Origin of the sequence: Fundidesulfovibrio magnetotacticus (assembly GCF_013019105.1) — a bacterium.
Classification (GTDB): domain Bacteria; phylum Desulfobacterota; class Desulfovibrionia; order Desulfovibrionales; family Desulfovibrionaceae; genus Fundidesulfovibrio; species Fundidesulfovibrio magnetotacticus.
Window position 1 is genome coordinate 1 of record NZ_BLTE01000001.1, and the last position, 54,516, is coordinate 54,516.

At 66.6% G+C, this 54,516-nt stretch carries 56 protein-coding genes and 1 tRNA gene (1 of these 57 only partly in view); 17 read left to right on the forward strand and 40 right to left on the reverse strand.

Annotation, left to right across the window (positions count from 1 at the left end):
- Positions 1 to 340: 340 nt before the first annotated feature.
- The gene (locus NNJEOMEG_RS00005) at positions 341 to 928 is read right to left on the reverse strand and encodes a TrmH family RNA methyltransferase (protein ID WP_173080082.1); all 588 of its coding nucleotides are present in this window, start codon (positions 926 to 928) and stop codon (positions 341 to 343) included.
- A gap of 721 nt (positions 929 to 1,649) precedes the next feature.
- On the opposite strand from NNJEOMEG_RS00005, the gene NNJEOMEG_RS00010 reads away from it, so the two are divergent.
- From NNJEOMEG_RS00010 to NNJEOMEG_RS00055, 10 genes are all read left to right on the forward strand, one after another.
- Entirely contained in the window at positions 1,650 to 2,672 is a 1,023-nt protein-coding gene (locus NNJEOMEG_RS00010; RefSeq protein ID WP_173081151.1) for a molybdopterin-binding protein, read from the forward strand.
- Between the two features lie 64 nt (positions 2,673 to 2,736).
- Positions 2,737 to 5,460, forward strand: coding sequence for a molybdopterin-dependent aldehyde oxidoreductase (locus tag NNJEOMEG_RS00015; RefSeq protein WP_173080084.1), 2,724 nt, complete (start codon positions 2,737 to 2,739; stop codon positions 5,458 to 5,460).
- A gap of 93 nt (positions 5,461 to 5,553) precedes the next feature.
- The gene (locus NNJEOMEG_RS00020; RefSeq protein ID WP_173080086.1) at positions 5,554 to 8,055 is read left to right on the forward strand and encodes a pyridine nucleotide-disulfide oxidoreductase/dicluster-binding protein; all 2,502 of its coding nucleotides are present in this window, start codon (positions 5,554 to 5,556) and stop codon (positions 8,053 to 8,055) included.
- Position 8,056: 1 nt separating this feature from the next.
- Complete coding sequence (gene trsM / locus NNJEOMEG_RS00025) at positions 8,057 to 8,728, forward strand: DVU_1556 family methyltransferase (RefSeq protein WP_173080088.1); 672 nt, start codon at positions 8,057 to 8,059, stop codon at positions 8,726 to 8,728.
- Positions 8,729 to 9,178 carry a DVU_1555 family C-GCAxxG-C-C protein gene (locus tag NNJEOMEG_RS00030; RefSeq protein WP_173080090.1) on the forward strand — a complete coding sequence of 150 codons (450 nt, stop codon included), beginning with the start codon at positions 8,729 to 8,731 and terminating at the stop codon, positions 9,176 to 9,178.
- Between the two features lie 2 nt (positions 9,179 to 9,180).
- Entirely contained in the window at positions 9,181 to 10,554 is a 1,374-nt protein-coding gene (trsS, locus tag NNJEOMEG_RS00035) for a radical SAM (seleno)protein TrsS (RefSeq protein ID WP_173080092.1), read from the forward strand.
- Complete coding sequence (locus tag NNJEOMEG_RS00040; protein ID WP_173080094.1) at positions 10,551 to 11,588, forward strand: DVU_1553 family AMP-dependent CoA ligase; 1,038 nt, start codon at positions 10,551 to 10,553, stop codon at positions 11,586 to 11,588. Before trsS ends, NNJEOMEG_RS00040 begins: the two co-directional genes overlap by 4 nt.
- Positions 11,585 to 12,616, forward strand: coding sequence for an XdhC family aldehyde oxidoreductase maturation factor (locus NNJEOMEG_RS00045; protein WP_173080096.1), 1,032 nt, complete (start codon positions 11,585 to 11,587; stop codon positions 12,614 to 12,616). The genes NNJEOMEG_RS00040 and NNJEOMEG_RS00045 overlap by 4 nt, the downstream gene beginning before the upstream one ends.
- 40 nt (positions 12,617 to 12,656) lie before the next feature.
- Complete coding sequence (locus NNJEOMEG_RS00050) at positions 12,657 to 13,844, forward strand: DVU_1551 family NTP transferase (protein ID WP_173080098.1); 1,188 nt, start codon at positions 12,657 to 12,659, stop codon at positions 13,842 to 13,844.
- Positions 13,841 to 14,653, forward strand: coding sequence for a histidine phosphatase family protein (locus tag NNJEOMEG_RS00055; RefSeq protein WP_173080100.1), 813 nt, complete (start codon positions 13,841 to 13,843; stop codon positions 14,651 to 14,653). Before NNJEOMEG_RS00050 ends, NNJEOMEG_RS00055 begins: the two co-directional genes overlap by 4 nt.
- A gap of 231 nt (positions 14,654 to 14,884) precedes the next feature.
- On the opposite strand, the gene NNJEOMEG_RS00060 is transcribed toward NNJEOMEG_RS00055, so the two are convergent.
- The 19 genes from NNJEOMEG_RS00060 to NNJEOMEG_RS00145 form a co-directional block, all read right to left on the reverse strand.
- On the reverse strand, positions 14,885 to 16,222 hold the full coding sequence (locus NNJEOMEG_RS00060) for a sigma-54-dependent transcriptional regulator (protein WP_173080102.1): 1,338 nt from the start codon (positions 16,220 to 16,222) through the stop codon (positions 14,885 to 14,887).
- A 1-nt stretch (position 16,223) separates the two neighbouring features.
- Complete coding sequence (locus NNJEOMEG_RS00065) at positions 16,224 to 17,438, reverse strand: two-component system sensor histidine kinase NtrB (RefSeq protein WP_371865445.1); 1,215 nt, start codon at positions 17,436 to 17,438, stop codon at positions 16,224 to 16,226.
- Positions 17,432 to 18,574: an iron-containing alcohol dehydrogenase gene (locus NNJEOMEG_RS20375; RefSeq protein ID WP_235956776.1), complete on the reverse strand. Its 1,143-nt coding sequence runs from the start codon at positions 18,572 to 18,574 to the stop codon at positions 17,432 to 17,434. The genes NNJEOMEG_RS00065 and NNJEOMEG_RS20375 overlap by 7 nt, the downstream gene beginning before the upstream one ends.
- 8 nt (positions 18,575 to 18,582) lie before the next feature.
- Positions 18,583 to 19,413, reverse strand: a complete 831-nt coding sequence (locus tag NNJEOMEG_RS00070) for a hypothetical protein (RefSeq protein ID WP_173080106.1) — start codon at positions 19,411 to 19,413, stop codon at positions 18,583 to 18,585.
- Positions 19,414 to 19,446: 33 nt separating this feature from the next.
- Positions 19,447 to 19,923 carry a ferritin-like domain-containing protein gene (locus NNJEOMEG_RS00075; protein ID WP_173080108.1) on the reverse strand — a complete coding sequence of 159 codons (477 nt, stop codon included), beginning with the start codon at positions 19,921 to 19,923 and terminating at the stop codon, positions 19,447 to 19,449.
- A 16-nt stretch (positions 19,924 to 19,939) separates the two neighbouring features.
- Positions 19,940 to 20,776 (reverse strand): FAD/NAD(P)-binding protein, encoded by an 837-nt coding sequence (locus NNJEOMEG_RS00080; RefSeq protein ID WP_173080110.1) that lies wholly within the window; start codon positions 20,774 to 20,776, stop codon positions 19,940 to 19,942.
- Complete coding sequence (locus NNJEOMEG_RS00085) at positions 20,769 to 21,830, reverse strand: 4Fe-4S dicluster domain-containing protein (protein ID WP_173080112.1); 1,062 nt, start codon at positions 21,828 to 21,830, stop codon at positions 20,769 to 20,771. The genes NNJEOMEG_RS00080 and NNJEOMEG_RS00085 overlap by 8 nt, the downstream gene beginning before the upstream one ends.
- On the reverse strand, positions 21,830 to 22,789 hold the full coding sequence (locus NNJEOMEG_RS00090) for a 4Fe-4S dicluster domain-containing protein (RefSeq protein WP_173080114.1): 960 nt from the start codon (positions 22,787 to 22,789) through the stop codon (positions 21,830 to 21,832). The genes NNJEOMEG_RS00085 and NNJEOMEG_RS00090 overlap by 1 nt, the downstream gene beginning before the upstream one ends.
- Positions 22,776 to 23,252 carry a hydrogenase iron-sulfur subunit gene (locus tag NNJEOMEG_RS00095; protein ID WP_173080116.1) on the reverse strand — a complete coding sequence of 159 codons (477 nt, stop codon included), beginning with the start codon at positions 23,250 to 23,252 and terminating at the stop codon, positions 22,776 to 22,778. The genes NNJEOMEG_RS00090 and NNJEOMEG_RS00095 overlap by 14 nt, the downstream gene beginning before the upstream one ends.
- A complete protein-coding gene (locus NNJEOMEG_RS00100; protein ID WP_173080118.1) occupies positions 23,240 to 25,198 on the reverse strand; it encodes a CoB--CoM heterodisulfide reductase iron-sulfur subunit A family protein in 1,959 nt (652 codons plus the stop codon). Before NNJEOMEG_RS00100 ends, NNJEOMEG_RS00095 begins: the two co-directional genes overlap by 13 nt.
- Positions 25,195 to 26,103: a CoB--CoM heterodisulfide reductase iron-sulfur subunit B family protein gene (locus tag NNJEOMEG_RS00105; RefSeq protein ID WP_173080120.1), complete on the reverse strand. Its 909-nt coding sequence runs from the start codon at positions 26,101 to 26,103 to the stop codon at positions 25,195 to 25,197. Before NNJEOMEG_RS00105 ends, NNJEOMEG_RS00100 begins: the two co-directional genes overlap by 4 nt.
- The gene (locus NNJEOMEG_RS00110; protein WP_173080122.1) at positions 26,100 to 26,663 is read right to left on the reverse strand and encodes a 4Fe-4S dicluster domain-containing protein; all 564 of its coding nucleotides are present in this window, start codon (positions 26,661 to 26,663) and stop codon (positions 26,100 to 26,102) included. The genes NNJEOMEG_RS00105 and NNJEOMEG_RS00110 overlap by 4 nt, the downstream gene beginning before the upstream one ends.
- Positions 26,664 to 26,751: 88 nt before the next feature.
- On the reverse strand, positions 26,752 to 27,933 hold the full coding sequence (locus NNJEOMEG_RS00115) for an iron-containing alcohol dehydrogenase (RefSeq protein ID WP_173080124.1): 1,182 nt from the start codon (positions 27,931 to 27,933) through the stop codon (positions 26,752 to 26,754).
- 463 nt (positions 27,934 to 28,396) lie between these two features.
- Positions 28,397 to 30,526, reverse strand: a complete 2,130-nt coding sequence (locus NNJEOMEG_RS00120; protein ID WP_173080126.1) for a PocR ligand-binding domain-containing protein — start codon at positions 30,524 to 30,526, stop codon at positions 28,397 to 28,399.
- A gap of 182 nt (positions 30,527 to 30,708) precedes the next feature.
- Positions 30,709 to 31,218: a hypothetical protein gene (locus NNJEOMEG_RS00125; RefSeq protein ID WP_173080128.1), complete on the reverse strand. Its 510-nt coding sequence runs from the start codon at positions 31,216 to 31,218 to the stop codon at positions 30,709 to 30,711.
- Positions 31,219 to 31,220: 2 nt separating this feature from the next.
- The gene (locus tag NNJEOMEG_RS00130; RefSeq protein WP_173080130.1) at positions 31,221 to 31,652 is read right to left on the reverse strand and encodes a hypothetical protein; all 432 of its coding nucleotides are present in this window, start codon (positions 31,650 to 31,652) and stop codon (positions 31,221 to 31,223) included.
- Positions 31,653 to 31,684: 32 nt separating this feature from the next.
- Positions 31,685 to 32,341, reverse strand: coding sequence for a hydrogenase nickel incorporation protein HypB (gene hypB, locus NNJEOMEG_RS00135; RefSeq protein WP_173080132.1), 657 nt, complete (start codon positions 32,339 to 32,341; stop codon positions 31,685 to 31,687).
- Positions 32,342 to 32,343: 2 nt separating this feature from the next.
- Positions 32,344 to 32,697, reverse strand: a complete 354-nt coding sequence (locus tag NNJEOMEG_RS00140; RefSeq protein ID WP_173080134.1) for a hydrogenase maturation nickel metallochaperone HypA/HybF — start codon at positions 32,695 to 32,697, stop codon at positions 32,344 to 32,346.
- An 18-nt stretch (positions 32,698 to 32,715) separates the two neighbouring features.
- Positions 32,716 to 33,402 carry a DUF554 domain-containing protein gene (locus NNJEOMEG_RS00145; protein WP_173080136.1) on the reverse strand — a complete coding sequence of 229 codons (687 nt, stop codon included), beginning with the start codon at positions 33,400 to 33,402 and terminating at the stop codon, positions 32,716 to 32,718.
- An 85-nt stretch (positions 33,403 to 33,487) separates the two neighbouring features.
- Here NNJEOMEG_RS00145 and NNJEOMEG_RS00150 point away from each other — a divergent pair.
- Positions 33,488 to 33,574, forward strand: a tRNA-Leu gene (locus NNJEOMEG_RS00150).
- 168 nt (positions 33,575 to 33,742) lie between these two features.
- On the forward strand, positions 33,743 to 33,928 hold the full coding sequence (locus tag NNJEOMEG_RS00155) for a hypothetical protein (RefSeq protein ID WP_173080138.1): 186 nt from the start codon (positions 33,743 to 33,745) through the stop codon (positions 33,926 to 33,928).
- A 14-nt stretch (positions 33,929 to 33,942) separates the two neighbouring features.
- On the opposite strand, the gene NNJEOMEG_RS00160 is transcribed toward NNJEOMEG_RS00155, so the two are convergent.
- From NNJEOMEG_RS00160 to NNJEOMEG_RS00255, 20 genes are all read right to left on the reverse strand, one after another.
- Positions 33,943 to 34,797 (reverse strand): sensor histidine kinase, encoded by an 855-nt coding sequence (locus tag NNJEOMEG_RS00160; RefSeq protein ID WP_173080140.1) that lies wholly within the window; start codon positions 34,795 to 34,797, stop codon positions 33,943 to 33,945.
- 207 nt (positions 34,798 to 35,004) lie between these two features.
- Positions 35,005 to 35,154 (reverse strand): hypothetical protein, encoded by a 150-nt coding sequence (locus tag NNJEOMEG_RS00165; protein WP_173080142.1) that lies wholly within the window; start codon positions 35,152 to 35,154, stop codon positions 35,005 to 35,007.
- A gap of 74 nt (positions 35,155 to 35,228) precedes the next feature.
- A complete protein-coding gene (locus NNJEOMEG_RS00170) occupies positions 35,229 to 35,552 on the reverse strand; it encodes a Rha family transcriptional regulator (RefSeq protein ID WP_173081153.1) in 324 nt (107 codons plus the stop codon).
- 10 nt (positions 35,553 to 35,562) lie between these two features.
- Positions 35,563 to 35,754: a Com family DNA-binding transcriptional regulator gene (locus NNJEOMEG_RS00175; RefSeq protein ID WP_173080144.1), complete on the reverse strand. Its 192-nt coding sequence runs from the start codon at positions 35,752 to 35,754 to the stop codon at positions 35,563 to 35,565.
- Positions 35,751 to 35,966 carry a helix-turn-helix domain-containing protein gene (locus tag NNJEOMEG_RS00180; protein WP_173080146.1) on the reverse strand — a complete coding sequence of 72 codons (216 nt, stop codon included), beginning with the start codon at positions 35,964 to 35,966 and terminating at the stop codon, positions 35,751 to 35,753. The genes NNJEOMEG_RS00175 and NNJEOMEG_RS00180 overlap by 4 nt, the downstream gene beginning before the upstream one ends.
- Positions 35,967 to 35,969: 3 nt before the next feature.
- Positions 35,970 to 37,046, reverse strand: a complete 1,077-nt coding sequence (locus NNJEOMEG_RS00185) for a structural protein (RefSeq protein WP_173080148.1) — start codon at positions 37,044 to 37,046, stop codon at positions 35,970 to 35,972.
- Positions 37,043 to 37,357, reverse strand: coding sequence for a hypothetical protein (locus NNJEOMEG_RS00190; RefSeq protein ID WP_173080150.1), 315 nt, complete (start codon positions 37,355 to 37,357; stop codon positions 37,043 to 37,045). The genes NNJEOMEG_RS00185 and NNJEOMEG_RS00190 overlap by 4 nt, the downstream gene beginning before the upstream one ends.
- 7 nt (positions 37,358 to 37,364) lie before the next feature.
- Complete coding sequence (locus tag NNJEOMEG_RS00195; RefSeq protein WP_173080152.1) at positions 37,365 to 37,838, reverse strand: DnaT-like ssDNA-binding protein; 474 nt, start codon at positions 37,836 to 37,838, stop codon at positions 37,365 to 37,367.
- A gap of 193 nt (positions 37,839 to 38,031) precedes the next feature.
- Complete coding sequence (locus NNJEOMEG_RS00200; protein WP_173080154.1) at positions 38,032 to 38,448, reverse strand: hypothetical protein; 417 nt, start codon at positions 38,446 to 38,448, stop codon at positions 38,032 to 38,034.
- 48 nt (positions 38,449 to 38,496) lie between these two features.
- Positions 38,497 to 39,420 (reverse strand): major capsid protein, encoded by a 924-nt coding sequence (locus NNJEOMEG_RS00205; RefSeq protein WP_173080156.1) that lies wholly within the window; start codon positions 39,418 to 39,420, stop codon positions 38,497 to 38,499.
- A gap of 18 nt (positions 39,421 to 39,438) precedes the next feature.
- Positions 39,439 to 39,813, reverse strand: coding sequence for a hypothetical protein (locus tag NNJEOMEG_RS00210; RefSeq protein WP_173080158.1), 375 nt, complete (start codon positions 39,811 to 39,813; stop codon positions 39,439 to 39,441).
- A gap of 30 nt (positions 39,814 to 39,843) precedes the next feature.
- The gene (locus NNJEOMEG_RS00215; RefSeq protein ID WP_173080160.1) at positions 39,844 to 41,169 is read right to left on the reverse strand and encodes a hypothetical protein; all 1,326 of its coding nucleotides are present in this window, start codon (positions 41,167 to 41,169) and stop codon (positions 39,844 to 39,846) included.
- A gap of 6 nt (positions 41,170 to 41,175) precedes the next feature.
- Positions 41,176 to 42,888, reverse strand: coding sequence for a terminase large subunit domain-containing protein (locus tag NNJEOMEG_RS00220; protein WP_173080162.1), 1,713 nt, complete (start codon positions 42,886 to 42,888; stop codon positions 41,176 to 41,178).
- Between the two features lie 3 nt (positions 42,889 to 42,891).
- Positions 42,892 to 43,233 carry a hypothetical protein gene (locus NNJEOMEG_RS00225; protein WP_173080164.1) on the reverse strand — a complete coding sequence of 114 codons (342 nt, stop codon included), beginning with the start codon at positions 43,231 to 43,233 and terminating at the stop codon, positions 42,892 to 42,894.
- Between the two features lie 438 nt (positions 43,234 to 43,671).
- Entirely contained in the window at positions 43,672 to 45,153 is a 1,482-nt protein-coding gene (locus NNJEOMEG_RS00230) for a DNA primase family protein (protein WP_173080166.1), read from the reverse strand.
- Positions 45,143 to 46,162, reverse strand: a complete 1,020-nt coding sequence (locus tag NNJEOMEG_RS00235) for a hypothetical protein (RefSeq protein ID WP_173080168.1) — start codon at positions 46,160 to 46,162, stop codon at positions 45,143 to 45,145. The genes NNJEOMEG_RS00230 and NNJEOMEG_RS00235 overlap by 11 nt, the downstream gene beginning before the upstream one ends.
- On the reverse strand, positions 46,150 to 46,386 hold the full coding sequence (locus tag NNJEOMEG_RS00240) for a hypothetical protein (protein ID WP_173080170.1): 237 nt from the start codon (positions 46,384 to 46,386) through the stop codon (positions 46,150 to 46,152). The genes NNJEOMEG_RS00235 and NNJEOMEG_RS00240 overlap by 13 nt, the downstream gene beginning before the upstream one ends.
- A complete protein-coding gene (locus NNJEOMEG_RS00245; protein ID WP_173080172.1) occupies positions 46,379 to 46,705 on the reverse strand; it encodes a hypothetical protein in 327 nt (108 codons plus the stop codon). The genes NNJEOMEG_RS00240 and NNJEOMEG_RS00245 overlap by 8 nt, the downstream gene beginning before the upstream one ends.
- 198 nt (positions 46,706 to 46,903) lie before the next feature.
- Positions 46,904 to 47,530 carry a hypothetical protein gene (locus NNJEOMEG_RS00250; RefSeq protein WP_173080174.1) on the reverse strand — a complete coding sequence of 209 codons (627 nt, stop codon included), beginning with the start codon at positions 47,528 to 47,530 and terminating at the stop codon, positions 46,904 to 46,906.
- Between the two features lie 171 nt (positions 47,531 to 47,701).
- Complete coding sequence (locus NNJEOMEG_RS00255; protein WP_173080176.1) at positions 47,702 to 48,961, reverse strand: tyrosine-type recombinase/integrase; 1,260 nt, start codon at positions 48,959 to 48,961, stop codon at positions 47,702 to 47,704.
- 662 nt (positions 48,962 to 49,623) lie between these two features.
- On the opposite strand from NNJEOMEG_RS00255, the gene NNJEOMEG_RS00260 reads away from it, so the two are divergent.
- The 5 genes from NNJEOMEG_RS00260 to NNJEOMEG_RS00280 form a co-directional block, all read left to right on the forward strand.
- Positions 49,624 to 50,151: a hypothetical protein gene (locus NNJEOMEG_RS00260; RefSeq protein ID WP_173080178.1), complete on the forward strand. Its 528-nt coding sequence runs from the start codon at positions 49,624 to 49,626 to the stop codon at positions 50,149 to 50,151.
- A gap of 91 nt (positions 50,152 to 50,242) precedes the next feature.
- Complete coding sequence (locus NNJEOMEG_RS00265; protein WP_217270456.1) at positions 50,243 to 51,226, forward strand: formyltransferase family protein; 984 nt, start codon at positions 50,243 to 50,245, stop codon at positions 51,224 to 51,226.
- Entirely contained in the window at positions 51,223 to 51,477 is a 255-nt protein-coding gene (locus tag NNJEOMEG_RS00270; RefSeq protein ID WP_173080182.1) for a hypothetical protein, read from the forward strand. Before NNJEOMEG_RS00265 ends, NNJEOMEG_RS00270 begins: the two co-directional genes overlap by 4 nt.
- 27 nt (positions 51,478 to 51,504) lie before the next feature.
- Positions 51,505 to 53,685 carry a peptidase domain-containing ABC transporter gene (locus tag NNJEOMEG_RS00275; protein WP_173080184.1) on the forward strand — a complete coding sequence of 727 codons (2,181 nt, stop codon included), beginning with the start codon at positions 51,505 to 51,507 and terminating at the stop codon, positions 53,683 to 53,685.
- 10 nt (positions 53,686 to 53,695) lie between these two features.
- Positions 53,696 to 54,516: the 5' portion of an HlyD family type I secretion periplasmic adaptor subunit gene (locus NNJEOMEG_RS00280; RefSeq protein ID WP_173080186.1), read on the forward strand. The gene runs 550 nt beyond the window's last position; 821 of the gene's 1,371 nt are visible here — the first part of the coding sequence; its start codon is at positions 53,696 to 53,698; its stop codon lies off the right edge, out of view.

Here is a 54,516-nt window from a genome sequence, read left to right on the forward strand (position 1 = left end):
CTTGCTGGCAAGACTGTCGTCGCTGGTGAAGCCCGCGAAGCGGAGTGGGAGTGCAGAGGGCGTAGCCCTTTGCCCGCCGGAGGCATATTCTCCGACCGCCCTGCCGCCCCTCCCGCCGACGCGAAGCAATTGCCGGGGTCCAGGGGGAGGCTCTCTCCCTGGCGGGTGCAGGGCGGAGCCCTCTTTGGCGGGTCTGAGACGGTGCCCTCTCAGGCAGGACCAGGGCCGCGTCCTGGTCACCGGAGGCATTTGCTCCGCCAGATCCCGCGCCATCTTCCGACAGCAGCTTCGCGTCGCGACAGTTGAGCGTGTGGTTTGGGGCCTGTCCGGTCCTACCGGTCTATTTGACGATCCAGCGGTCGAAGGTGTCGGAGATTTCTTCCGGGGTGAGGGAGGGGGCGTCGTACATTCCTTTGGCCATGCGTTGCCGGAAGGCTTCGTAGAGGACGACGGCGGCCGCAACCGAGACGTTGAGGCTTTGCACCATGCCTTGCATGGGGATGTAGACGTGGTCGGTGACGAGTTCCTGGAGTTCTCCGGCCACGCCGTCGTGTTCGTTGCCCAGGATGACGGCGGTGGGGAGCGTCATGTCCCATTCGTGGAGCGGCTTGGCGTTGCCGCCGAATCCGGTGGAGAGCACCTGGAGGTTGCGTTCGCGCAGGGAGCCCACGAGGTCTCTGGCGGAGCGGTGCCGGACGAGTTCCACCCATTTTTTGGCCGAGGCGGAGCTTTTGTGTCCCAGCTGCGGGAAGGGTGTGTCGGTGTAGAGCAGGTGGGCCTGGCCGACTCCGAAGGCGTCGCAGCTGCGCAGCACGGCGGAGACGTTGTGGGGGTCGTGGATGTTGTTGAGGACGATGGTCAGGTCGTTCTGGCGACGGGCCAGCACGTCGAGGATGCGCTGTTTGCGGTTGTCGGTGCGTTCTCTCATGGGAAGTCCTGTGGGGGGGATGGCCGCCTGCGGGCGGCGAGGAAGGCTTTGTGCCACATTTCGTGAGAAGTAAAGCCCCCGTGTCGCTGGAGCGCCGCGCTGTCGCTGGATCGTTTTGACCCACCCGCACCGTGTTTTGGCGCATTTTTTCACCATCGTTTAACACCTTGAAATCACGCAGGCTAATCGATGCGTGGCGATCTTGCGGCCCCTGACGGGGCACTCCTGCCAGGCCGGAGAGAACCGATCCGGCACGCCTCCACCCCACCTCGCCTTTTCAAGGCCGTATAATAAAAAGATAAATTCGTTTGGTTCGCTCTTTGCTTATACTACTTGATGCAACTGATTATGCTATCCATAGCATAATACATCGTTCACGACCCGTTCGGTTGAGATTGAGTCATGTTGCCACGACTCACAGAATGTTCCATAGGTGTCTTGAGAGGTCCGCATGAGTCGCCAAGCGCCCAGTTCAATCGCCATTGTTCCTGCAGTGCGACGCATGAATCACTCTCTCGCATCATTCTATTGATCTTCACAACGACACTCTAGGAAATTGAAATTTTCATTTTGAAACCAACATGACCAAAGCTGCGTCACGAATTATGCCAAAAATGATACATATCAAGACAGACATACCGTCCGTGCACCACCTCTCCACAGGCTCCGTTGAGGCCCGTGGTCGCGCAAAAAGGAGCGAGCGATGCGCATGATGAAGGGCATGAGGGCCATTCCGGTCCACGAGGCGGTGGGTACGGTGCTCGGACACGACATCACCCGGATCGTCCCGGGCGAGAGCAAGGGCACGGCCTTCCGCAAGGGCCACGTGATCACGCGGGAGGACATCCCGGGGCTGCTCACGGTGGGCAAGGAGCACATCTACGTTTTCGACCTTCAGCAGGGCTTCGTCCACGAGGACGACGCGGCCGTGCGCCTGGCCACCGCGGCCGCTGGCCGGGGCATCGAACTCTCGGACCCGCGCGAGGGCAAGGTGACGCTTCGCGCGCTCGCCCCGGGGCTGCTCAGGATCGATGTGGAACGCCTCACGCGCCTCAACGCCATCCGGGACATGGTGTTCGCCACGCTGCACTCCAACCAGCGCGTGGAGAAGGGGCAGCCCGTGGCGGGCACGCGCGTGGTGCCCTTGGTGATCGAGGACGAAAAGCTCTGCCGCGCGGAGCTGGTGCTGGAGGACGGCCCCATCGTGGAGGTGCTGCCATTCCGCGCGGCGCGGGTGGGCATGGTCACCACGGGCAACGAGGTGTTCAGCGGACGCGTCAAGGACGGCTTCGGCCCCGTGGTGCGCCGCAAGTTCGAGGAGCTGGGCAGCAAGGTGTTCCGGCAGGCCGTGGTCAACGACGAAATCGGCATGTGCGTGGGGGCCATCCGTGAGCTGCTGGCCGAGGGGGCGGACATGATCGTGGTCACGGGCGGCATGTCCGTGGACCCCGACGACCAGACCCCGGCCAGCATACGCGAGGCGGGCGGGCGCGTGATCACCTACGGCGCGCCCGTCCTGCCCGGGGCCATGTTCATGCTGGCCATGATCGGCGAGGTGCCGGTGCTCGGGCTGCCCGGGTGCGTGATGTACCACAAGGCCAGCATTTTCGACCTAGTGGTCCCCAGGCTTCTGGCGGGCCAATCCGTGGGCGCGAGAGACATCGCGGCCATGGGGCACGGCGGGCTCTGCCTGGGCTGCCCCGAGTGCCGCCATCCGGCGTGCCCGTTCGGCAAAGGCGCATGATCCCGGCAAAACCCCCGGGACTATTCCATCAAGACGGCAACCGATCCGACGAAGGAGGCAGGGAATGATCAAGCGGAGTCTCGTTCTCAACGGCAAACCCCAGACCGTGGTCACGGACCAGGAAGAGACCCTGGCCAACGTGCTGCGCAAGCAGCTCAAGCTCACCGGCACCAAAGTGGGCTGCGGCGAAGGCCAGTGCGGCGCGTGCAACGTGATCGTGAACGGCAAGCTCACGCGCTCCTGCGTGACCAAGTTCAAGCGCGTGGCCGACGGCGCGGAAATCTGGACCATCGAGGGCATCGGCCAGCCCGGCAACCTGCACCCGCTCCAGCTGGCCTGGATGGTGCACGGCGGCGCGCAGTGCGGCTTCTGCTCCCCCGGCTTCATCGTCTCCGCCAAGGCCCTGCTGGACGCCACCCCCAACCCCACCCGCACCGAGGTGCGCGAATGGTTCCAGAAGAACCGCAACGCCTGCCGCTGCACCGGCTACAAGCCCCTGGTGGACGCCGTGATGGACGCCGCCAAGGTGCTCAACGGCAAGCTCAAGGCCTCCGACCTGGCTTTCAAGCTGCCCGCCGACGGCCGCATCTGGGGCACCAACTTCCCCCGCCCCACCGCCGAGGCCAAGGTGACCGGCACCTGCGACTACGGCGCGGACCTGGGCGTGAAGATGCCCGAGAACACCCTGCAGCTGGCCCTGGTGCAGGCCACGGTTTCCCACGCCAAGATCAAGTCCATCGACACCTCCGAGGCACTGAAGATGCCCGGCGTGCACAGCGTGGTCACCCACAAGGACGTGAAGGGCAAGAACCGCATCACGGGCCTGATCACCTTCCCCACCAACAAGGGCGACGGATGGGACCGCCCCATCCTCTGCGACGAGAAGGTGTTCCAGTACGGCGACGCCATCGCCATCGTCTGCGCGGACACCGAGAAGAACGCCAAGGCGGCGGCCGAAAAAGTGAAAGTGGAACTTGAAGAACTGCCGGCCTACATGAGCGCCCCGGCGGCCATGGCCGACGACGCCATCGAGATCCATCCCGGCACCCCCAACATCTACTTCATCCAGAAGATCGCCAAGGGCGAAGAGACCAAGCCCGTCTTCGACAAGGCCGACGTGGTGGTGGAAGACGACTTCTACGTGGGACGCCAGCCCCACATGCCCATCGAGCCGGACGTAGGCTTCGCCTACCTCAACGACGAGGGCAAGCTGGTGATCCACTCCAAGTCCATCGGCCTGCACCTGCACCTCTACATGATCGCTCCGGGCCTTGGCGTCGAGGCCGACAAGCTGGTCATGATCCAGAACCCGGCGGGCGGCACCTTCGGCTACAAGTTCAGCCCCACCATGGAAGCCCTGGTGGGCGTGGCCGCCCTGGCCACCGGCCGCCCGGTGTTCCTGTGCTACGATTATCACCAGCAGCAGACCTACACCGGCAAGCGCTCGCCCTTCTTCATGAACGTGCGCCTGGCCGCCGGAAAGGACGGCAAGCTCCTGGGCATGGAATCCGACTGGACCGTGGACCACGGCCCCTACTCGGAGTTCGGCGACCTCTTGACCCTGCGCGGCGCGCAGTTCATCGGCGCGGGTTATTCCATCCCCAGCATCCGGGGCGAAGGCCGCACCGTGTGCACCAACCACGCATGGGGCTCGGCCTTCCGCGGTTACGGATCGCCCCAGAGCGAGTTCGCTTCGGAAGTGCTCATGGACGAGCTGGCCGAAAAGCTCGGCATGGACCCCCTGGAGCTGCGCTACCTCAACTGCTACCGCAAGGGCGACACCACCCCCAACGGCCAGGAGCCCGAAGTCCTGAGCCTGCCGGAGATGATCGACATCCTGCGCCCCAAGTACCAGGCCGCCAAAGCCAAGGCCGCGAAGAACTCCACCGCCGAGGTCAAGCGCGGCGTGGGCATCTCCCTTGGCGTGTACGGCGCGGGCCTGGACGGCCCCGACGCCTCCGAGGCGTATGTTGAGCTCAACCCCGACAACACCATCACCATCTTCAACACCTGGGAAGACCACGGCCAGGGCGCGGACATGGGCTCGCTCGGCACCGCGCACGAGGCCCTGCGTCCCATGGGCGTGAAGCCCGAGCAGATCAAGCTGGTGATGAACGACACCAGCGTCGCCCCCAACTCCGGCCCGGCGGGCGGCAGCCGCTCCCAGGTCATGGTGGGCAAGGCCATCATCGCGGGCTGCGAACTGCTCATGGCCGCCATGCGCAAGGCCGACAAGACCTACCGCACCTACGACGAGATGGTGGCCGAGAATATCCCCACCAAGTACACCGGCCAGTGGACCGCCCCGGCCACCCACTGCGACACCAACGGCGTGGGCAACCCCTTCAGCTGCTACATGTACGGCCTGTTCATGTCCGAAGTGGCCGTTGAAGTGGCCACCGGCAAGACCACCGTGGAGAAGATGACCCTGGTGGCCGACGTCGGCACCCTGTGCAACAAGCTCGTGGTGGACGGCCAGATGTACGGCGGCATCGCCCAGGGCATCGGCCTGGCCCTCTCCGAGGACTTCGAGGACATCAAGAAGCACTCCACCCTGGTGGGCGCGGGCTTCCCCTACACCCAGCAGATCCCCGATGACATGGAACTGATCTACGTGGAGACCCCGCGCGAGCACGGCCCCCACGGCGCGTCCGGCACGGGCGAGCTGCCGCTCACCTGCCCCCACGCGGCGGTGATCAACGCCATCTACAACGCCTGCGGCGTGCGCATCACCAAGCTCCCGGCCCTGCCGGAAAAGGTGCTGGCGGGCCTCAAGGCCAAGCAGTAACGTGAGCGCGCCGGTCCACGGACCGGCGCGATCGCTCACTCCAACAAGGGAGCGGGGGCCGTTGCGCCCCGCTCCCTCCCCCTTGGAAGGCCCATGGAACAACGCGACCTCAGAGACTGGGAACGGCGCTGCATCCAGGAGGAACAGCCCGCCTGCCAGGCCGCCTGCCCCCTCCACGTGGACGTGCGAGCCTTCATGGAGCGCATGCGCGCGGGCGACCACGACGGCGCGCGCAAGGTCCTGGACAGGACCATGCCGCTTCCAGGCATCCTGGCCCGCATCTGCGACCACCCCTGCGAAAACGCCTGCATCCGACGCGACGCGGGCGGGACGCTGGCCGTGGGCGAACTGGAACGCGCTTGCATCCGGCTGGCCAGGCCCTCGCCCAAACCCCTGACGCTCCCCGGCAGGGGCAAGCGCGCCGCCGTTGCCGGAACAGGCCTCGCAGCCCTGGTCTGCGCCTGGGATCTGGCGCGCAAGGGCCACGAGGTCACTCTTTTCTGCCCCGATCCGGCTCCCGGGGGCCGCCTGCGCGGGCTGCCCCCCCACATCCTGCCTCCAGAGGCCCTGGAGCGCGAGATCGAGCGCCTGCGCGCCCTGGGGGTAGTCCTGCGCCCGGGCGAGGCCTGGCGCGGCGGGCTCGAACCCGATTACGACGCGGCTTTCGTGGAACACGGCCAGCCCGGATGCCCGGAACGCCGCGAAGAGGTCGATGCCGTGACCCTCTCGTCCGGGGCCCCCGGCGTCTTCCACGGCGGTTGGCCCGCAGCCGGGGGTGGCCTTTCCTCCATGGCTGAGGCTGCGGACGGTCGCCGCGCAGCGGCATCCATTGACCGGTTCATGACCGGGGCGTCCCTCACCGCCGAGCGCGACAAGGAAGGGGCCTGCGCAACGCGCCTTTTCACCTCCCTGGAGGGCGTGGCGCCCCTGCCCCGCCTGGAGCCTGACGACGCCCAAGGCTACGCCGACCCGGCCCGGGCCTCGGCCGAGGCCGCGCGCTGCCTGCTTTGCCAGTGCCTGGAATGCGTGAAGCGCTGCACCTATCTTGAGCGCCACAAAGGCTATCCCAAAAAGTACGCCCGCCAGATCTACAACAACGCGGCCATCGTTCAGGGCGTGCACCAGGCCAACCGCATGGTCAATTCGTGCAGCCTCTGCGGGCTGTGCGCTTCGGTGTGCCCCGAAGGCTTTTCCATGGCCGAACTGTGCCTCACGGCCAGACGCGACATGGTGGAGCGCGGCAAAATGCCCCCCTCGGTCCACGAGTTCGCCCTGGAGGACATGGCCTTCAACAACGGTCCGGCCTTCGCCCTGGCCCGCCATGAGCCGGGGCGCTCCCGAAGCTCCCACCTCTTCTTCCCCGGCTGCCAGCTGGCCGCCTCACGCCCCGGCCACGTGGAGAGCGCCTACGCCTTCCTGCGCGGCCGCCTGGAGGGAGGCGTGGGGCTCATGCTGGGCTGCTGCGGCGCGCCCGCCCTGTGGTCCGGCAGGGAGGAGCTGTTCCGGAACTCCCTGCGCGACCTCGAAGCCAGCTGGGAGGCCCTGGGCCGTCCGCGCGTCGTCACGGCCTGCGCCTCGTGCCTCGCGCTCTTTGGCGAGCACGCGCCGCATCTCGGGGCCGTCTCGCTCTGGGAGGTCCTGGATGCGGCCCCGCTGCCCGAGCCCACGGGGGCGCGCCCGGACGGCCCCGTGGCCGTGCACGATCCCTGCACCCTGCGCCACGCCCCCGGCGTGCGCGGGGCCGTGCGCGCCGTGCTCGCCCGCCTGGGCGTGCCCTTCGAGGAACTGCCCCGGGGCGGCGAACGCACCGAGTGCTGCGGCTACGGCGGACTCATGGCCGAGGCCGATCCCGAACTGGCCCGCGAGGTCACGGCCCGTCAGGCGTCCCAGAGCCCCCTGGACTACGCCGCCTCCTGCGCCATGTGCCGCGACAGGCTGGCCCGCCAGGGCAAGCGGACCTGGCACGCCCTGGACTTCGTGTTCCCCGGCCCCCTCCATGCCCCCGAAGCCGCCGGGCCGGGCCTCTCGGATCGCCAGGAGTCGCGCGCGCGCCTGAAAGCCGCCCTGCTGCGCGACGTGTGGGGCGAAATCCCCGACGAGGACGCGCCGCAAGGCCCCTCCATCGTGCTCGGCCCCGAGGCCGCCGCGCTCCTGGAGGACCGGCGCATCCTGCGCGAAGACCTGCGCGCCGTGCTCGCCCACGCCCGGGCGTCGGGCGCGTTCTTCACAGACCGCTCCACGGGACGCTCGCTGGCCAGCCTGCGCCCCCGACGCGTCACCTTCTGGGCGCTGTACTCCCCGAGCGGCGAGGGCTTCGAGGTCCACCGCGCCTGGAGCCACCGCATGGAGGTCCCTCCGGCGGCGGCCGGGGAGGCGGGCAAGGGGTCGGCCGAACTGGTCTACCTGCCGGAAGCGGGCGACTGGGCCTGCTCCTGCGGGGAACCTCTCGCGCCGCGCCCCGTGGACGTGTCCTATCTGGGCAGCGGATTCCGCATCACGCTCCTGGCCTGCTCCTCCTGCAGCGCGTCGCTGGTCCCCGAAAGCCTGGCAACGGGCAAAATGGCCCAGGTGGAAGCCCTCCTGGAGGACAAGTAGCGTGGGCGAACCAAGGCTCTTCGAGCTAGAGGACTTCCTGCGCGCCGCCGGGCCCGCCCTGCGCCCCGGCGGCACGACCCTCACCGCCCTGGCCCTGGAGCACTGCCGCCTGCCCGAAGGCGCCCTGGTGGCGGACGTGGGCTGCGGGCGCGGCGCGTCGCTGGCCCTGCTGGAGGGCAAGGGGTTTCGCGCCGTGGGCATCGACCCTTCCGCCGCGCTGCTCTCCCAGGCCCCTCGCGAGGCCCCCGGGGCGCGGCTGGCCCTGGGGCGCGCCGAGGCCCTGCCGTTCAAGCCCGGCCGCTTCGCCGCCGCCTTCTGTGAATGCGTGCTCTCCCTGACCGCCGACCCGCTCCGGGCATTGCGGGAGATCAGGCGGGTCCTGGCCGTCGGAGGCTTCCTCGCGCTCTCGGACCTCTACCTGCGCGACCCCCAGGCAGGCGGGGCTGAACCGCCCCCGGGCTGCGCCTCGGGAACCGTGTCCCGCCAGACCCTGGAGGAACGCCTTCGCCAGGCCGGGTTCGCTGTGCTGGTCTTCGTGGACCACAGCCGCCTGCTGGCGGAATTGGCCGGGCGACTGCTCTTCGCGGGCCTCTCCATCAAAGACCTGGGCCTGGGCGGCCCCTGCCGGGGCAGACCCGGCTACTGCTTGTGCATCGCCCAACGGGAGGACTAGATGAGCCGCTACCTCATGGACATCCTGCCCCTGGCCGCCAGGGGCTACTGTTGCAGCCAGATTCTGGGGCTCCTGGCCCTCAGCGCCCAGGACGCCGACAACCCCGGCCTGGTGCGCGCCCTGGGGGGCCTGTGCCACGGCATGGGCCAGTGCGGCCGCACGTGCGGCGTGCTCACGGGCGGGGCCTGCGTCCTCTCCCTGTATCTTGGCCGGGGAGCGGACCACGAAACCGCCTCGGACAAGGCCGACCTGGCCGTCTCGGAGTTCGTGGAGTGGTTCGAGGAGCGCACGGCCCCCTACGGAGGCACGGCCTGCGCGGACATCCTGGGCGAGTGCCACGACGCCAAGCCCGACATGAGCCGCTGCGCGGGGATCATCGGCGACGCCTGGGGACGCATCCTGGAAATCCTCGCGGAGCAGGGCGTGGACCCGGCGCGGCCCAGGGAGTGAGCATGCCCCCGCAGTCCGCGCCGCCCTGCCCGGCCGACACATGGAGCCTCTGCCCCGTCTGCCTGAAGCGCCTGCCCGCCCGCAGGGCCACCCACGGCGACTGCGTGTTCCTGGAGCGCACCTGCCCGGACCACGGCCACTTCCGCGTGCCCGTGTGGGTCGGGGAGCCCGCCCTGTCGTCCTGGCGGCGTCCCAAGACGCCCTCGCCCCCCAATCCCGGGGGCGAAACCGGGCGCGGATGCCCTTACGACTGCGGCCTTTGCGCCGCCCACGCCCAGCACACCTGCACCGCCCTGGTGGAGGTGACCGGACGCTGCGACCTGTGCTGCCCGGTCTGCTTCGCCGACTCCGGCCACGGCGCGTCGGCCGACCCCTCCCTGGAAGCCCTGCGTCGCCGCCTGGTCGCGTTGCGTCTCCAGGCAGGAGCGTGCAACCTCCAGCTCTCCGGCGGGGAGCCCACCGTGCGCGACGACCTCCCTGAGATCGTGGCCGCCGCGCGGGAGGCGAGGTTCGCCTTCGTGCAACTCAACACCAACGGTCTGCGCCTGGCCCGCGAACACGGCTACGCCGCGCGTCTTGCCCGGGCCGGCCTGGCCTCGGTGTTCCTCCAGTTCGACGGCTCCGACGCGGCCTGCGCCGCCCTGAGGGGCCGCGCGCTCCTCTCGGAGAAGCTCGCGGCAGTGGAGGCCTGCGCCCGGGCCGGGCTGGGGGTGGTGCTCGTGCCCACGGTGGCGCGCGGGGTCAACGAGGGGGAGCTGGGGGCGATCCTCGCCCTGGCCCTGTCCCTGGCCCCCGGGGTGCGCGGGGTGCATTTCCAGCCCATGGCCGCCTTCGGCCGCCGCCCCGGCAAGCCCGGCGAGCGCGGCCTGCACGGCCCCACCCTGCCGGAGACGCTGCGGCTCCTGGTGGCGCAATCCGAAGGGCTCCTGCGCGCGGAGCATTTCCATCCTCCAGGATGTGAGCACGCCATGTGCTCCTTCTCGGGCACGTTCCTGCGCGAGGGGCACGGGCTCAAGCCCCTGGGGGATGCGGCGGGCGGCTGTTGCCCGGAGCCGTCGCCCCAGGTCCCGTCGGCCCTGGAGGGCGCAACGGCATCCCGGGCCTTCACCGCGCGCCAGTGGGCCGCGCCGCCGCCCGAGCCAGCCCCCGGACTTGCCGCCGACGATTTCGACCGCTTCCTTGCGCAAGCCGGGAGTTCCAACCGCTTCAGCATCTCCTGCATGGCCTTCCAGGACGCCTGGACCGTGGACCTGGAACGCCTGCGCGGCTGCTGCATCCACGTGAGCCAGCCCGACGGCGGCCTGATCCCCTTCTGCGCCTTGAACATCGTTTCGTCCACGGGAAGGCCCCTGCACCGCGAAGGAGGCCTGCCGTGACGCGCTGCCCACTGGACGCCTGGATCGAGGCCCGAACCGGCGTGTCCGGCCCCGATCCCGCCGCGTTGCGTCGCTGGCAGATCGAAAGCCTCTTCAAAATAGCCGAGTGGGCCAGGGCGCAAAGTCCGCTCTACGCCGCGCGACTGGCCGGGGTGAACCTCTCATCCAGGGACTCCGCCGCCCTGCCGTTCACAACGCCCGACGATCTGCGCGGCCGCGCGCACGACCTGCTCTGCGTCTCCCAGGACGAGGTGGAGCGCGTGGTGACACTCACCACCTCCGGCACCACCGGCAGCTCCAAGCGCATCTTCCTTACGGGACACGACCTGGAGTCCACACTGGACTTCTTCCGCCGGGGCATGGCCACCTTCACCGGCCCCGGCGACGCCGTGCTGGTGCTCCTGCCGGGCAGACGCGATGACTGCGCGGCCGTGCTCCTGGCCAGGGCGCTGGAGGAGATCGGCGTGCGCGCGGTGTTGTCGCCCTGGCCCTGCCCGCCGTACGAAGCCCTGCGCCTGGCCGTGAGGGAGGGCGTCACCTGCCTGGCCGCCCTGCCCTCGCAGCTGGCCGCGCTGTTGGCGGAATGTCCCGGCGGGGGCATCGCGAGGGTGGACCGCGCGCTCACCTCCGGCGAACCCGTGTCCGACTCCCTGCGCCTGGCCGCCGCGCGCGCGGGCATCGAGGTCTACGCCCACTACGGCCTCACCGAGACGGGCTTCGGCGGCGGGGTGGAATGCCAGGCCCACAGCGGCTACCATCTGCGCGAGGCAGACATCCTGGTGGAGATCGTGGACCCCTTCACCGGAGCGCCGCTCCTTCCCGGGGCCGACGGCGAGGTGGTGCTGAGCACGCTCTCGCGCGTCGGCATGCCGCTGCTGCGCTACCGCACCGGCGATCTGTCCCGGATGCTCCCCGGCCCCTGTCCCTGCGGCAGCCCCCTGCCCCGGCTCGGCCCCGTCACGGGGCGCATCGTGCGCTCGAGCGGGCACATCCGCATCCAAACCCCTACCAAAGGAACGGCCCAAGCCTCATGACCGATCTCCTGAAGACCCTCACCGGCTGGCTGAGCCAGGGCATGCCCGTGGCCGTTGCCACCATCGTCACCAACGAGGGCTCCACGCCGCGCACGGCCGGGGCCAAGCTCCTGGCGCGCCCGGACGGGACCATGGCGGGCACCGTGGGCGGCGGCCTCGTGGAGGCCCAGGTGCTCCAGGCCGCCGCACGGACACTGGAGAGCGGCGCGTCCGAACTGCTGGACTTCAACCTCACGGGCGAACTGGCCGCCGGGGCGGACATGATCTGCGGCGGAAGGCTGCGGGTGTTCCTGGAGCGCGTGCTCCCCGGCCCCGAGGCGGCGCTCTTCGACCGGCTGGAAGCCCTGCTTTCCGGGGGTCGCGCCTGCCTGCTGGCCACGCCCCTGGACGGCGGCCGACGCGCACTCCTGACCCTGCACGGTGAGCAGGCCCCCTCCGGCTTGCCCCCGGACGTGGAACAGGGCCTGCGCGAGGCCGCCCGGGACATCCAGGCCCCCATGATCCATGAGGCGGCCGACGGCGTGCGCCGCCTCCTGGAGCCGTTCATCCCCCGCCCGCTGCTGGTGGTGGCCGGAGGCGGCCACGTGTCGCTGCCCACTTCGCGCATCGCGGCCATGGTCGGCTTTCGCGTGGCGGTGCTGGACGACAGGCCTGAGTTCGCCAATCCCGAACGGTTTCCCTGGGCGGCCCTGGCCCGGGCCGTGCCCATGGAGCGCTGCCTGGACGGCCTGGACATCGGCCCCGACGCCAGCGTGGCCATCGTCACGCGCGGGCACGTGCACGACGCCCTGGTGCTCTCCCTGGCCCTACGCACCTCCGCCGGGTACGTGGGCATGATCGGCAGCCGCCGCAAGCGCGACGCGGTTTACGACAAGCTGCGCAAGGAAGGCTTCACCGAAACGGACCTGGCCCGCGTGCGCTGCCCCATCGGCCTGGACATCGGGGCGCAGACGCCCGAGGAAATCGCCGTGAGCATCGTGGCCGAACTCATCCAGTCCCGCGCCGTGCGCCAGGGGCTGCCTCTGTGAACCTTCGAGGGCGCAAGGAAGCCGACGCCGGAGCGCGCGCATGACGACGGTTCTTCCGCAAGCGCCGCGCGTGGCGGCGGTGATCCTCGCGGCCGGGCTTTCCTCGCGCATGGAGGGCGGTTTCAAGCCGCTCATGCCCCTGGGCGGGGCCACCGTCCTGGAGCGCGCGGCAGTTCTGTTGCACCAGTGCGGCGCGGAGCACGCGCTGGTCGTGGCGGGCAACAGGGCCTGCGAGGTGAACGCCGAGGCGCAACGCCTGGGCCTGGCCTGCGTGGAGAACCCCGACTTCCTGGAGGGCATGTTCAGTTCCGTGCGCGCGGGCCTGGCGGCCCTGCCCGGAGGCTTCGACGCCGTGCTCGTGCTGCCCGTGGACATCCCCCTGGTGCGCCCTGCCACCGTGCGCCTGCTGCTGGCGTCCTGGCGGGGCCAGGCCGTGGCCTACCCCACATTCGCAGGCGAGCGGGGCCACCCCCCCCTGCTGGCCGCGCGGACCGTGCCCAGCGTGCTGGCCTGGGACGGAAACAGGGGGCTGCGCGGGGCGCTGGAGGCCGTCGAAATGCTCGAACCAGCCCTGGAAACGCCCTGCGCCGACGCCAACATCCTCTTCGACCTGGACACCCCCGAGGACTACCGCGAGGCGGCGTTGCGGGCGGCGCGCCTCTCCCGGCCCGGCACGGCCGAGGCCCTGGCCCTGCTGGCGCTCCACGGCGTGCCGGAGCGGGGCCTGGCCCATGCCCGGGCCGTGGCCCGCGTGGCCGTGGCCCTGGCGGACGCGCTCAACGCACGGCGCGTCCTCTCCGGCGCGCTGCCGCCGCTGGACACGGAGCTGATCGAGTCCGCCGCCCTGCTCCACGACATCGCCAAGGGCCGCCCCGGACACGAGGCCCTGGGCGGGCGCATCCTGGATGCCGCAGGTTTTCCCGAGGCCGCGCGCATCGTGGAGGCCCACCGCGACCTGAGCCTGCCGGAAGAAGCCCCCCTCACCGGGCGCGAGGTGGTCTACCTGGCCGACAAGCTGGCCCGGGGGGCGCAGTTGGTGGAGGTGTCCCGGCGCTTCCAGGAAAAGCTGGACCGCTTCGGGGCCGATCCCGAGGCCTTCCGGGCCATCAGCGGACGGCGCGACCGCGCCCTGTCCATGCTCGCGCGGGTGGAGCGCGAGGCGGGCTGGCCCGTGGCGGAAATCCTCCGGCGCGCGGGGCTCCCCGCCCCGGTCGGGGGCGGCGCGTGAGCCGCGTGCTTTACCTGATGCGCCACGGAGCCACGCCCGTGGAAACGCCCCGGCTTTTCCTGGGACGCACGGACGCGCCCCTCTCGGATCTGGGCCGCGCCCAGGCCCTGCGCTGGCGCGACGCCCTGGCGAGCTTCCCCCTGGACGCGGCGTGGTGCTCGCCCCTGGCGCGCGCCCGGGAGACGGCGCTCCTGGCCCTGTCGGGAAGGGGCATGGTGCGCGCGCGCTCCACGGACGGGACGGAGGCCGCGACCCGGCCCCAGGATGCGGAACATCCGAAGCTGGCACTGGATGCGAAGCATCCGGCTCTGGCACTGGATGCGAAGCATCCGGCTCTGGCGCGGCAGGCGGAGCATCCGGCCCTGAACGGCCAGACGCGGACCGCGCCATCGGCGGGACCGGCGGAAGCCCTGATTCTGCCGGAGCTGGCGGAAATCGACCTGGGCGCGTGGGAAGGGCTCAGCGTGGAGGAGGTGCGGCGGCAATTCCCCGGGCAGTACGAGGCGCGCGGCCGGGATCTGGCGGGCTTCCGCCCTCCCGGCGGCGAGAGTTTCCAGGACGTGGCCCGGCGCGCAGCCAGGGCGCTGGACGCCATGGCCCGCGCCGCCGGCCCCGGGCCGTGGCGCATCCTGGCCGTGGCCCACGCGGGGTTCAACCGGGCGCTCCTGTGCTCCCTGCTGGGCATCCCCCTGGAGCGGCTCTTCTGCCTGGGGCAGGATCACGCCTGCCTGAGCGTGCTCTCCCTGGACGGCGAGCGCCCCGCGCTTCAAGCCCTGAACCTGCCGCCGGGGACCAATCCGCCAGTATGAGAGGGCCGCCAGGGCCGTGCTCCGATCCGGGCGTGCTGCAGAACCAGACGATCTTTACCTGGGGGACAGACGCGCTGTGTCCGGGCCACTCCCCTCACGGGCCGTGGGCAGTCCCTCCTGGTGCGCCCCCAAACGCCGTCCCTGCGGATTCACACGGCAGCCGCGACCATCGCTCGTCCTTTTGAAAAGCATCTTCCGGCCTTTCAAGGCCGCCCCGCTGGACGTGGCGCGTCAGGCAGGCTCCAGGCCGTACTCCAGGATCTTGCGGTAGAGGGTCTTGCGGCTGATGCCCAGGGACTGGGCCGCCAGGGAGCGGTTGCCGTTGTGGTACTGCAGCACGCGGCGGATGTGGCTGCGCTCCACGGCCTCCAGGGAGAGGATGCCGGGCTGGTCCTCGCCTTTGTCGATCAGTTCCCGGGGCAGGACGTGCTCGGTGATCAGGCCGTTCTCGGCCAGGATCATGCCGCGCTCGATGACGTTGCGCAGTTCGCGGATGTTGCCCGGCCATTCGTAGCCCAAAAGGCAGCGCATTGCCCCCTCGGTGATGGTGCAGGGGGGCTGCCCGGCGCGCAGGCGGCTCAGGAAGTGCTCCACCAGCAGGGGGATGTCCTCCTTGCGCTCGGCCAGGCGCGGGATGTGGATGTTGAAGACGTTGATGCGGTGGAAGAGCGCCTCGTGGAAGCGCCCGGCCTCCACCTCGGTCTGGAGGTTGCGGTTGGTGGCGAAGAGGCAGCGGATGTCGGTGTGGCGTTCGTCCTTCTCGCCCACGCGGCGGTAGGTCTTGCTCTCCAGCACGCGCAGGAGCGAAGCCTGCACCTCCAGGGGCAGTTCGCCGATCTCGTCCAGGAAGAGCGTGCCCTGGTGGGCGAAGGTCATGAGCCCTTCCTGGCTCTCGGTGGCCCCGGTGAAGGCCCCCCGGCAGTGCCCGAAGAGTTCGCTGCGCGAGAGGTCCTTCTGAAGCGTCGCGCAGTTCTTGATGATGAGCGGCTTCTCCGCCCGGCGGCTGGAGGTGTGTATGGCGTGGGCCACCACGTCTTTGCCCACGCCGGACTCGCCCGTGATGAGCACGGGCACCTCCGTGGGGGCCACCTTCTCCACCAGGAAGCGGATCTGCTTCAAGGCCTGGGAAAGCCCCACCAGCGGCGGGGGCTTCACGCTCATCTGGGAGTGCTTGAGGCTGCGGTTCTCCCGGCGCAGGCACACCCGCTGCCAGGCCCGCTCGATGACGATCTCCACCTCGTCGAGCTTGAAGGGCTTGGTGAGGTAGTCGTAGGCCCCGAGCTTCATGGCCTCCACGGCGCTGTCGATGTTGCCGTGGCCGGTGATGATGATCACCTCCACGTCCGGGATACGCCCCCGGAACTCCACCAGCAGCTCCAGGCCCGCGGCGTCGGGCAGGCGCAGGTCCAGGAGCACAATGTCGTACTGGTTCTTGCGCGTCAGGTCCCGGGCCTGACGGCCCGTGCCCGCCGTGTGCACGGTGCGGTGCGGGGCGGCCAGTTCCTTCTTGAAGAGCTTGGTCAGGGACTGTTCGTCGTCCACCACCAGGAGGGTGTAGGGGCTGGTCACGTCAGCTCCCCTGGTTGGAGGGCAGGCGCACGATAAAGCGCGACCCCCGGCCCGATTCGCTGTGCACGATGATCTCTCCGCAATGCTCGGACACGATGCCGTAGCAGGTGGACAGCCCGATGCCGATGCCCTTGCCCACGGGCTTGGTGGTGAAGAAGGGCTCGAAGAGCTTGTCCAGGTTTTCCTTGGGGATGCCGCAGCCAGTATCCGAGACCACCAGCCCCGCGCCCTCCTCGGCCTCGGGGTAGGTGCGGATGGTGATGACGCCCTGGCCCGCGCCGGTCTGGTCCACGGCGTCGATGGCGTTGATGAGCAGGTTCAGGAGCACCTGCTTGAGCTGGGGCTCGTCGCCGTAGATGAGCGGCAACTCGTCGGAGAGTTCCAGCACCATGTTCAGGCGCAGGTTCTTCTGCTTGATGTGGCTGCGCAGGAGCTTCAGGGTGTCTTCCACCACTGCGTTGAGGCTCACGGGCCTGAAGCCCGAGGACACGGGACGGCTGAAGGTGAGCAGCGTGTGCACGATGTCGCGGCAGCGGCTGCACTCCTTGAGGATGGTGTCCACGTAGTCGTGGATGTCGTCCAGGTCCGGCCCGGCCGTGGCCTCCAGCCTGCCCAGGCGGCGCTTGATGCCCTCCGCGAAGCCGGAGATGGAGGCCAGGGGGTTGTTCACCTCGTGGGCCACGCCAGCGGCCAGCATGCCCACGGTGGCCATCTTCTCGGCCTGGTAGAACTTGGCCTGATATTCCTTCTCCATGGTCACGTCGCGCTTGAAGATGAGGATGCGCCGCTCGTCCTTGCCCTGGTCGTTGATGGGCGAGGCCACCATCTCGAACTGGCGGTTGCGCCCGCCCACGCGGAAGATGGCCGTCTCGCGGCACACGTCGCCGGTGACGAAGGAGCGGTGCGCCGGGCATTCCGGGCAGGGGCGCTGCTCCTGGCGGAAGACTTCGTAGCAGTAGCGGCCCTGGGCGTCGTCGATGCCCATGACCTCCTCGAAGACGTGGTTCACGCTCATGATGCGCAGGTCTTCGGAGAGCACCATCATGATGTCGGTGATGCCGTCCAGGATGGCCGCGATCTCGCGGCGACGCTCCTCGGATTCCAGGTTGGCCACCTGGAGCTCCACGAGCTTCTGGCGCAGTTCCTGGTAGAATCCCAGCTTGCAGTGTTCGATGCCGATGAGGTCTTCGACCGAGGGGCGAACGCGGCTCACCAGGCCTCCTCGCAGATGCCGAGCAGGCTTTCCACGTCGGCCTGGCGGGGGTTGGTGAGGTTGCAGGCGTCGCCTGCGGAGGCCCCTGCCAGTTGGGCAAGGGGGGAGCGGTCGGGCAGGATGTCGCGCAGGCGCACGGGCACGCCCAGATCGGCGAAGTATTCGCGCAGCACCTCGATGCCCGCCTCGGCTGCCAGACGCGAGGGCATGTCCGCCCGGCCCACCACGAGCCGGCCGATGGCCCCCATCTTCTCCTGGCATGCCGGAGTGTTGAAGCGCATCACGGCGGGCAGGAGGATGGGGTGCACCAGGCCGTGGAGGATGTCGAACATGCCGCCCAGGGAATGCGCCAGGGCGTGCCCGGCCCCCAAGCCCGCGTTGCTGAAGGACATGCCCGCCGCCGTGCTGGCGATGGAGAGCTGCTCCAGGGCGTCCAGGTCGCGGTCTTCCACGGCGTGCCGGAGGTTGCGCATGATCAGCTCGATGGCGCGCAGGGCCTGGATTTCCGTGAAGGGAGAGGCGATGCGCGACACGTAGGATTCCACCGCGTGGGCCAGGGCGTCAATGGCCGAAGCGATGATCAGCTCCTGGCTTTTCGTGAGCAGGATGAGCGGATCGATGATGGAGATGTTGGGCACCAGCGACCGGCTGATGATGGACATCTTGAGCTGGCGCTCCACGTCGGTGATGATGCAGAACTGGGAGATGTCCGACCCGCTGCCCGCCGTGGTGGGCAGGAAGATGGTGGGCGGCAGAGGGCGTTCGATGCGGTTGGCCCCCTCGTAGTCTGCGATGGAGCCGCCGTTGCCCGCCAGGATGGCGATGCCTTTGGCCGCGTCGATGGGGCTGCCCCCGCCGATGGCCAGGATCACGTCCGCCCCGGTCTCCAGGTAGAGTTTTGCGCCGTGGCTGACCTGCCAGTCGCGCGGGTTGGAGTTCACGTCGCCGTAGTAGACCCACTCCAGGCTCTCGGCCTCGAGGATGGTCTGGACGCGCTCCACCCAGCCGGACTTTTCCAGCCCCTCGTCGCTGACGAGAAAGACCCGTCTTGCACCCAGCCTGCGCGCGCACTGCCCCACATGTACCATGGAGCCGCGTCCGAAGATGATTTCCGGAATGGCGAATTTCGTGACGTTCATGGGGCGCTTCACCATGCGGGACCGCGAGGGGAGGGGGCGGCGTCCCCGTTGCCCCGGCGGATCATGATGCGATCGTCATGGAAATGAATCATCATTTGGATATAGCCCATTTCCTCAAGGCTTCTCAAGGCCGCCGAGGCCCTGGCTGAAAATATCCTCAGGTCCGCCGTCTGCTGGCCGCACAGGGCGCGCACCTCGGCCGGGTCCAGCAGGAGTTGCCCCCCGCCGACGGCCTGGATATATCCCGCCAGCCACTTGGACAAGGGTCCCGGGACCATGCCGTAGCGCAGCCGGGCAAGCTGGCCCAGGCCCTCCACGTCGCGCAGGGCGTCCACGGCCTCCGGGGAGGCCTGGGCGCGGAAAACGCCCTGTTCCCGGTCCACCAGCACGGTCTCCAGAAGCTGCACGCAGCAATTGAAGCGCTGGTCGCGCAGCTCCACGCGCCCCGTGGCCAGCCGGAACAGGCTCGCCTCCAGGCGGGACAGGCACGCCCGCGTGGCCCGGCGGCCCAGCACCGCCAGAAAGCGGCGCATGGAGCCCCCGGCAGGCCCCTCCCCGCGCAAGGCGGCCAGGACGCAGGCCAGGAACACGTCCTGGTCGAACTGGTCCAGGCTCTCGCCGGTGTACCAGGCCGGAAGCCCCTCCCCGGCCATGGCCAAAGGCTCTCGCTCCAGACGACGCCTGCGCCGGAGCGACGCGGCCGGGAACAGGTCCGAGGCGAGGAACAGGGCCGCTCCCGGGAGCGCCTCCGCGCCTGGCAACGATCGGTGGACGGTGGGCGCCAGGCCGGGGTGGGGGAACACGCCGGCCGCGTCCAGGCTGAACTCCTCCAGAAACATGCGCCCTCCTCGGGGCGGCGCGGGCCCGCCCGGCTATTTTCTGATGAGCGCCGAGAGCTGGCGCAGGTGGCGGCGCTCCTCCTCGATGCATTCCAGGATGAAGGAATGTTCCGAACCGGCGATGAGATGGAGCATCTCCTGGAAAAAGATCATGGAATCCTTTTCCAACTGCATGGCCCCGCGTACCGCGCCTTCCAGCTCCCCGGAGCGGGCGGCCAGGGCGTCCGCGAAGCCGGGCGAGAAGAGAGCGTGGGAATCGAGCAGTGCGTCCAGATAGTCGCTGTACTCCTCCATGCTGCTCCAGGCGGGCAGTTCGGCCTTGCCCACGCGCCCGGCCATGGCCGTGAAGAGCTCCTCGTGGCGGCGCTCCTCGGCGGCCAGGCTCTCGAAGAAGCGCTTCACCGTGGGGTCCGAAGCCTCCGAAGCAAGACGGGCGTAGAGCGCCTGCCCCCTGCGTTCCATTTCGACGGCCGCGCCCACCACGTCCGCCGCGCTGAAAAACTCCGCCATAGAGCCTCCGCTGGATTTAGAGTTCGTTGGGCAGCTCCTTGAGCTGCTCGTAGGTGAAGACGGGTCCGTCCACGCAGACGTACTTCTCGCCGATGTTGCAGCGCCCGCACAACCCCACGCCGCACTTCATGCGCTTCTCCAGGGTGGTGACGATCTGGCCGTCGGCGAACCCCAGGTCCTTCAGGGCCTGGAGCGTGAACTTGATCATGATCGGCGGCCCGCAGGTGACGGCCACGGCGTTCCCGGCCGGGGGGGCCATCTCGCGCAGCACGTTGGGGATGAGCCCCACGCGGTGCTCCCAGCCCGGGGCCTCGCGGTCGATGGTCAGCACGGTTTCCAGATCGTCGCGGCCCAGCCACTCGGGCAGTTCGGCCTTGAAGGCCATGTCCTCGGGGCTGCGCGCGCCGTAGAGCAGGCGTATCCTGCCATAGTCCTTGCGGTTGTCCAGCATGAAGAGCAGCAGCGTGCGCAGCGGGGCCATGCCGATGCCGCCGCCGATGAACACGATGTCCTTGCCCTTCATGGACTCGTACGGGAACCAGTTGCCCAGGGGCGCGCGCACGCCGATGCGGTCGCCCGCGTTCAGGCGGTGGAGCGCGGCGGTCACCTCGCCCGCGCGCATGACGCTGAACTGCAGGTAGTCCATGCGCGTGGGCGGCGAGTTGATCACGAAGGTGGATTCCCCCGTGCCGAACACCGAGAGCTGGCCCACCTGGCCGGGCTGGAAGGTGAAGGCCTTGCGGCGCGCTTCGCTGTCCAGGCGCACGCGGAAGGTCTTGATGTTGGGTGTCTCCTGCACGGTCTCCACGATGGTGGCCATGTCGGGCAGGTAGGGATTGGGCAGGCTAGTCATGGCTCTTCTCCCGGGCGCGTTCCACGGCGGCCAGCACGAGTTGACGGATGTCCACCCCCACGGGGCAGCTTCTGATGCAGCGGCCGCACCCGCAGCAGGCGATGGCCCCGCCGTGCAGGCCCGGATAGTATGAGAACTTGTGCCCCACGCGGTTTTTGAGCCTGTGGGCCTTGGTGGGCCGGGGATTGTGGCCGCTGGCCTCCAGGGTGAACTGGAAGGACATGCAGTTGTCCCAGGTGCGCAGGCGCGCGCCCTCGTTGCCCTGGGCCTCGTCGGTGATGTTGAAGCAGTAGCAGGTGGGGCACAGGTAGGTGCAGGCCCCGCAGCTCAGACACTTGGCCGAGAGCTGGCTCCAGAACTCCATGTCGTCGAAGGCGTCCAGCAGGGCCTGGCGCGCCGGGGCCAGGTCGCGCGGGTCGTCCAGGGATTCGCGGGCCTTGGCGTGGGCCGCGGCCTCCTCGCCCTCGCGGCGGTCCGCCGGGGAGAACAGCCCGGAGCCCACAAGGGCCGCGCCCTTCTCAGTGACGGCCCGGACCACGTACCCGCCGGGAACCTGTGTGAGGAGCACGTCGGAGCCGTCGGGATCGGCGGGGCCGGAGCCCACCCAGTGGCAGAAGCAGGCCGAACCGGCCTCGCGGCAGGCCAGGGTGACGAAGGCCGTGGCCTTGCGCCTGGCCGCATAATAGGGATCGTTCAGGCCGCCGGCGTCGAAGACGCGGTCGTACACGGTGAAGCCGCGCGCCCCGCAGGGCCTGGACCCGAAGACCACCACGCCGCCCTCGGGCAGGGACTCCTCCACCTCCAGCAGCGGCTGGCCGGGCTTCTCGGGGTCCTTCACGCGGCGGTAGCGCATGAGCTCCTCGCAGGCGGGGAACACGGCCCCCTTGGGCGGGACCGTGGCGTCGCGGGTGAGCTCCAGGGGCACGGCCGGGTCGTAAGGCTTGAAGACCACCGCGCCGCCCTCGCGGCGCGGGGCCAGCACCAGGCGCGCGGCCGAGAGTTCGGCCAGCCACGCGGCCAGGGACGCATCAGGCAGGAACTTGGCCTGGTCCATCACCACCCCCGCTCGTTGATCTTGGCCTCTTCCACCTGGAAGGTGAATAGAGGAGGCACGGCCTGGGGATCGACCCCGGCCTGGTAGTCGAAGACGTCCTTGACCACGCGGTTGAGCTTGCGCCGCAGGGCCAGGATGGGAATGTCCACGGGGCAGGCGCGCTGGCACTCGCCGCACTCGGTGCAGCGCCCGGCCAGGTGCAGGGCGTGGATGGCCTGGAACATGAGCTTTTCGCGCACGCCGTCCTCCTGGGAGACCCAGTGGGGGTCGCGCGTCTGGGCGATGCAGTGGTCGCGGCAGACGCACATGGGGCAGGCGTTGCGGCAGGCGTAGCAGCGGATGCAGCGGTCCATGGCCTGGGCCCACCAGGCCATGCGCTCCGCCGGGGCCATGGCCTCGAAACGCCCCATCTCGTCGGCGGCGGCGTCGCGGCCCTGGGCCGGAGCCAGCGGATCGCCCAGGAAGTGGTCGCTCACCAGGGCGTTGGGGTACTGGCAGTTCAGGCATTTGTCCGCGCAGGCCTCGTCCCAGGGCATGGCGGCCATGCCTTCGGGGGTGGTCACCTGGAGGGTGGCTCCGTCGCGCGCGGCGGCGCTCACCTGGCCCAGGTCGCCCACGCGCCCGGCCACCTTGGAGGCGTCGGCCACGCCCCGGCAGGGCATGGCGAAGACCACCAGCTCCTCGCGGCGCACCAGCTTCTCCTGGATCAACTCCACCACGGAGCGGCTGTCGCAGCCCTTGACCACCACGCCCACCTTGCGGCCCTTGAAGGCAGGAAGGTAGACCGCCGTGTTGGGCGCGTTGAACGGCCCCCACACCAGGCGGTCCACGTCGGCGGGCGTGCGCATGAAGAGCGGCGCGGCGGTCAGTGGCGACGGCCCCGGCTCCCAGCCGATGACGCAATCGAGGCCGGGAAGCGCCTCGACGATTCGTTGTTTCAAGGCATCAAGCTCTTGCACTGTCGCCTCCCTTGCCGGACGCAAGGCCCCGGCGCGGCGCGAGGATGTCCCGGGCCGGGGAAGGCCCGAGGGCGTGGATCTGCTCGGTGAAGCGCGTCACCACCTGCTGCCAGCGCTGACCCTCCGAGGCCGAGACCCAGGTGTATTCGAAGCGCCCGGGCTCGAAGCCCAGCACCGGGAGCATGCCCTTGAGCACCTCCAGGCGGCGCCTGGCGTAGAAGTTGCCGCTGGCGTAGTGGCAGTCGCGCGGGTGGCAGCCCGAGACGAGCACGCCGTCGGCTCCGCCCAGGAGCGCCTTGACCACGAAGAGGGGGTCGATGCGCCCCGAGCAGGGCACGCGGATGATGCGCAGGTCCGTGGGCTGGGTGAAGCGCCCCACGCCCGCCGTGTCCGCGCCGCCGTAGGAGCACCAGTTGCAGAGAAAGCCGACGATGCGCAGCTCCCTGCCTGCTAGAACCGGCATAAGGCATCCACCTCCGCGAGGATCTGGTTGTCGGTGAAGTGTTCCAGCTGCACGGCCCCCTGCGGGCAGGTGACGGCGCAGATGCCGCAGCCCTGGCAGACCGTTTCGATCACCTCGGCCTTGGGCTGGCCCCGGAAATCGATCATGTGGATGGCCCCGAAGGGACAGGTGGACTCGCACTTGGCGCAGCCCACGCAGCGGGCCAGGTTCACCTGGGAGATCTGGGGGTCGCTCTCCAACTGGGCCTTGGAGAAGAGCCCCAGCACCTTGGAGGCCGCCGCGCTGCCCTGCCCCACCGAGGACGGGATGTCCTTGGGGCCCTGGGCGCAACCGGCCAGGTAGACGCCCGCCGTGTTGGTCTCCACGGGGCGCAGCTTGGGGTGGCTTTCCATGAAGAAGCCGTACTTGTCGTAGGAGATGCGCAGCTTCTCGGCCAGGTGCGGCGAGCCCTTGGCGGCCTCGGCCCCCACGGCCAGCACCACCAGGTCGGCCTCCACCTCCACCTGCGTGCCCAGCAGGGTGTCGGCCCCGCGCACCAGGAGCTTGCGGCCCTTGGGGGTGATCATGGCCACGCGGCCACGCACGTAGCGCGCCCCGTACTCCTCCATGGCCCGGCGGGTGAACTCGTCGTAGAGCTTCCCGGGCGAGCGGATGTCCATGTAGAACACCGTGGACTGGGAATCGGGGATGTGGTCCTTGGTGAGGATGGCCTGCTTGGCCGTGTACATGCAGCAGAAGCCCGAGCAGTACGGCCGGTCCACGGACTTGTCGCGCGAGCCCACGCACTGGATGAACACCACGCTCCTGGGCTCCCTGCCGTCCGAGGGGCGCTTCACGTGGCCGCCGGTGGGGCCGGAGGCCGAGAGCATGCGCTCGTACTGCAGGCTGGTGATCACGTCGGGGTAGCGGCCGCCGCCGTATTCGCCGTACTTGGAGTGGTCGAAGAGGTCGAAGCCCGTCGCGGCCACGATGGCCCCCACCTTCTCCTCCACCACCTCGTCCCGCATGGAGTAGTCGATGGCCTTGGTGGGGCAGATCTTGGCGCACACGCCGCACTTGCCCTTGACGAACTGGCGGCAGAAGGCGGGGTCGATCACGGCTTTTTTGGGAATGGCCTGGGGGAACGGGATGTTGATGGCCGGAGCGCCGCCCAGGCCTTCGTTGAAGGAGTCGTGGGACTTCTTGCTGGGGCACTTTTCCATGCACGCTCCGCAGCCTGTGCACTTCACCCAGTCCACGTAGGTGGCCTTGCGGCGCACCTTCACGGTGAAGTTGCCCACATAGCCCCCGATCTCCTCCACCTCGGCGCAGGCATAGAGGGTGATGTTGGGATGCTGGGCCACGTCCACCATCTTGGGGCCGAGGATGCAGCTGGAGCAGTCCACGGTGGGGAAGGTCTTGTCGAGCTTGGCCATCTTGCCGCCGATGGAGGAGGTTTTCTCCACCAGTACCACTTCCATGCCGCCGTCGGCGCAGTCCAGGGCGGCCTGGATGCCGGCCACGCCGCCGCCGATCACCAGCACGCGGCGGGTGATGTCGAAGCGCTTGGGGGTGAGGGGCCGGTTGCGCCGGAGCTTTTCCACGGCGATGCGCACGAGGTCCGCGCTCTTGTTGGTGTTGGCCTCGCGGTTCTTGCCGATCCAGGAGACGTGCTCGCGGATGTTGGCCATTTCCAGCATGTAGCGGTTGAGCCCGGCGCGCTCCACTGCGCGGCGGAAGGTGGGCTCGTGCATGCGCGGGGTGCAGGAGGCCACCACCACGCCATCCAGGCCCTTGGAGCGCACGGCCTCGATGATGGCTTCCTGCCCGGGCTCCGAGCAGGAGTACATCACGTCCTCGGCGTGGGCCACCTCGGGGAACTCCAGGGACGCGCGGGCCACGGCGGCCGTGTCCACCGTGCCCTCGATGTTGCTGCCGCAGTGGCAGACGAAGACGCCGATCTTCATGACCTGCTCCCTTGCGTAAGATTCGTCTCCCCGGCCGCCGGGGCCTCCAGGACGCGGGCCGGACTCACGCAGAGCTTGTCCAGGCCGAGGCTGCCCTCGGGCGCGCCCAGGGCAAGGCCGAGAAGCTGCGTGAAGTAGAACACCGGAATCTCGAAGGCCGTCCCGGCGAAGCGGGCGGCCTGGTTCTGGCGCAGGTCCAGGTTCATCTGGCACAGGGGGCAGGCCGTGACGATGGCCTCGGCCCCGATCTCCCGGGCCGTGAGCAGGAGCCTGGCCGAAAGCCTGGCGGTCACGTCCGGGCGCGGCACGCCGAAGGAGGCTCCGCAGCACTCCACCTTGAGAGGGAAGGGCAGCACCGTGGCCCCGGCGGCCTCCATGAGGAGGTCCATGGCCATGGGGTGCTCGGGATCGTCGAAAGCCATGAGCTCGGGAGGCCGGTTCATGATGCAGCCGTAGTAGGCCGCGACCTTCATCCCCTTGAGGGGGCGCACCACCGAGGCCCGCACCATCTCCATCCCCACGTCCTCCACGATGGCCTGGAGCACGGACCGGGCGCGCACGCCGCCCTTGTAGGGGGCGTCCAGCAGGGAGTTGGCCCGCGCGGCGAAGGCCTCATCCCGCATGCGATGGTCGGCGGTGCGCAGGTTGGTGAGGCAGCTGGGGCATGGGGTGAGCACGTCGTCCCGGTCCATGGCGCGCACGCGGGCCAGGTTGCGGGCCGAGAGGGCCGCCGAGAGGGCGTGGTCCACGGCGTGGGCCGGGCTCGATCCACAACAGCTCCAGTCGGGCACGTCGGAGAGTTCCATGAAGAGGGCCTTGCACACGGCCCGTGTGGAGCTGTCGTACTCGGACGAGGTGCCCAGGCCCGAACACCCGGGGTAGTAGGCGTAGGAGAGCCCGCTCATGAACGCCCCTCCTGTTCCGCGAAGCGTTGGAAGATTTTGGCCATTTCGGCCTGTCCCTTGATGGCGTGGGGTTTGAGCCCCAGCTTGTTCTTGGGCAGGATGCGCGGGGCCAGGTCCGCGTCGGTCCAGAAGCGGCCGGTGAGGAAAACGTAACGCGCCAGCAGGCCCGCCTCGAAGACCCTGCCGTGCCTGCGCACCGAATCCAGGAAGCTGTCCCAGAAGACCTTCACGTTGCGCTCGGTGGCAAAGCCTTCGCGCCGGGCCATGTGGCGCAGCACGTCCATGATCCGGGCCACGTCGATGTCGTTGGGGCAGCGCGTGGTGCACGATTCGCACGTTGCGCAAAGCCAGATGGAGCGGCACGAGAGTACCGCGCGACGCTGCCCCGCCTGCACGAGCCGCATGATACGGCTCACGGGGATGTCGTAGGCGAAAGTGTAGGGACAGCCGGCCGTGCAGTTGCCGCACTGGTAGCACAAGGCCGTGTTCTGCCCGCTCTCGGCCTGGACCCGGGCCACGAAATCCGCGTCGTACGACGCGCTCAAGTCGAGGACGTCCATGGAATGCCGCCGTGTCTTGGGGGTTTTCCGGACGCGCCCGGAGAGGCCTGTGGGCCTCTCCGGGCAGTCCGGGATGGGATGCGTAAGGCTACAGGGCCGCGGTGTAGATGGCTTCCACGTCCTTGTCGGTGGGGCAGCGGGGGTTGGTGAAGCCGCAGGCGTCCTTCTGGGCGTTCTTGGTCATGGTGGTGATGTCCTTGGCCTGCACGTCCTTGCCGTAGCGCTTGCCCAGCTCCACCAGGCCGGCGGGGATGCCCACGTCGGTGGAGAGCTTGCGGATGGCGCTGAGGGCCAGCTCGGCGGCGGCGCGGGGGGAGAGCCCGGCGATGTTTTCGCCCATGAGCTCGGCCATCTTCACGAAGCGCTCCACCTTGGCGATCAGGTTGAACTGCTCCACGTGGGGCAGCAGGATGGCGTTGCACTCGCCGTGGGGCAGGTCGTAGAAGCCGCCCAGCTGGTGGGCCATGGCGTGCACGTGGCCGAGGCTGGCGTTGTTGAAGGCCATGCCGGCCAGGTACTGGGCGAAGCACATGCCTTCACGGGCTTCCACGTCACGGCCGTTGGCCACGGCCTTGCGCAGGTACTTGAAGACCAGCTCGATGGCCTTTTCGGCGCAGGCGTCGGTCATGGGGGTGGCGATGGTGGAGACGTAGGCTTCCACGGCGTGGGTCAGGGCGTCCATGCCGGTGGCGGCGGTGAGGGCCGGGGGCATGCCCACCATGAGCATGGGGTCGTCGATGGCGATGTTGGGGGTGACGCGCCAGTCCACGATGGCCATCTTCACGTGGCGGGAGAGGTCGGTGATGATGCAGAAGCGGGTCATTTCCGAGGCGGTGCCCGCGGTGGTGTTCACGGCCAGGTAGGGAGGCATGGGCTTGGTGGACTTGTCCACGCCTTCGAAGTCGTGGATCTTGCCGCCGTTGGCCACCACGAGGCCCACGCCCTTGCCGCAGTCGTGGGAGGAGCCGCCGCCCAGGGTGATCAGGGAGTCGCACTTGTTCTTCTTGTACACCTCGACGCCCGCGTGGACGTTTTCGTCCGTGGGGTTGGGGATGGTGTCGGAGTAGACCACGTACTCCATCTTGGCCGCGTCGAGCAGGTCGGTGATCTGCTTGCAGATGCCGGCCTTCACGATGCCCATGTCGGTCACGATGAGGGGCTTGGAGCCGCCGAGAGCCTTGATCTTCTCGGGGATCTGCTTGGAAGCGCCAATGCCGATCAGGGTAACGCTGGGGATGAAGAAACCGTAGACTTGTTCGATGACGGCCATGACTTGCTTCTCCTTGGGTTGGGGTTGCGGTCCTGGGCCTGTGCCCGTGTCGAACCCCAAGAGGCAAGTTTCAGGCCAACTTGAAAAACACATGATTTCAGCATGTTGACAGATGGACGTCCATGCGGGGCTCTCCCGGCGCATCCCAACGTCCAGGCGGCATGCCCAAAGGGGACACCGGAATGCTCCCAGCGCAGCCTATGCGGACAAATTAATACGTCGATACGAGCAGTTGGGATATTGGTGGCAAAATGACCGCGAAATCGTCACGGCCTGTGGCAAAATGACCCCTGTAGCGAACAGCTCGCAACGGACGCGCGGAAAAGGTCGAAGTCTTTCGTGCAGGAGGGAAGAGACAGGCACTGCGGGGGACGGTGAAAGGACGGTCGCGACCGTGCACGGACTGGGTTGGCGCGGGGGGGGACGCCCGGGAGGCCCCACCCGGCGGCTCTGCGCGCCCCGCTCAGGCAGGGACGCAGGGGAGGCGCACGATGAAGCGGGCGCCGCGCCCCGGGGAGGATTCCACCTCGATCGCCCCCTTGTGGGCCTCCGTGATGATGAAAAAGGACACCGAAAGCCCGAGTCCCGTGCCCTCGCCCGGTGCCTTGGTGGTGTAGAAGGGCTCGAAGACGCGCCCGCGCACTTCTTCGCTCATGCCCGGGCCGTTGTCCGCCACTTCCACGGCCACGAATTCCCCCTCGCCCCGGGCACGCAGCGTGATGCGCGGGGGCCTGCCGTCGCGGGGGCTCCGGCTCATCGCCTGGGCCGCGTTCTTGAGCAGGTTGATGAACACCTGCTCCAACTGTGTGGCGGTACAGGGCACGAGCGGCAGATCCTGGGCGTATTCGCGCTCGATGAGGATGTTGCGGAAGTCGAATTTCTTCGTGAGGTCGTAGTCGCTGGCGCAAAGTTCGACAGCCTTGTCCAGGAGCACGCGCACGTCGCAGGGGGCGAGGTGGGATTCGCTGCGCCGGCAGAACTCCAGCATGTTGGCCACCACGCGCGCCGCCCTGGCCGCGGCATCGCGGATTCCGGTGATGATGGCGTCGAGTTCACGGCGGCCCAGGTAGGCGCGCAGGGTCTCCAGGGAGCAGCCGCAGTGGGAGGCGGCCTCCCTGTTGCGGGCCGAATCCCCGAAAAGCCGGGATTGGAGCACCTGCAGCCCCTGAAGAATGCCGCTCAGAGGGTTGTTGATCTCATGGGCCATTCCGGCGGTGAGCCCGGCGATGCACATCATCTTTTCGGTCTGGACCATGAACTCCTGCAAACGCTTGCGCTCCGCGATGTCGATGCCGATGCCCGCGAAATAGCTCCTGCCCTCCAGCGTCAGGGGGACGGCAGTGAAGTAGTAGAGCCGATGGCTGCCGTCCTTGTTGCGCAGGTTGCCCTCGGTCGCGGAGAAGCCCTCGACGCCGATGCGCTCCACGGCCTTGAGGATCTTCTCCATCTCGACAGGATCGTCCTTGTACCAGTCCATCAGGGTCATGCGGGAGAGTTCCTCGGAGGAATAGCCCGTGAGCTCTTCGTGCTTCTTGTTCCAGCGCACGAGGCGACCTTCGGCGTCGTAGAGGTAGAGAAGCCCCGGAACGCTGTCCATGATGGCGTCGGTGAAGGCCTTCTCGCGCTGGGCGTCTTCCTGGGCCTGTTTGTTGGCGGTGATATCGCGGGCCGAGACAAGCAGGCGGTCCGCGCCGCCGATGCGCGCCCTGCGGATGCTCACCTCCTGCCAGAACAGGCTGCCGTCGCGGCTTCTGGCCCTCCACTCGAAGCGCTGCCGCTCTCCCCGCGCGGCGCGCTCCATAAACCGGCGCGCGTGCTCCTGATCGTACGGGGGCACGCCGGAACTCAGCATCGAAACGTCCAGCCGGAGCATTTCCTCCTTGGCGTAGCCGTATTCCTCGCAGGCGCGGCGGTTCACGTCCAGGATGGCCCCTGTTTCGGGATCGTGGACGAAAAGGCATTCGGTGACGGAATCGAAGATGGTGCGGAACTTCCTCTCGCTTTCCAGATGGCGCAGGGCCACGGCACGGCTGGAGCGCAGCAGGTCCTCCTGGCGACGGATCAGGTAGGCCTGGCGCGAAAACAGGTTGGCCATCAGATACAGGGCCTCCGCGACCTTGCGGAACTGCCCCTCGGACATCACGGTCACCTCGGCCAATGCCTCGCGGAACTGTTCCCGATCCGCACCGATGACGTCGGCGTAGGCCAGCAGCCCCTCCAGCGCCTGGGACTCGTCGCGCACCTGCCCGATGAGCCAGTTGGCCACGTGGCGGCCTTCCAAATGGATGCTGGCCCCCGCGTCCCAGAGGCCGCCGCTCAGGCAGGGCTGCACCACCGGCCCGGCGGGGTCGTGGCGGCCCAGGCAGGCGTCGGAGCGGCGGCAGTTCTCCCGGCCCTTTTCGGTCCGGCGGATGATGTCATTGCAGAGACGGCAGAAGTTGCTGGGCCGGGTGACCGGCGTGCCGTCGGGAAGCGTGATGAGAGAGGCCACGCCCGTGGCCTGAGCGAAGGCGTCCTGGATGCGCTGGAGTTCGTCCAGGTCGAAAAGGGAAGCGAAATCCGGCTCGCGGGAGCCTTTGCCGTCCGACGCCATGCTGGCCTCCCGGAAACTGGCGCGCCCGAGGCGCGACCGACGCAGAGACAGCGCCCAGGCAGGACGCGCGACCGCACGGACGCCGAGCGTAGGACATCACTATCTTCAAACGGATGCTTCGGGCAATAGAAGATTGCCCCAAGGGCGCGCACGCCCGGCGGATCGCCGGATGTCGGGGGCCGTCACTTGTCCAGGCGGTTCTGGATGAAGGCCAGGGTCTTCTCGGGCAGGGCCTTGGGGGACGCCTCACCGCCCAGTTCCGAGAGGTCCTGGGTGATGGTGAGCATCAGGTCGGTGAAGCGCGACTGGTTGCGCAGGCGCTCCCGGGCGTCCTCGCTGAACCAGGCCTCCTTGAGCAGTTCCGAGGCGTGGTGGTGGATCATCAAGGCGATGGGCTTGGGCATGGAGGCGTAGGTATCGAGCATGCCGACCTTCATTTCGTCGATGCTGTCGAGAAATTCGGCGAACTGGGTGGTCTGGCGTTCTTCTTCCAGGCGGATGCGGTTGCGCTCCTCCCGGAAGCGGATGTCCATGGATTCCAGGTTGTGCTTAAGCTCCAGGCGGGCCACCTCCCTGTCGTGCTGGAGCTTGTCCAGCTCGGGCAGGTTGGCTTTCTGCCACTCGGCGGATTCGCTCTTCAGGGTGCTCATGAGCCTGCCGATGAAGCGGCCCACGCGTTCGGAAAAGGCCATGGTCACGTCTCCTGCCGGAGGAAGCGCTCCAGCTCGCGGGAAAGCCCGTCCTGCGCGCTGCCCTCGATCAGGGAGTGCAGGGCGTGGAGTCTCTCGAAGTCGAGCCCGTCCACGGCCTCGCGCGCCAGAGACTCGGCCTCGTGGCGCGCCCAGGGGGACAGCTCGCGGCGGCGGCTCTTCAGACCGGCGCGAACCAGGGACGCCAACTCTTTGATGTTGCGCCGTTGCGCCTTGTGCACCAAGAGCTTGCGGCGCTCCAGGGACTTCTCGCGCAGCCTGCGGCAGAGGCGTTCGTGCCGGGTCGCGGCCCCGCGCAGCAGGGTCTCCCGCTTGTGGACGAGCACCACAACCCCCACGCCCACGGCCAGCAGCAGGGCATAGCCCAGCACGGCCGAAGAGGCCAGGGAGACGAGCAGGAGTTCCCGGAAGTCCATGGCCCGCCCCGGCGCTGGTGGACCGCCCTCCCCTAGCGCTTCTTGGCGGCGCGCCTGGCGCGCAGCCAGTCGTACCAGGGATCGAGGCCCTCGCCGGTGCGGCAGGACACGCCGAAAACGGTGATGTCCTTGTTGAGGGCGCGCATGAAGCCCTCGGCGCGCTCCATGTCGAAGTCCACGTAGGGCAAAAGGTCCACCTTGTTGAGCAACGACACGGAGCTGAGGTTGAACATCAGCGGATACTTCTCGGGCTTGTCGTCGCCCTCGGTGACGGAGAGCAGCGTGACCTTGGCGTCCTCGCCCAGGTCGAACTCGGCCGGGCAGACCAGGTTGCCCACGTTCTCGATGAAGAGGATGTCCAGCCCCTCGATGTCCAGCTGTTTGAGGGCCTCCAGGATCATGGAGCCGTTGAGGTGGCAGCCGCCCTCGGTGTTGATCTGCACGGCCTGCGCGCCGGTGGCGGCCACGCGGCGGGCGTCGTTGTCGGTCTGGAGGTCGCCCTCGATGACGGCCATCTTGAACTCGGGGGCCAGGTCGCGCAGAGTGCGCTCCAGGAGGCTGGTCTTGCCCGCGCCGGGGGAGCTCATGAGGTTGAGCGAGAGGATGCCGCGCGCGGCCATCATCTCGCGCAGTTCGCCGGCGAGGCGGTCGTTGGCTTCCAGGACGTTGCGGATCACGGATACTTTCATGCTCACTCCGCTTCGATGAAGTCGATGTAGAGTTCCTTGCCCGAGAGCACGGCGTGGCCGAATTCCTCGCCGCAGGCCGTGCAGGGGACGAGCAGCCGGTTCGTGCCCTCGGGCGTGAACTCGGCGGCGCACTTGAAGCAGCGGTACCGGGCGGGGATTTCTTCCAGCTCGAACACGGCCGATTCCAGGGGCGTCTGGGCCGTGAGGGCCATGAAACCCGTGTCCAGGGCCTCGGGCACGGTGTTGGTGAGGCGGCCGAACTTGACCTTGACCCGGATGAGCCGGGTCAGGCCGTTCTTCTCCATTTCCTGCTGGACGATGTCCAGGATGGACTGGGCGATGGACATTTCGTGCATGGCGGCCCCGGTTGTGGCTCAAATGGGTGTGAAACACAAGGCCGCGGCCCAGGCCAGGGCGGGCAGGAGGTTGCCCACCTTGATGCGGGCCAGCCCCAGGAGGTTCACGCCGATGGAGAGTATGAGGAAGCCCCCCACGCTGGAGAGCTGGGCCAGCAGCTGGGGCGTGGCGAACTCGCGCACGCTGCCCGCCGCCAGGGTGATGGCCCCCTGGTAGAGCAGGATGGGGACGGCCGAAAACATCACGCCCACGCCGTAGGTGGAGGCCAGGGGGATGGATGCGAAGCCGTCCAGGGTGGCCTTGGTGAAGAGGATGGTGGGGTCCTGGCGCAGGCCGTCGTCGATAGAGCCCAGGATGGCCATGGAGCCCACGCAGTAGATGAGCGAGGCGGCCACGAAGCCCTCGGTGAAGAGGGCGTTGCGGGAACGGGCCAGGGCCTTGAGGCGTTCGCCCATGGACTCCAGGCGGTCCTCGATGCGCAAAAGCTCGCCGCAGATGCCCCCCAGCACCAGGCTGAAGACCATCAGGAGCGGACGGTCGAAGGCCAAGGCCATCTGGAGCCCGATGACCAGGACGGCCAGCCCCAGCCCCTGGAAGACGATCTTCTTGACGTTCTCCGGGAAACGGCCGTGCATGAGCAGCCCCACGAGGCTCCCGGCCACGATGGCGCCTGCGTTGGCGAGGGTTCCGACTGGCATGTCCATGGGGCATCCGGGCTACCAGCAACCGGGCGCAAGCTCAAGCGATTCTTGACAGAGGCTCGAGCTTGACCTAGGTAAACAGACCCGTGCCGGGATGGCGGAATTGGTAGACGCAGCGGACTCAAAATCCGCCGGTCGCAAGGCCTTGGGGGTTCGAGTCCCCCTCCCGGTACCACAAGAAAAACAGGGGCTTACGGCGCGAACCGTAGGCCCCATTTTCTTTGGAATTGTCCCCGCTCCGGCAGCTGTCCCCACCCTGTCCCCACTTTCGGAGTGGGCACGCCAGGGATGAAAAAGGCAAAGATTATTGACCGCCCTCCCCGCCCGCCGCCACGTCGTGTCCATGCCCTCCCTGTTCGATCCCCTGCGCGCCCTCCGGGAGCGGTTCTACGCGATCCCGACCATCGGGCGGGACGGGGGCCTCTTCCTGCGGTTTGACGGGCCGGTGCTGCCCCACCAGCGGCAGGAGGCCATGGCCTTGGTGCGGGAGCATGACGCGCTCCTCCGGCTCCAGGTGGCGAACAAGTAGATGGCGAAGTGGGTCTAGTCTTTTTCAACGCTAGGCTTGGGAAACATCAGGGTGACTGTTGTCAATCCGCTCTTTGATGTATCAAGAAATATGTTCCCGCCTTGCGCTTCAGTGAATAGCTTTGCAGAATATGTTCCAATGCCTGTTCCACTTGCTTTCCCCGAAGTGACATACTTATCAAAAAACACGCTCCGAATCGAATCTGGCACTTCGCCAGTATTTGAGACAGAAACCTCTTGCACCTCATTTGACTTTATCGTGACGCAGACTTCAGAATTATTTGGAGATGCTTCTATTGCGTTAAGAATTATGTTGCTCAAAACGCTAAACATGATGTCCTCATTACACATGCAAGGAATGTAGCATTCTTGACTGTTGTTTGGCATACTGCAAGTCGTCCGTATGGACACATTTTTTAATTTTGCTGTTGACTCCATGTGGCCAGCTACACCTATAACAATGCTGTACATATCAACCTTGTGCATTTTACAATTCAAGACGCCCCTGCTAATGTTGGCGCTGAGCAAGTGGATATCTAAAATCCTGAGCGCTCGTTGGGCACTGATCTTCAAAGAGCTTAGAAGCCCTGCCTGTTCTTCTGATAATGTCACATCTTCAATTATAACTTCTGGTATCTGCACAAGTGGAGCTATGCTATTCCTTATGTCGTGACACATGACATGCTCTTTGACGTCTTTATCTCTAAGCTTTTCTCTTAAGTACTCAATGACCAACTCTGCCTCCCTCGCCTTGCTAAAGATGCTTGCAGATTCAGCAAGTGCATTCTCCAGCGTCTTAATGATGTTTTTTGATGATTCTAGCTCTGTTAGTAGCGCCTCGTTTGTTAGTCTAGCAAGTTCTGCGTCCATGCTATTCTCCAGAGTTTCCATTATTTTCTCTTTACTCTTACCTCGGGTAAACGATTCTGGACAAGTGGAAATTTGGAATTTTCTCGCCCTACAACGAGTGCCGCACCGGGCAAGTTAAATGGCCACGAACGAAATAGCCCCGACTCATGGCCGGGGCTTCCCACTTCGCCTTGAAAAAGGCGTGACTTGGTTGAACGATTTTCGCACCTAAGCCGTGCTTCCGGCCTCGATCTCCCCCGCCGTCTCCCTGATCTGCCCGGCCAGTTCCTTGACCCTGGCCGTGTCGCCCTGCGCCGCCGCCTTCACGATCTCCACGAACTCTTCCGCCAGCGTGTCGAAGATGATGCTCATGTCCATGTGGATGCCCTCCGTGTTTTGCCTGGAGGGATACCACATGCGGGAGGGTGTGCAAGCATAAAAGCCGTATTATTCTAAGCAGAAAGCACGTGATGGCGGGCGATTCTGAGGGGAATGGGGGGGGGCAGAGCCGCCTTGAACCGGGCCGCCTTCGCCCCGGTGAAGCCCATACCCAGGAAGCTGAAGCCGTCGCGGGTCATCTCATACATGGGCTGAGACTTGCCCTGCTGGTTGAGGTAGGAGGACTCCGTAAAATTGCGGAGTCGAAACCCCTCAGAACATTCAAGGTTTTTAACTGCCCTGAGCAGGTCGTCGTGTCTCTTGTCGAAGTGCTTCGCCACCTCCCTGGAGGTGGTGACGACGATTCCGTTGTTGACCGTGATGACGGGGAGGGACAGGACGGCGGGCCTACCCGTTGACCGCGACGCGCTCCTTGCCGGGGCGCAGGGGGATGACCACGGACTTGACCGTGGACGTGGCGGGTTCCGCCGGAGCCTCCAGCACCGTGAGCGACCGGCAACGCGGGCACTTCACCTGCACGCGGACGATGGCCCCCCGGAAGAGGAGCCGCTGACAGCACGGGCAGCGCCACTCCCTCATGACGGCCGCCTCTTCGCCAGGAAGAACGGTAGGAGCTTCGCCAGCACGCTCGTCTTCGTGTGCTTCTGCTTGCCGCTCAGGATGCGCGAGAGCGTGGACTGTCCGACGCCTGAGCGCCGCGCCAACTCCATGGAGTTCACCCCGTGGTGGACAAGCGCCTCTTCGAGGTGCCCGGCGAGGTCGTGCAGGTCGATGTTGCTCAGGTCCGCCATGGTCTACACCTCCAACTCGCTCAGGCGCAGGATGCGCCCGCTCGTGCTCATGTGGTCCAGGGACAGCTTCCCGGCGCGGAACAGGTCGAACCGGGCCGGGCCAAGCACGCGGCGCACGAAGGCCGGGTCTTCCACGGCCTGACGCTTGAGCCACTGCGAGTAGTTCTCCCTGGTGAACTCCACGTCGGACACGGTGAACTTGGTCGAGGTCGAGCCGTCCCGGTGATGGACGGTGCGCGCATCATGTTTCGTTGCGGGGCGCTCCACCTGGGGGAATTTTCCGCTCAGGGACGTGCGCGGGAGCCACATGCACCTACACCTCCAATGCTCAGGCAAGGGCGTCCTGGGCTGCCCAGCCTTCACGATCATGCCGTCCTTCGGGCCGCACCGGATGCAGGTGCGACCGTCCAGCGTGCCCACGCGCTCCCAGCCGGTGAGCACGTCCGAGAACTGCTCCTCGATCACGGTGTCCCTGGCGTAGTTGGACGCGCTCAAGAGCCACGTCCGGGCCAAGCCCTCCAGGCCCGGCACGCTGCCCTCGATGCCCTCCTTGCGGATGAGCCGGGCCGTCGCCTGGGTGCCCATGCCCTCGATCAAGGCGCGGCGGCCTGCGCTGACGATCCGCTCCACGGTGCTGGCCTGGAGCTTGTTCAGGAAGTTCTTGATGGTGAGCCCGTCCACGGTGTGGGCCTCGAACCAGCGCTCCACGTAGCTCCTGACGAGCTTCGGCCCCAGGTCCACCACGACGCCCGCGCCCATGGCGTTCAACACCGTGGCCGTCTGCGTCGCGCTGGCCGTAATCACGTCCGCGCCAGCCTCCCGTAGGTGGTCCGCGTTGGCCGCCATGACCTCGGAGATGATGGACTCGATCTCGGTTTGCTGCGCCGTCAGGTAGGCCTTCCGGCGGGCGTAGGCCTCCTCCTGGAAGCTGTCCTTGCCGGTCAGGTGTTCGTCCTGGAGCGCGGCCAGCCTGCCGATGATCCGCGAGCGCACGGCCTCCAGTTCCCGGACCATCTCCTCGGCAAGGGCCGTTGCCCGCTGGTCCACTTCGTGCGTGAACCTCAAGGTGGAGTCGATCATGCTGCGGGCTCCACGCGGACGATCTGTCCAGCCGGATTGCGGACGATGACGAACGCCTTCCCGTTGCGGGTGAAGCCGGTCATGGTGCCGTCCGCGTCCCTGGTGATGATGACGGACTTGCCGCTGTCGCGGGTGACGGCCTCAATGCGCCCCTGCGCGTCCCTGGTGAGGGTCACGGCGCTTTCATCGGCCTGGGCTGCTCCCGGCGCTCCTGGCGGCCCCTGCGGGCCGGAAGGCCCCGGAGGACCGACGATGAGGTCTCCGGGTATGGTCTGGTAGTGGACGCCCCGGACGCGGCTGCTGCGGCTCATGGGCGGCCTACCTGAGCAGTTCCAGCGTGGAGAGACCGGCCGCCCGGCGCGCGTAGGCCGCCACGAAGGCGAACACGGGCTCCGGGATGACCTTCATGACGCCCGATCCCCGGTACTCCACTTCGATGGGGCCTACCTTCTCCCGCCTGACCCCGGAGGTGTCCGGCGTGGTCATCGGGTCGCTGCCCAACACCACAAGGGCAAGCTCCACCTGCGCGAGCCGGACGGAGACGGGCACGCTGGTGGAGTCCACGCCCATGCCCGTGAGCCCGGCGCGCGGCCACGCCAAGGGCTGGCCCTGCACCGCCTGGACGCCCCTCCAGACGAGAGTCAGGTCCATGAGGCGGCAGGCGTGCAGGAGGGCCTTTTCCCTGGCCTCGTCATCCGCGCCCACCCAGGCCTCGGCATGGGGCCGGGCCTCCATGTACTCGGTCGCCTCCTCAAGCGAGACGTAGCTGTTCGTTCCTTTCGTCACGGCCATGATGTGGCCTCCTTGTGAAATTCGCCGGGGCGGCTCGTCCGTGCCGCGTTGACGGCCCCCGGCGGGGCCGGGCCTGACCTTTCCTGGGGGAAGGTGAACCCCGCGCCTTGCGGCCCGCCCGGCGAACACCCGAGGGTGCAGGCGGGCCGCGTCAAGGTCAGTGCCAATAGGCGCTGCGCGATGAAGCGAAGGCCTACGGCTCGATGCGGGCCGTGAAGTTGATGCCCGTGGCGACGGCCCCGGCCACGGTGGTGAAGACGCGCACGTAGGGGTAGGCCACGCCGCCCTTCACGTTCGAGAACGGAAGCTCGTAGCGCCCCGTGGTCGAGTCCTGGTTGCCGCCGATCACTTCGGCCGCCCCCAGGTTGAGCACGGCAAGCTCCTCGATCTTGGGCGACCCGGTGGAGAAGTCGGCGGTGTCGGAGCCCTGCACGGCGATGGCGTAGGCTTCATCGTTGGAGGCGATCTCCAGGGCGGTAACGTCCACCACGAGGCGCGCGTCCACGCGGCCGGTGCCGATGCTGGCGATCTTCGCGGAGCCGCCCACGAGGGCCGCGCCACTGCCGGACACGAGCCCGGCGTCTTTCATGATGAAGGTCGAGTCGAACATGGGCATCCTCCTGGATGAGGCGGGCCGGGTCTCCCCGGCCCGGCAGGGCTAGGCGTTCTTGATGCCCTTGAGGCGGGCGGCGGCCTTCGGGTGGAACAGGCCGATACCGACGATCCACTCGATCATGGTCCGGTAGGCGGTGCCCCCGGCGTACAGGCCGTGGTCGATCACATCCACGCCGCCGCACTGGAGCCCGGAGACGAACTCCTTGGCCCCGAACTTCACGGCGTAGATGCTGGCGGTCACGCTCTTGTCCCCGTTGTCCAGGTCGGGTTCCGTGAAGCCCAGGATGTCGGCCCCGGTCTCGTCTCCCTCCACGATCACGAGGGGCACGCCCGCGTAGGCGGTCAACTGACGCCCGAAGGCGTCGGAGACGATCTCGGTGGCCTGCCCGGCGGCGCGCACGAGGTCCGAGACCTTCCGGCGCAGGCGCTTGTTGAGGAAGAGGGCGTCCGCCCCGCCGGTCACGGCGTCGAGCAGTTCGTCCAGCTTCGCCAGGGTCAGGGCGTCGCCGCCGTCGCTGGAGCCCATGACGATGGACTGCGCGCCGGTCAGGCGCTTGGCCAGGCCGTCGAACTCCTTGGGATTGGCCAGGGAGTCGCCGTTGAAGAAGGTCCGGGTGAACTTGAGCGAGGCCGCCTTCGCCTTCATGGCGTCATGAACGGCCCGGAGGTCATTGACGTTGCCCTGCGTCTTCACGAGGGCGCGGTCGTAGTCCGAGACGCCGCCCAGGATGGACAGCACCTCGGTCACGGGGTTCACCACGCCGGTGCTCTCGGTGTAGCCCTCGCCCACGGCGCGGAAGGCGATGCCGGGAAGGGCCTCTTCCCTGTTGTAGGTGTAGCTGTTGCTGCTCACGGCCAGGAACGGCATGCGCTCCAGCACGCCGCTGTTCTTGGCGATGGTTTCGATCACGCCCGCCTGGAGCGGGGTTTCCGCCAGCTTGGCGTCTTCGATGAGGGTCAAGGCCATGGTGGTGGTCTCCTTGGGCTACTTCGAGTAGCCGTGCGCCATCTTCTGGGTGGCGCTCATGTCGTTGTAGTTGGTGGGCTGCTTGCCGCCGGGCCTCTTCGAGTCGGGGCCGGATGCGTCGGCTTTCTGGGTGAACAGGCCGGTCTTCTGCGCGGAGCGAATCCACTTGATCTGCTCGGCCGGGGCGATGCTCGGGACCAAGGACCGGAACTGCTCCGGGATGTCCTCCACAAGCTCCTGCACGAGACCGGCCAGGGTCTCTTCCGCCTGCTTTTTGGCGTTGTTCACCGCGTCGAACCGGGACTTCGGAATCATCTGCTCGCCTTTGTCGGGGGCGCTCCCGGAGATTCCCTTGTCATCCTGATTCTGAGGGTTAGAGTCATTCTCAGCCATGTGACCTCCGATTTTTACGCCTCGCGGCGATTAGATGACTTTCTCGGTGAGCGCCGCCCGCTCCTGCTGCACCGTGAGCAGGAAGGCGAGCGCGTCTTCCCTGGTGGACAAGTCCGGGTTGCGCTCCATGGCCGCGTCCACGGGGCTCATGAGCCCCAGGCCGATGAGCAGTTCCCATTCCTTGGCCTGATCCAGGCTGGAGACGGCGGGCTTCGGGTCCGCGAAGTCCACGGCCAAGGTGGCGGCCTCGGACAGCTTGCGGGTGGGGTTGTGGTGGTTCCACACCTGCCGGATGACCTGGAACAGGCGCTTCTCGTAGGTGCGCCACAGGGACACGTCATCCCGGCGAAGCTCCTCCAACTCCCTGTTGCCGACGATCTTCGAGACGCCGGACTCCTCGGTGGGGTCCGTGCTCAGGGAGGCCGCCGGGAGGCCGTTGCTCACCGCCAGCCACTTGATGATCCTGTCGATGGCCCCGGTCACTTCCTCAATGGGAGCCTGGGGCGCGGCGAAGCCCACCTCGCCGCCCTCGGGAAGCTCGATCAAGCTGCCCGGCCCGGCCTGCAACTGCCCGCCGCCCGATCCGGCCCCGCGCACGAAGCCCAGGCCGTAGCCCTGAGCGTCCACGGTCTGGAGCAGGCCCACCAGCATGTTGTTGATGGCCTCCTGCGCGACGATCAGGTCATCCCCACCGGGGAGCCAGAAGGAGTCGGTCGGCGCGCGGTCGTGGAGGGCGACGAACGGCAGCACGGGGGCATACGGGTTCGGCCCCCCGTCCAGGTGGCGGCCCCGGTAGTCCAAGCGCTCCCAGGTGGTAGGCGTCCACACGCTGTAGGTCATCTCCTCGGTGCGGCCCGCCTCCGGGAAGTGCGAGACGCAGATGGCGGTGATGTCCTCGGGGCTGTCGCCCACCTGCACGTCCAGGATGTCGCCGGTCAGAAGGTCCAGGTCCAGGCGGCCGTTGCGCCACACCGGGCGCACCATGGCCGTCTTCAAGAGCTTCACCAGCCTGGAGGCCTGCTTCATCCTCGTGGACAGGGCCGCGTCCTCCACGATCTCCGCGAAGAGGGCCTTGTCCGCGTCGGTGCCGTCGATCTGCCGCTTCGGCTCCTCGGTGTAGACCATGGCCCGGAGGTCCACCACCTTCTTCACCACGTTGATGAACAACGGCGTCAACTTCTCCGGCTGGGCGAACCGCTGCTCCAGCATGGTCTTCAAGTGCTCAAGCTGGCCGTCGTGGTAGTAGTCCAGGCGCTTGGCCGCATCCTGCTTCCTGGCCTGCGTCACCTGACTAATATGGCCGTCGAAGATAGCCTTGGCGATTGCGGCGGTCGTGTCGTTGAACAACATGGTCATGGGCTCCTAGACGTTCTGATACACACGCGGGCCATCAACCCGCACGTAGGCGTTGAAGAAGGCGGGCAACGTCATCTCGTCATCCATCCTCACGCGGCGGAAGCTGCGGAACATGGTCTCCACCTCATGAAATGCCCGGCACTCGTGCCTGCAAAGCAACTCCGCGTCACCGTTCATCAAAAAGCACAGGCTGCGCCGCTGGCTCTTGTTGGTACACACAAGGCGCGGCAGGCTGTAAAGATTCAGGATGCGGGCGCGGGTCGCGTAGACGCTCCAGTTCGTGCTGTAAACGCAATCGTCATGGAACCTCTGCGAGGAATGGCCGAAACGATAGTTGCCGTCGCGCAACTCCTCGTAGATGAACGTGCCCATCTCCATGGGGAGACGGTCCAGCGCATCCGAGAAGTGCAACCGACCATCACGGGCGATGCGGTGCAACTCAATGAAGCTGATGTTCTGGTTCGTCGCGGTGGCGGACAATACCTCGTAGGGAATGCCCTGGTCGCCAAGCCAAGGGGCAATGTCGCTGACCTCGTAGTTCTCCAAAACAACTTGGTCGAGCTTGTAGCGCTTGTGGTCATCCGCGATGCACTTCTTGATGAACCGGGACAGGTTTGGCTCGATCACGGCTTGATGCAGGACAAAATACTCGGCTTCACCATCGGATGCAGTGCTCGCCACCTTCGCGGTCACAGTCCAGACGGTCGAGTCGCCGCCGAAAATGCGCTTCGAGCGGTCCAGGCCCGCGCCGACCACGTGCCTGCGACCGCCGAATAGCTCGTGGAGCTTGTCCGCCGGGAAGGGGTGCGGCATCGGGCAGCGGCAAAGCTCGATGACCGGGGCCGGGAACAAGGCGTTCCTGGCGCTGCTGCGCTTGCCCAGCACGTCGCGGGCGAAGGCGTGCTCAAGCTGCGTCCTGCGAAGCTGCGCGGCCTTCTCCCTGTCGATCCAGGCCGGAGCGCGCTGGCAGTAGTCCTCGAAGCTCTCGTACTCCACATGGCGGGAGAAAATGCGCGGGTCCGTCGCGGACATGGCCTGGAGGGAGTGGACGGGGCCGCCCTCGCCGTCCACGTTGGCGTCCAGGAGCGTCAGGGTGCCCTGGCTGTCCAACAAGCTGCCTTGGAGCGCGTCGAAGACCTCGCTGTCCGCTTGGTGGAAGTCGCTCGCCCAAATGGTGGAGATGCGGTCGCCGAAAGCGTTGACGAGGTTCACGGGCGATCCCTGGATCACGTTGCCCAGGTGCGGGATGCGAATCTCGCGCTGAAGGATGTTGTCCGGCGCGATCATTCCGGCCAGGGTCTTCGTGTTCTTGATGATGCGCTTGAGCAGGCCGAACAGCACGCGCAGAAGGTGGTCATCCGAGTTGCCCAGGAGCGAGACCGTCCAGTTCTCGCGGCTGGTCGCTAGCCACAAAACGATGAGCGCGTTCAGGGTGCTCTTGCTGTGCCTCCTGGGCATACAGGTGAGCGCGATGCTGTGCTTGAACTGGCCCTCGGCATCGGCGGCCAAGGCGTCGGTGACGATCTCCACCTGCCAGGGCTCCAGGACAACGGGGCGGTAGCGGCCATCGGCGTGAAGGATTTGCGGGCGCACGTCGGCAAGCCAGTTGAAGAACCCCTGCGCGCCGGGCTCGCGCCAGGACGCCAGGATTTCGTCGCCGCTGCGCCTCCGGGGCTTGGCCGGGGTGTCGGTGGTGGTCTGCTTCGATGGTCTTGCCATTCATCAATCCATGAGTTGGCTCAAGTAGTCCGTCGCCTTGGGCGCGGCCTTGATGGTCCCGGTCTTGGCGGCTGGCACGGTCGCCAGGAGTTGCGCCAGGGTGGCCCGGACCTGACCCTGCACACGCATGAAGTCCGGGCTCAGTTCCTCGCCAGCCTCGAAGGCCAGCCGCCACGCCTCCAGTTGCAACCACAGGGGCACGACGCTCCTAATCAACACCTGCTGGTGGAAGTCCGGCTTCCCGCCGACCATCTCTTCCAGCTTCGCCCTGACGATCTTCGACCTCTTCCCCCGGCTGGCGTGATGGTCCGGGTTCTTGTCGCAAAGCCTAATGTATCCAGCCATTTCCGAACACTCCTATGCCCCCTTGAGAGGGCCTTGATTCAGTACCGGGTCTAGCGTCCAGGGGCGCGGCCACGCCACGCTTGGGAACAGGGTGGGAACAACGGCCCCTTTGCGCGATGGTGCAGGGCATTGAAGCAGCGCGGTTGCTGCATCCACATGGATATGACCAGCGGATTGCACATCCGCACGTGCTCCACGACGGGGGAGGGGGAGGGGGAGGGGTAGGCGCGGGGTGGGCTCCAGCGGGCGGCGGGCCGGGGGCGCGGTGCCACCTTTATTCCACATGGTGTCACGATGAGCCGGTGACGCGAGTGACACGTGTGACGCGTACCGCCTAGATGGATATATTTTTCTCCCCCCTCCCCCGAAGAGGGAAAAGTCAACTTCCTTATCTGGGGGGTACGTGTCACACGTGTCACACGTGTCACTGCTCTACCCTCACCCGGCGAACGGGTTCCGAAGCTGAACGCCCCGGACCATGCGACGTGTGTTGTCCCTGTCCAGCTTGCCGCCAGTCAGCTTGACGAGCCGCTGAGTGAACTCTTTGCGCTTGGGCGGGAAGCGAACGCCTGTGTTGGCGCAGTAGGTCTCAAAGGCCTTGTAGAGGATGTGTCCCTCCTCGAAACAGTCGTTGCACCTGCTGTTCGAGTCGGGGCCACCGGAAACGGCCTCCTTCACCACCTCGTAGCGGTTGAGCTTTTCCCGCTTGCACTCCTCGCAGGTCAGCACCTCTTCTGCGACGAACCCGCGCACCGGGTCTGTGTCGGCTTTCCAGGCTTTCAGGGCCTCCAGGACGCTGGCGGGCTCGGTGAAGCCGCCCCGGAGGAGCACTCCGGCGTAGGCGTCCAGGGCCATGTTGAGGATGCCGGGCAGTTCGGCCACCAGCGTGTACTTCAACTTCCGGTCCTGCTCGCTCGGATCGAAGATGCGGCCAAATGGGACGATGACGGCCCGACGGAACAGGGCCTCGCTGAAGTCCTTGGTGCCGGGGATGTGGTTGGTCGCCAACCAGATGGTGCAGAACGGCTCGAAGTCGAACGGGTCTCTGAATTTGACCTCGGCGGACATGCGCTCGCCGGTCACGATAGCCTTGGTCGCGGCGTCGGGGAGGTTTTCTCCGACGGACAGCTCGGTGACGATGTTCGCCAACTTGGAGCGCAAGGACGCGCGCTGGAACAGGCGCTCGAACTGTGACGGCGCAACTGAGGAGCAGGCCTCTTTGCCCACAAGCTCGCGCAGGACGTAGAGCAGAACGCTCTTGCCGTTCGCGCCGTCGCCGGTCAGGACGAAAAACCTCTCGTACTCGGTGGAGGTGGTCAGCGTGTAGCCGATGGCCTCCATGATGAGCCGCGCCTTGTCCGCGCTGTCCGAGTCCGGCTCGAAAATCTCCGCCAGGAACAGCTTGAACCTGACCGCCTGGGCTACGGGGTCGTAGACCACGGGCAAGATGGCCGTGCGGAAGTCCTCGCGGCAGTGGGGGCGCAGTTCCCAGCACTGGCCGGTCCAGTGCAATGTGCCGTTCTGGACGTTGATGCCGGACTTGTCCTGGTCGAACTGGTGTCCGGGCCGGAAGGCTTCGGTCCTGGCGAGGTCGAGCACTGCGTCCACCAGCCCCTTCGAGACCTTCTGCTTGCCAGCCAGCATCTTGTGTAGGAGCTGCTTCATCTCCCGGTCATCAACGGTGGCCCAGACGTTGCCCTTCCACATCCAGAAGGCCCCGCCGTTGAAGATGAGGTTGTCCTTGCCGACGAGGGCCACGAGCAGGCGAGCGAGCTTGAGTTGCTGCGCTCCCTGCTTCCCCTCCCCGGCCTCCGGTTCGCCCCTGCTGTCCTCCATCTCCTGCTCGGACGCCGCGTCCTCCTGGGGCTCCACAACGTCCTGGTGGCCGTCCAGGGGGCTAGCCTGGGCATCAACCAGCATTGCGGGCCTCCACGGTCTTGCGGGCCTTCTGAATGGTCCGGCTCACGTAGTCCCGGCGCAAGGCCTTGGCGCGGTCCTTGGGGCCGCCGTGCATGTGCCGGAACACCACGAGGTAGTCCGCGATCTGCTGGTCCTCCAGGCCGAACCCGGCCAGAATCGTGGAGATGGACAAGTCGTAGCTGGAAAGCGACTGGTCGCGGATGTCGGGGCGGGTGCGGTGCCAGGAGCCCCGAAACTTGGTGTCTTCTTCAAGCAGCACCTGAAGAAACTCGCGGTTGATCTCCGGGTTCGGCCTCAGAACGATGTCCAGCAACCCGGCTTGGGTGGGCACATCCTCGGTGAGCCCGTCGAGGTCTGCGAACTCGCGGATGTCGTCGAGGCTGTAGCGCCTCTCGGGGTGGGCCTCGATCACTTCGACGGGCCGGGGCGAACCGTACTCCGGCTTCAAGTTCATCGAGCCGGGGACGCGGAATACGTGTTCCAGCGAGCCCACGCTGTCGGTGACGTAGCCGCCCGCCCGGTGGGCCACGTTGGACAAGATGATCTGCCAGCCCTTGGACAGCGCGGCCACCTGGGGACGGGTGGCGTCGCTCAACCACTCCGTCTCGTGCAGGAGCCACGCGGCTTGCAGGCCGCCCCCCGTGTTCCAGATGACGGACGGGGCCAAGGGACAGGCCGCCAGGATGGCCTTTGCCGCGTCCAGGTCGGGCGGAAGGCCGGGTTTGGCGTGGGCGGTGTTGGCGATGTCGGTGTCGGCGACGAAGGCGTTGACGCCGATCACGTCCTGGACGGCGCCCCGCTTGCCTCCCAAGCCCGCGTTGAAGATGCTGGGTGCAAAGTAGACGTTTGCCTTTCCGGCGCACCTCCTGGCGAACGCGGCGGCCTTGTCGGCGTCGCGGAACCATGAGGAGCGCTTCGCGCCGTTGGGGTCCATGGTCCAGATGAGGAACGCTTCGCCCTCCCCCAGCGCTTCGGGGACGAACAGCTTGAGAAAGTCTACCGGGCGCATGTGGCCCCCTCGTTCGTCTTGTAGGTCACGAACTGGTCGCAGGAGACCGACAACTCGACGCGGCCAGCTTCGGCCAGTTCGTCGATAATCTTGTCGGTTTCCGCCCTGGAGATGCCCAGGTTGTCGCGCACTGCGCGGAAGAACTGATCGTCCAGGAGGTTGCAGGTGCGGCCGTCCATGAAGCCGTAAAGCGCCTCCAGACGGATGGCGTTGAGCTTAGACATGGGCCGCCTCCTTGCGCCGGGCGCGCTCCTTTGCGGCGGCCTCCTGGGCAGGAGCGGTGTCCTTGGTCGAGGGCTTCAGGCGGCCCCGCAGGAACTCCAGAGCGCTTTCCAGGGGGTAGGCGACCTTACCGGATGCCGTGATGCGCCCGGCCGGGCCGGTGCCCAGCGCGTCGGCGTTGGCGCAGGTTTTCGGCGAAATGAGCCCGCCGGAGAAGTGCCCGAACTCGGAACGCGCGACGATGGTCGAGGGCCACTTCGCTTTCAGGGCTTCGAGAAGTTCATCGACGTTGACGGTTGCGGAATTGTTATTGCTGCTCATGTGGCAATCTCCAAAAGGAGCCGTGACGTTGCACGGCCCCTTACATTGCGACGATGTTCATAATCAAATCCTTTGCCTGGAGGTTGCTATGTTGCTTAGTTGCTTTGTGGCTTCGCTGCTTCGTGTCTTAGATGCTTTGTGTCTTTGTGTTTTGCCTATGGCGCTGGTTGATGATCGTTGCCCTTGTCGATTTAGCTCTTAGCGCTGAGTTGTCTTGATGTAGTGCGCGGCCATCTTGCACTTGTCGCTGCAATACATGCGGCGGGGGTCTTTGACCCGAAGGAACAGGCCGCAATTCGGGCAGCGGCGAAGCTTGAGGATGGCGTCGAGGTCTCCCTTCATGAGCGGTTCGATGAAGCCCTTGAACCACAGGTGAGCCTCGAAGGTATCCAGCTTGCCCGGCACGAGCTTGACGGCGTGGGAGCCATCCTCGGAAGGCTCGAAGTGGATGGTGACGCCGCCCAGGCGGGCCGCCTGTTCGTTGACCACGCCCAGGTCGATCTTGCCGGACTCGATCACGGCGTCCACGAACCGGCGCATCTCGTCCTGCGTGATGCTCAGGACGGACGCGAGCCCGACGTAACGCTCGGAGTCCACGGGGATGACGTGGCCGTCCTTGGCCATGGCCTGGGAAACGTGGTCATCGGCCGGGATGGGCTCCAGGGCGAACGGGATGCCGGGCTGCTTGTCGGTGTTGATGAGCCAGTCCTTGCCTGTGTCCACGCCGTGCTTGGTGAAGGCGATCCCGTGGCGGGACATGAAGTCCTGAACCGGGCCGGGGTCCAGACGGGGGATGTTCAGAAACTCGGTGACGATGGTCTGCATGGCAGTCCTCCTTGATGTTTCGAGGACCATAGGGGCAGACCACTCAAATGGTCAACCGAATTTTGAATTTCAGTTAAACCAAGTTCCTTAAATGGGATGGTTCGGGATGAAATGGGATGAGAAAAAAAGGCCGCCCTGAGGCGGCCCTTTCAGGTGGTGGGGGTAGATGGGCTACCCGGCGTGGAGCGCCACGACTTTGGGTGCCGGGGAGGTGGCGGCGGCCTCCAGGGTGTCGATGGCCGCCCGGAGGGTGTCCGGCGCGAGGTGCGAATAGCGCTCGGTCATGGTCAAGGTCTTGTGTCCCAGGATTTTCCCGACGGTGAACAACGGCACTCCCCGCTGCACCATCCAGGAAGCGCACGTGTGGCGAAGCGAGTGGAACACCACCTTCTGGCGGCTGTCGGTGATTCCATCGTTCAAGCCCAGGTGTTCGACCGCCCGCCGGAAGGCGTTGGACACGAAGGCCGTCACCTCGCCTTTGGTGTTCGCAAAAACGAGTTCTCCCAAGTCGCACGGGTCGGGGCGGCGGCCGGTGAGCATGGCGACCACGTTGTTCGGCATGGGCACGGACCTGGGGTGCTTGTTCTTGGTGTCCATGACGTGGAGGACGCGCCCCTCAAGGTCCACGTCTGCCCACTTCAGCTTGAAGCACTCGGAGGAGCGCAAGCCAGTGTAGAGGCTTAGAAGTGACACGTCGTGGGTGTCTCGGCTCCTGCCTGCCGCCAGGGCATCCAGGAGCTTCCCGGCTTCGTCCTGGGTCAAGAAGCGCATCCGGGCGTTGCCCGTGGCAGAGGGCATCTTGATCTTCGTGATGGGGCTCTCCCCGTTGAAGGCCCCGGCACGCCGGGCTGCGTTGAAGCACTGCCGGACGATGGCAAGCGTGTACTGCGCGGTCCTGTGAGTGAGCCCCGCGTCGGCGATGTTCTTCTTGATGCGCTCCAGGTGGAACGGGGAGATGGTCTTCATGGGCATGGAACCGATCACGGGCGCGATCCACTTCTTGAAAAGCTGCTTCTCACGGATGATGCTCCGGGGCGCTTTGCCATCGGCCACTTCTTGGAGGATGTACGTGCCCTCAAAGAACTGGCCGAAGGTCAGGGAGTCCTTTTCGGCCTGGACGGCGGCGGCCTCCTCGGCATCCCTCTTGGCCTTGGCGATGGCCCGCCTCTCCCTGAGGGAGGAAGCCCCCTCGCCAGTCTTGGCGGCGGTCTTGAGCTTCTCCATTTCCACGAGGGCCTTCTTCTCGCTCCAGCCCTCAGAGGACCAGCCAAGGCCCTCTTCGACGCGGCGGCCGTCCACCTGGAATCTGATTGCGTAATACCTGTCTGGGGTGGTCGCACCGTGTTTCCGGTGCGGATGCTCCCGGTAACGGACACCCGGATACCTGTCACTCGTCACGAAAGGCAAAGTCTTCGTCTTCTTGTCGCCCATTGTGCCCTCTCCCGCCCGGTCCTCGTGAGATTGAAAATCCGCCGGGCGAACCTGTCCCCACTTTTCTGTCCCCAGGGAAAGTCGGTCGCCTTGTGTATCCGTCAGGGCTATGTCCGCCAGCCGATCTGTCCCCACACTGTCCCCACTTCCGGGGTCATCCTTTTTCATCCCGACGAAAGGAGAATAGGGACGAAAATCCGCTTAGTCAAGGACTTAGGCCGTCCTAGGGATGACATGGGAAACGTAGAAACAGGCCATTTTGGTTGACTCAAAATCCGCCGGTCGCAAGGCCTTGGGGGTTCGAGTCCCCCTCCCGGTACCAAGCAATGACGCGGCTTGCGGGCGGTTCGACCAGAAAAGGCGAGCCGCCCGCTTGTTTTGTCGCCGCCATGTTGCACCCCTCCGTTATCCCTGGCGCGTGACTAAACATTCCGCTCATGGAGCCGATAGGAAGAGAATGAAGGTCCAGTTGAACGCATCGGAATATCCGACCGCAGCAATGCGGTATGGATGATAGGATTGTCGGACTTGCACTGGACGACGCCTCCGGAAGGGAGTATGGAAAGAAGAAATCGATCTTGTAGGCTTTGAACGCTCAATCGGCTATCAGCATTCCCGCAAGAACGAAACCAGGTCCATAGACGTAAACCAGGAGTACGGTCATGGCTACATTGTCTGGAACCGGTGGACTTTTCGACTTTTCCAGCCTGTTCGCAAACCTAGGTGGCACAAGTTTGTCCAGCACCGTGGCCAGCGGCTCGGGTTTCGACCTGACATCCCTCTTCGGAGGCGGAACCACCTCAACAGTTGTCGGCGGGACCGGTTTCACCGTGGGTTCCCTGTTCGGGCAGGGCACGACAAGCACCACGACCGGCGGCACGGGATTAGACCTGACATCCCTCTTCGGAGGCGGGACCACCTCAACAGTTGCCGGCGGAACCGGCTTCACCGTGGGTTCCCTGTTCGGTCAGGGCACGACAAGCACCGTGGTCGGCAGCACGGGTCTCGACCTGACATCCCTCTTCGGCGGGAGCGGAAGCACCTTGCTCGGCGGCACGGGACTCGACCTGACTTCGCTTTTCGGCGGCTCTTCCAGCAACCTCTTTGGCGGCTTCGCGTCGTCGGGCAGCACCCTGGACTTCTCTTCGCTCTTCGGCAGCGGCGGAACCACGTTCAACTTCTTCAGTTAGCGCCGCCTGTCACGGCAGGGCGCAAGGGCCTCCGGGCAAGCTCCGTACGTGCGTTTGGTGGCGAGGCTCTCGTATCATGCAGGACAAGCGAATGGATGTTTTCGGCCTCTGCGCCGCGGAGCACCTGCCGACCTTCAAGGGCGTTCTCGAGGCCAACGCCCCTGCGGGCTGCGAGGTCCATCTGGTCGGGCACCTCTCCGCGCTCAGGCTCGCCATCGAAAAGGCGGGACAAGGCGCGCGCCTGCTCTCCTATCTGCACCACGAGATCATCCCCGCCGATGTTCTGCGCCGTTTCGATCTCGGGGCCTACAATTTCCACCCGGCCACGCCGGACTATCCCGGCACGGCCCCGGAGGCCTGGGCCTGCTACGAGAAGGCCCAAACCTTCGGCGCAACCATCCATGAGATGACCGAGAGGGTCGACGAGGGCCCCGTCATCGACGTGGGCCGGCTCCCCGTCCCCCCCGGATCGCACCGCCTGGTCTACGCCGAGATCGCCCGCCGGATGGCGCATTCCCTCCTCTGCAAGATGGCCCGGCAGCTCACATCGCCCGACAGGGTCCCCCCCGCCTCCGAAAACGCCTGGGGGGGAACGAAACGGACCACGGCCGACTACCAGGCCATGGTGCAGCTGCGCCCGGACATCACCCCTGACGAGTTGCACCGAAGGATTCTCAGCTTCGGCCCACCGGAAGTGGCGGGCTTTTCCCTGGAGCTGCACGGCGTGCGGTTCGTCATGCTCACGTCCTCGGGCATCAAGGGCCATTTCGACCCGATCCTGCACGACGCGGTGAGCGGATGGGCGCTGCACATGGCCTTCCCCACGCGGCGCCTGGAGATGAAAATCACGGTGGACGGCAACCGGGATTTCACCGTGCGCGCGGATCGCTACCGGGCGGACGTGCTGGAGGCCGGGCACGGCGACGGCTACTGCGGCTTCACCTGGGAGATTCCCCTCGAATACCGTGACGGGTTGCCCCACAGCATGGAGGTCAGCGTGGCCGGAACCCCGCTGATGGGCGGGCCGCGCCTCTACTCCCACGCCCCATCACCAACCCCTCCCAGCCAGTCATGACGCCCGACGAACCGGTCTCCCTCAGGTTCCGCCAGGACGGCGAGGAACAGAACGCCAAGACGCCCTCGGAGCCGGTGTTCGAGAAGCACAACTTCGGAACTTCGTCGCTCTACGGCAGGACGGAACGCAACATCACGTTCAGACAGCGCGGCGTGCACGACGAGAACAAGTTCGAAAGCGCCTTCCCCCGCGCATATCTGGAAATCCTGCGTTCCGCATTCCGGATGGTTTCCATGTTCTTCAAAAAATAACGACGCAGCCCAGACTGGAAGCCGTTCATGTCCGTATCCTTCGACCAACCCAACTCCGGCCTGCTCTGCCTGGTCCTCGTCCTGCGGCACTACCAACAGGACGTCACGCCCGAAAGCCTGGTCCATAAATACACCCTCACGGATGAGCCGATCGATCCCGCCCTCATGCTCAGGATCGTCCGCGAGCACGGCTTCAAGAGCAAATTGACCACTCTCACGTCGGAGAAGCTGTTCCTCCTCGGGGAAGCCTACCCCGTCATCGCCCTCCTGAACGACGGGCGCTACATCATCCTCTCCGGCGTGCGAGGCGCCAAGGACCAGGGCGACATCGCCTACGTGGACCCCGCCAGCGGGGTGATGCAGTTCCAGTTCTGGACCAGGGAGCAACTGGACGCCGTCTGGGACGGGAAGATCATCTTCCTCAAGAAGGAATACAGCCTCACGGACGAAGAGCAGCCCTTCGGGCTCTCCTGGTTCATCCCCGAGATGTTCCGGCAGAAAAAGGTGTTCCGCGACATCGCCCTGGCGACGCTGGCCACCAACGTGCTCAGCCTGTCCTTCCCCATGTACATGCAGATCGTGCTGGACAAGGTGGTGGGCAACCAGAGCGTCCAGACGCTGACTGTTCTTTCCGTCGGCCTGCTCGGCGTCTACGTCATCGAGGGTCTGCTCAACTATCTGAAGCGGTACATGCTCCTGTTCGCCACCAACAAGATGGACCTCAGGCTGGCCAAGGTGGTCTACAACCACATGCTCCGGCTTCCCATCGACTTCTTCGACCACACGCCGTCGGGCGTGCTGCTCAAGCACATCGCGCAGAAGGACCGCATCCGCGAATTCATGACCGGGCGCGTTTTCATGTCCGTGCTGGACATGTCCATCCTGCTGGTCCTTCTTCCGCTCCTGTTCTTCTACAGCAAGGTTCTCACGGCGGTGGTGCTGGGCATCGCCCTGATCATCGCCTGCATGATGGCCCTGGCCATGCGCTCCTTCCGCACCAGACTCAAGACCCATTACCGCGCCGAGGCGATGCGCAATTCGCACCTTGTGGAATCGGTGCGCGGCATCCACACCATCAAATCACTGTCGCTGGAACCACTGCACACCAAGACCTGGGAGAACTCCAGCGCCAAGTCGGTGATCACCTCGTTCGGCGTCCAGAAACTATCGGCCATCCTCGCCTCGTCCACGGGATTTCTCAAACAGCTCACGGGCTTGCTCATCGTCTGGATCGGCTCCACGCTCATTTTCGACAACGAACTCTCGGTTGGCTCCGTGGTGGCCTTCCAGATGCTGGGCAGCCGGGTGACGGAGCCGCTCGTGCAACTGGTTTCGATCATCCACGAATACCAGGAGATCGGGCTTTCGGTCACCATGCTGGGCGAGATCATGAACCGGCCGACGGAGCGCCCGCTCTCCTCGCGCGGGCTCGTGCTCCCCATCGCGGGGAGCATCTCCATCGATCGCGTCACCTTCCAGTACGCGCCAGGCGCTCCGCCCGCGCTGGAGGACGTGTCCCTGCACATCCCGCAGGGGGCGGTGATCGGCGTCGTCGGGCGCTCCGGCTCCGGCAAGTCCACCCTCACGCGGCTCATTCAGGGGCTCTACCCGGTGCAACGGGGCAGGGTCGCCGTGGACGGCAACGACCTGCGCGACATCGAACTCTCCCACCTCAGGCGCTCCATCGGGGTGGTCCTTCAGGAGAACTTCCTCTTCCAGGGCAGCGTCCGGCAGAACATCGCCGCAGCCAACCCCAGGGCCACCTTCGAGGAGATCGTCATGGCCTCCCGGCTCGCCGGAGCGGACGAATTCATCCAGAGGCTGCCCCAGGGGTACGACACGGCCATCGTGGAGGGAGGCGCGAACCTCTCCGGCGGGCAACGCCAGCGCATGGCCATCGCCCGCGCCCTGCTCATGCAGCCGCGCATCCTGATCCTGGACGAGGCCACCAGCGCCCTGGACGCCGAGTCCGAGTCCATCATCCAGGCGAACCTGGCCGGCATCGCGCACGGACGCACAATGATCATCGTGAGCCACCGCCTCTCCATGCTGGCCTCCGCCCACAGCATCGTTGTTCTGGACCAGGGGAAACTCATCGCCAACGCGCCGCACCATGAATTGCTCCGGACGTGCCGACTTTACGCGGACCTGTGGCACAAACAGAACAGGCACATCGTGAGCGCGTCGCTGAACGCGCCTGAAGCATGAGCGGAACAGTATGGACCCGAACGTTCCCAAGAAAATAGAGAAGAAGAACAACGTTCTGGATGTCTATCCGGAGGCGGTCCATTTCCTGCCGGACCACCTCGAAATCGAGCACGCGCCCCTGCCGAGGGCCGCGCGGCTCACCACCATAGCGCTGATCTCGCTGATCTCCTTCCTGACTCTCTGGGCCTGCCTTGCCGATGTGGACATCGTGGTCAACGCCAAGGGGAAGGTCGTGGCGCCGGGCAAGGGCCTGACCATCGCCGCGCTCAACGACTCCATCGTCAAGTCGATCGAGGTGCGCATCGGCCAGATCGTCAAACCCAACGAGGTGCTGGTCACGCTGGACCCGACGGTCCCCGAGGCCAACGAGGCCCAACTGCGCTTCAACCAGGCCCGCGCGCGCCTCGTGCTGTCCCGACTGAGAAGCGAGCTCGCCGACACGCCCTTCACGCCCTCCGCGGAGGCTTCACCCTCCGAGCAGTTCATGCAACGTCGGCTCCACGCCGACCGCCTGGAAGAATACCGCGCCCGGTTGCGCGGTTTCGATTCACGCATCTCGGAGATCTCCGGAAACGTCCAGTCCCTGGAGCGGCAGGTGGCCACCTCGGCACGCCAGGAAAACATCGGCCGCGAGGTCCTGGGCATGCGTTCCGAGGTGTACAAGCAGGGCGTGGACTCGAAACTCTCCTACCTCGACGCGCAGAATGCCCACGCCAACCTGATCGCAAACAACGAGAGGACCAAAAAGGACCTGGAGGCCTCCAAGAAGCTGTTGCTGCAGATCCAGGCGGAAAAGGAAGCCTACGTCAAACAGCGCCAGGGCAGCCTCTC

Excerpts from the sequence above, each read along its gene's own strand:
- NNJEOMEG_RS00005 (WP_173080082.1), bottom strand. The coding sequence starts at position 928 with ATGAGAGAACGCACCGACAACCGCAAACAGCGCATCCTCGACGTGCTG.
- NNJEOMEG_RS00010 (WP_173081151.1), top strand. The coding sequence starts at position 1,650 with ATGAGGGCCATTCCGGTCCACGAGGCGGTGGGTACGGTGCTCGGACAC.
- NNJEOMEG_RS00015 (WP_173080084.1), top strand. The coding sequence starts at position 2,737 with ATGATCAAGCGGAGTCTCGTTCTCAACGGCAAACCCCAGACCGTGGTC.
- NNJEOMEG_RS00020 (WP_173080086.1), top strand. The coding sequence starts at position 5,554 with ATGGAACAACGCGACCTCAGAGACTGGGAACGGCGCTGCATCCAGGAG.
- NNJEOMEG_RS00030 (WP_173080090.1), top strand. The coding sequence starts at position 8,729 with ATGAGCCGCTACCTCATGGACATCCTGCCCCTGGCCGCCAGGGGCTAC.
- trsS (WP_173080092.1), top strand. The coding sequence starts at position 9,181 with ATGCCCCCGCAGTCCGCGCCGCCCTGCCCGGCCGACACATGGAGCCTC.
- NNJEOMEG_RS00045 (WP_173080096.1), top strand. The coding sequence starts at position 11,585 with ATGACCGATCTCCTGAAGACCCTCACCGGCTGGCTGAGCCAGGGCATG.
- NNJEOMEG_RS00050 (WP_173080098.1), top strand. The coding sequence starts at position 12,657 with ATGACGACGGTTCTTCCGCAAGCGCCGCGCGTGGCGGCGGTGATCCTC.
- NNJEOMEG_RS20375 (WP_235956776.1), bottom strand. The coding sequence starts at position 18,574 with ATGAACGTCACGAAATTCGCCATTCCGGAAATCATCTTCGGACGCGGC.
- NNJEOMEG_RS00070 (WP_173080106.1), bottom strand. The coding sequence starts at position 19,413 with ATGTTTCTGGAGGAGTTCAGCCTGGACGCGGCCGGCGTGTTCCCCCAC.
- NNJEOMEG_RS00075 (WP_173080108.1), bottom strand. The coding sequence starts at position 19,923 with ATGGCGGAGTTTTTCAGCGCGGCGGACGTGGTGGGCGCGGCCGTCGAA.
- NNJEOMEG_RS00080 (WP_173080110.1), bottom strand. The coding sequence starts at position 20,776 with ATGACTAGCCTGCCCAATCCCTACCTGCCCGACATGGCCACCATCGTG.
- NNJEOMEG_RS00085 (WP_173080112.1), bottom strand. The coding sequence starts at position 21,830 with ATGGACCAGGCCAAGTTCCTGCCTGATGCGTCCCTGGCCGCGTGGCTG.
- NNJEOMEG_RS00095 (WP_173080116.1), bottom strand. The coding sequence starts at position 23,252 with ATGCCGGTTCTAGCAGGCAGGGAGCTGCGCATCGTCGGCTTTCTCTGC.
- NNJEOMEG_RS00100 (WP_173080118.1), bottom strand. The coding sequence starts at position 25,198 with ATGAAGATCGGCGTCTTCGTCTGCCACTGCGGCAGCAACATCGAGGGC.
- NNJEOMEG_RS00105 (WP_173080120.1), bottom strand. The coding sequence starts at position 26,103 with ATGAGCGGGCTCTCCTACGCCTACTACCCCGGGTGTTCGGGCCTGGGC.
- NNJEOMEG_RS00110 (WP_173080122.1), bottom strand. The coding sequence starts at position 26,663 with ATGGACGTCCTCGACTTGAGCGCGTCGTACGACGCGGATTTCGTGGCC.
- NNJEOMEG_RS00115 (WP_173080124.1), bottom strand. The coding sequence starts at position 27,933 with ATGGCCGTCATCGAACAAGTCTACGGTTTCTTCATCCCCAGCGTTACC.
- NNJEOMEG_RS00120 (WP_173080126.1), bottom strand. The coding sequence starts at position 30,526 with ATGGCGTCGGACGGCAAAGGCTCCCGCGAGCCGGATTTCGCTTCCCTT.
- NNJEOMEG_RS00125 (WP_173080128.1), bottom strand. The coding sequence starts at position 31,218 with ATGGCCTTTTCCGAACGCGTGGGCCGCTTCATCGGCAGGCTCATGAGC.
- NNJEOMEG_RS00130 (WP_173080130.1), bottom strand. The coding sequence starts at position 31,652 with ATGGACTTCCGGGAACTCCTGCTCGTCTCCCTGGCCTCTTCGGCCGTG.
- hypB (WP_173080132.1), bottom strand. The coding sequence starts at position 32,341 with ATGAAAGTATCCGTGATCCGCAACGTCCTGGAAGCCAACGACCGCCTC.
- NNJEOMEG_RS00140 (WP_173080134.1), bottom strand. The coding sequence starts at position 32,697 with ATGCACGAAATGTCCATCGCCCAGTCCATCCTGGACATCGTCCAGCAG.
- NNJEOMEG_RS00145 (WP_173080136.1), bottom strand. The coding sequence starts at position 33,402 with ATGGACATGCCAGTCGGAACCCTCGCCAACGCAGGCGCCATCGTGGCC.
- NNJEOMEG_RS00155 (WP_173080138.1), top strand. The coding sequence starts at position 33,743 with ATGCCCTCCCTGTTCGATCCCCTGCGCGCCCTCCGGGAGCGGTTCTAC.
- NNJEOMEG_RS00160 (WP_173080140.1), bottom strand. The coding sequence starts at position 34,797 with ATGGACGCAGAACTTGCTAGACTAACAAACGAGGCGCTACTAACAGAG.
- NNJEOMEG_RS00165 (WP_173080142.1), bottom strand. The coding sequence starts at position 35,154 with ATGGACATGAGCATCATCTTCGACACGCTGGCGGAAGAGTTCGTGGAG.
- NNJEOMEG_RS00175 (WP_173080144.1), bottom strand. The coding sequence starts at position 35,754 with ATGAGGGAGTGGCGCTGCCCGTGCTGTCAGCGGCTCCTCTTCCGGGGG.
- NNJEOMEG_RS00180 (WP_173080146.1), bottom strand. The coding sequence starts at position 35,966 with ATGGCGGACCTGAGCAACATCGACCTGCACGACCTCGCCGGGCACCTC.
- NNJEOMEG_RS00185 (WP_173080148.1), bottom strand. The coding sequence starts at position 37,046 with ATGATCGACTCCACCTTGAGGTTCACGCACGAAGTGGACCAGCGGGCA.
- NNJEOMEG_RS00190 (WP_173080150.1), bottom strand. The coding sequence starts at position 37,357 with ATGAGCCGCAGCAGCCGCGTCCGGGGCGTCCACTACCAGACCATACCC.
- NNJEOMEG_RS00195 (WP_173080152.1), bottom strand. The coding sequence starts at position 37,838 with ATGGCCGTGACGAAAGGAACGAACAGCTACGTCTCGCTTGAGGAGGCG.
- NNJEOMEG_RS00200 (WP_173080154.1), bottom strand. The coding sequence starts at position 38,448 with ATGTTCGACTCGACCTTCATCATGAAAGACGCCGGGCTCGTGTCCGGC.
- NNJEOMEG_RS00205 (WP_173080156.1), bottom strand. The coding sequence starts at position 39,420 with ATGGCCTTGACCCTCATCGAAGACGCCAAGCTGGCGGAAACCCCGCTC.
- NNJEOMEG_RS00210 (WP_173080158.1), bottom strand. The coding sequence starts at position 39,813 with ATGGCTGAGAATGACTCTAACCCTCAGAATCAGGATGACAAGGGAATC.
- NNJEOMEG_RS00215 (WP_173080160.1), bottom strand. The coding sequence starts at position 41,169 with ATGACCATGTTGTTCAACGACACGACCGCCGCAATCGCCAAGGCTATC.
- NNJEOMEG_RS00220 (WP_173080162.1), bottom strand. The coding sequence starts at position 42,888 with ATGGCAAGACCATCGAAGCAGACCACCACCGACACCCCGGCCAAGCCC.
- NNJEOMEG_RS00225 (WP_173080164.1), bottom strand. The coding sequence starts at position 43,233 with ATGGCTGGATACATTAGGCTTTGCGACAAGAACCCGGACCATCACGCC.
- NNJEOMEG_RS00230 (WP_173080166.1), bottom strand. The coding sequence starts at position 45,153 with ATGCTGGTTGATGCCCAGGCTAGCCCCCTGGACGGCCACCAGGACGTT.
- NNJEOMEG_RS00235 (WP_173080168.1), bottom strand. The coding sequence starts at position 46,162 with ATGCGCCCGGTAGACTTTCTCAAGCTGTTCGTCCCCGAAGCGCTGGGG.
- NNJEOMEG_RS00240 (WP_173080170.1), bottom strand. The coding sequence starts at position 46,386 with ATGTCTAAGCTCAACGCCATCCGTCTGGAGGCGCTTTACGGCTTCATG.
- NNJEOMEG_RS00245 (WP_173080172.1), bottom strand. The coding sequence starts at position 46,705 with ATGAGCAGCAATAACAATTCCGCAACCGTCAACGTCGATGAACTTCTC.
- NNJEOMEG_RS00250 (WP_173080174.1), bottom strand. The coding sequence starts at position 47,530 with ATGCAGACCATCGTCACCGAGTTTCTGAACATCCCCCGTCTGGACCCC.
- NNJEOMEG_RS00255 (WP_173080176.1), bottom strand. The coding sequence starts at position 48,961 with ATGGGCGACAAGAAGACGAAGACTTTGCCTTTCGTGACGAGTGACAGG.
- NNJEOMEG_RS00260 (WP_173080178.1), top strand. The coding sequence starts at position 49,624 with ATGGCTACATTGTCTGGAACCGGTGGACTTTTCGACTTTTCCAGCCTG.
- NNJEOMEG_RS00265 (WP_217270456.1), top strand. The coding sequence starts at position 50,243 with ATGGATGTTTTCGGCCTCTGCGCCGCGGAGCACCTGCCGACCTTCAAG.
- NNJEOMEG_RS00270 (WP_173080182.1), top strand. The coding sequence starts at position 51,223 with ATGACGCCCGACGAACCGGTCTCCCTCAGGTTCCGCCAGGACGGCGAG.
- NNJEOMEG_RS00275 (WP_173080184.1), top strand. The coding sequence starts at position 51,505 with ATGTCCGTATCCTTCGACCAACCCAACTCCGGCCTGCTCTGCCTGGTC.